Genomic DNA, 57,671 nt, shown 5'->3' with positions numbered 1-57,671 from the left:
CACCGCCCAGCGCAATGCACGCGTGGCCGCCGCGTTGGCGGCGTTGCCCGAGCGTCAGCGCGAAGCCATTGTGTTGCAGTACTATCAGGAGCTGTCGAACATCGACGCCGCGGCCCTGATGAACATCAGCGTCGAAGCGCTGGAGAGCCTGCTATCGCGGGCCCGACGCCAGTTGCGCAGCCAACTTGCCGACACACCCGGGCTTGCCCGCCCAGGAAGGGGAAAACCATGACTTCTGAACGATTTGCTTATCTGGCCGATGCCTACGGCGCCGACCTGCGGCGTTGGCCTGCCGCAGAACAGCGCTCGGCTCAAGCGTTGTTGGACGCGGGTAACGTGCAGGCGCGCAATGCGTTGGCCGCGGCCGGTTGGCTTGATACGCAACTGGACAGCCATCAAATATTCACCGACCCGGCGCTGGTTCGGCAGATACGTCAGTCAGCACCAAGACCGGCATCTTTCTGGTCGCGCTACGCCAATTGGCTGTCGCCCGCGGGGCTGGTGGGCGTGGGCGTTGCCGGTATCGTCACGGGCATGCTGGTGGCGTCCATGAGCGTCCCGCTGCCAATGGTGTCGTCCGAGGTGTTGCCCAGCGTCTTCGATCAAGGCGACGCGCAGGTCATCTTCAGCGTCAACGCCGAGGAAACCGAGCAATGACCCCCAGATCCCTAAAACCGTGGTTGCTTGTCTCGGTACTGCTCAACGTGTTTTTGATCGGTGGGGTAGGCGGTGGGCTTTATCATTGGATGGCCCGGGCTACACCGGCTGAAGCCATGGTCAACCAGCACGGCCTGCGTCAGGCCATGGTCAAGTTGTCGCCGGAACGGCGCAAGGAATTACGTCAGCTGCTGCGCCACAATCGCGCCGACAGCCAGCCACTGGTGTTGGCTGGCCGCGAGGCACGCATGGGGGTGATCAAGCAACTGCAAGCGCCCACGCTGGATCGCGATGTACTGGTGGCCGAACTGGCGAAGGCGCGGGAAGCCGACACGGCGCTCAGGGCGCTGGTGGACACGACGTTGGCGCAGTTTGCCAGTGAGTTACCACGAGATGAGCGGCAAAAGCTGGTGGAGGCCTTGTATTTACGGGGAGCGGAACGTGCCCATCGCGTCGGCGATGAATAAGCCGTGACGAACGGCAGAAAACGAAGGGGCGAAACCAGAGGGACGGGCGAGGGCAGAGCTAAAGGCGCCGTAGAAAGGACCTGACGATATGCCGGGTGGCGTCGGTGGTGTCCAATTGGTCCAGGGCCTCATAGGCGTACCACTGGCAATCGACGATCTCATTGCAAGGGCGCGCCTCGTCGACATTCACGACCGACGCTTCGAATACATGGTGCAGCGTGTCGCGCGCCTTGAGCTCCTGCAGGTAGAGCAGCCCGTCCACGTTCAATCCGGTTTCTTCCTCCAGCTCGCGTTCGGCGGCGCCCACCGGGCGTTCGTCGCGTTCGACCTTGCCGCCCGGCAAAGCCCATTTTGATCGGGCCTTGCGCACGAAAAGGATGTGCCCCTCGTGCTCGCAAATGACCGTTGCCCTGATTTTCATCGTTTGTGCTCCCGCGGCGGGATGAATGTCACAAAAGTGTAATGCAATTGTCATGCTAAGTGGTTATGGCGCGCGGCCGTGGGTACGTGGATACTGCCCGACTGATGAAAAAGCACGAGGACAAAGGATGAACACCATACGCTGGGGCATGATCGGCTGTGGCAGTGTCACTGAGTTGAAGAGTGGACCCGCTTTCTATAAAGCGCCAGGTTCGGCGCTGGTGGCGGTGATGGGGCGTCGCGAGGCGGCGGTGCGCGATTATGCGGCACGGCATGGCATCGCGCGTTTCTATACCGACGCCCAGGCGTTGATCAACGACCCCGAAGTGGACGCGGTGTACATCGCCACACCGCCCGACAGCCACCTGGAGTACAGCCTGATGGTCGCGGCGGCGGGCAAACATTGCTGTGTCGAGAAGCCCATGGCATTGAATGCCGAGCAGAGTGCCTTGATGCAGCGCACCTTTGAGCGCGCCGGGTTGCACCTGTTTGTTTCCTACTACCGGCGTTCGTTGCCGCGCTTCCAACAGGTGCGCGAGTGGCTGAGGGACGGGCGCATCGGCGAGTTGCGTCACCTTACCTGGGCCTTCTGCAAGCCGCCGGGTGCCGAGGACGCCAGCGCGGCCAACTGGCGCACCGACCCGCTGGTCGCCGGCGGTGGTTACTTTGCCGATCTGGCCAGCCATGGCTTTGACCTGTTCCAGTATCTGGCCGGGGATATCATCGAAGTCTCAGGTTTCACTGCGCACCAGGCCGGGCGTTATGCGGCTGAAGACGCGGTGACGGCGTGCTGGACCTTCGGTTCGGGAGCCTTGGGCATGGGCTGCTGGAACTTTGTCGCGGACCGGCGCGAGGACAAGGTCGAGCTGATCGGCAGCACGGGTCGCATAACGTTTGCAGTCTTCGAAGACCAGCCCCTGCGCCTTGAAGGCGAGGTCAGCGAAGTGCTGGAAGTGCCGTGTCACGCGCATATCCAGTGGCACCACGTGGTGGCGATGAACGCACATATTCGTGGCGAATCCGAGCATCCTTCGCTGGCGATCGAGGCGCTGAAGACCGATCGGATCCTGGACAAGGTGCTGCAACGTAACCCCAATTATCCTGGGTAGTCGTGTCAGATTGGGCGCAACTCACTTTTCCAAGGAATAGACGGATGAAATACGCGATAGCGTTGTGGCTGGTCATCGCCACCAGCGCAATGGCGGCACCGCGTAGCCAGGGGACGCCTGGGGCGTTTGATTTCTACGTGTTGTCGCTGGCGTGGTCGCCGACGTTTTGCCTGACGCATCCGGACAACGAACAATGTTCGGGCAAGGGCTATGGCTTCGTGCTGCACGGTTTGTGGCCGCAATACGCGCGGGGAGGGTGGCCGGCTTCCTGCGATGTGCAGTCGCGCCTGACGCGTGAAGAGATGGACAAGGGCGCCACACTGTTTCCGACGCGTGCATTGCTCAAGCACGAATGGGCCAAACATGGCACCTGCAGCGGGCTTGCGCCGCTGGTGTACCTGGAAAAAACCGATGCAGCGCTGGGTGTGGTGGTCATCCCATCGCAGCTGCAGCCGTTCAATACGCCCGCATCGTTGCCGGCCCGTGAGATCGAGGCGTTGTTTCGCGAGAGCAACCCACGCCTGGGCAGCCACGGGCTGGCGGTGATCTGCAAAGGCAACGTGCTGTCGGAGGTACGCGTGTGCCTGACCAAGGACCTGGCCTTCGCCGGCTGCCCGCGCAGTGTCAAAAGCCAATGCCGCGACGGTGACATTCGCATCCCTGCGCAGCGTTAAGGCAGCATGGCGACACGGTAGCGTTCGTCAAAATCTTCGGTCAATTGCGCCAGGGTCACCTTGCCCAGGCTCCAGCCGCCCTGATGGCCTTCGCAGCATCAGCGGCAAGCGTGCGCACTTTTCGTTGATCAACGGCCCAGGGTGATTTTGTTCAATACCGTTTTGGTCGGGCCTTATACCGTGGTGCCTCTTTATGCATTCTCATAAAAGGTAACCGCAATGAGCTTGATCCTTTCCATGGCCGCCTTCGCCCTGGCCACCTCCATTACCCCCGGACCGGTCAATGTGGTGGCATTGAGTTCAGGCGCGCGCTTCGGTTTTGTCGCCAGCCAGAAGCATGTGTTCGGCGCGGCGGTTGGTTTCACGGTGTTGCTGGTGCTGATCGGCCTGGGTTTGCATGAGGTGCTGCTGCGGTGGCCGATACTGACCCAGTTGATCCAATGGGGCGGGGTGGCTTTTTTGCTGTACATGGCCTGGAAACTGGCGACGGATGACGGCCGGCTGGACGCCGAGGGTAGCGCCAGCGCGCCGTCGATGCTCTACGGGGCGATCATGCAGTGGCTCAACCCCAAGGCATGGCTGGCGTGTGTGGCGGGGATGGGCTTGTTTGTGGCCGATGGCGATGCCCGGCAGGTGTGGCTGTTTGCGAGCCTCTACCTGGTGATCTGCTACCTGTCGGTGGCGTGCTGGGCCTATGCCGGCACCTTTTTGCGCCGCTACTTGGGCAACCCCCGGGGCGTGCGCGTGTTCAACCGCTCAATGGCCGCGTTGCTGGTGGCCAGTGTGGGTTATTTGCTGATGGCTTGAGCCGGTCGCGGTACTGCCCTGGCGTGGCGGCAAAATGTAATTTGAACGCCCGCTGGAAATGCGCCTGGTCGGCGAAACCGGCGGCGAGGGCGACCTCGGCAATCAATTCGCCATTGCGCAATTGCGTGCGGGCGAACTGGATACGCTGGTTGACCAGAAAGGCATGGGGCGTGAGCCCGTAATACTGCTTGAACGCACGAATCAGATAGGACGGCGACAGCTCGGCCGCCAGGCAGATGTCTTCCAGTTTCAGCGCCTGGGTGCAGTGTTCGCGGATGTAGTCCGCCGCCCGCTCCAGCTTGTGGTTGACCTCGCGCACAGGGGTGTTGGCGGGGTTGAGCCGTTGTTGGACTTCACTGAAATAACTCACCAGCGCGCTTTGTTTTTGCAGCAGTTCGGCATCTTCGTCGAGCAGCAATCGGTACAACGCCAGCAGGCCGCTGTACAGCACCGTGTCGTGGGTGTACGGCGTGTTGAACGGGCGATAACCCTGGTCGGTGCTGAAGCCCAACTGGTGCTGCAAGTCGGTCAGCCAGTGCGTGTCGAGGTAGAGCATGTGGTAGGACCACGGCTCGTTTTCGATGGGATTGCAGGCGTGCACATCGCCAGGGTTCATCAACACCACGGTGCCGGCGCTGATCTGGAAGGTCTCGTCGCCGTAGTGGTAATAGCTGCGCCCGGCCGTGATTGCACCGAGGGAAAAGTGCTCATGGGCGTGCCGGGTGTAAGTGACCTTGCGCCCGTCGGCGATGGTTCGTGATTCGATAAAGGGCAACGCGGGGTCGCGCCAGAACAGCGGTGCGGTAGCGGCGGTCATGGGCAGGCGCTCCCAGGCGGTGATTGAATGCGTCGGGGAGCAGCCTTATACAAAACCGGCGATTGTTCAAGCTTCAGCGCGGTGTGCTACGTCGCGTCGGCGATTTAGTGGGCCATGCATCAGGCCGGGACGAGGAACGCCGCCTCCAACAATTGCCGCGTATACGCATGCTGCGGGTCAGCAAAAATCGCCCGCGCATCACCTTGTTCCACTACTTGCCCGTGCTTGACCACCATCAACTGGTGACTCAGTGCCTTCACCACCGCCAAGTCATGGCTGATAAACAGGTAGGTCAGGTTGTACTTGGCCTGCAGGCTGCGTAGCAGTTCCACCACTTGGCGTTGGACCGTGCGGTCCAGCGCGAGGTGGGTTCGTCCAGCAGGATCAGGCGCGGCTTGACGACCAGGGCGCGTGCGATGGCGATGCGCTGGCGCTGGCCGCCGGAAAACTCGTGGGGGTAGCGGTGTCGCGACTGCGGGTCGAGGCCGACTTCCTTGAGGGCTGCGATAATCGCCGCTTCCTGCTCGGCGGGCGTGCCCATCTTATGGATGCGCAAGCCTTCGCCGACGATCTCACTGACGCACATGCGTGGGCTCAAACTGCCGAACGGGTCCTGGAACACCACCTGCATTTCTCGGCGCAGCGGGCGCACCTGCTGCTGGGTCAGCTTGTCCAGTTGCTGGCCTTCGAAGCGAATGCCGCCCTGGCTGCCGATCAGACGCAGGATCGCCAGGCCCAGGGTGGATTTGCCCGAGCCGCTTTCGCCGACGATGCCCAGTGTTTGCCCCTGCGGCAGGCTGAAGTTGATGCCATCCACCGCCTTGACGTAATCGACGGTGTGGCGCAAAAAGCCCTTCTTGATCGGGAACCACACCTTAAGGTCCTCGACTTCCAGCAAGGGCGGGCCAACGGTGTTACCGGCCGGCCCACCGCTGGGTTCAGCCCCCAGCAGTTCCTGGGTGTAGGGGTGTTGCGGCGACTGGAACAACGTCTCGCAGTCGGCCTGTTCAACGATGCATCCTTGCTGCATCACGCACACGCGATGGGCGATACGCCGCACCAGGTTCAGGTCATGGCTGATCAGCAGCAACGCCATGCCCAGCCGTGCCTGCAACTCTTTGAGCAATTCCAGGATCTTCAACTGCACGGTCACGTCGAGGGCGGTGGTCGGTTCGTCGGCGATCAACAGCTCCGGTTCGTTGGCCAACGCCATGGCAATCATTACGCGCTGGCGCTGGCGCCGGACAGTTCGTGGGGCAAGGCCTTGAGGCGCTTGTGCGGTTCGGGAATGCCCACCAGTTCCAGCAACTCCAGGGTACGCCGGGTGGCGACCTTGCCGGTAAGTCCCTTGTGCAGGCCAAGCACTTCGTTGATCTGTTTCTCGATGCAATGCAGCGGATTCAGCGAGGTCATCGGCTCCTGGAAGATCATCGCGATGCGGTTGCCACGAATGTGCCGCAGGGGCTTTTCCTTGAGGGTCAGCAGGTCTCGCTCGGCGTAGTTGATGGTGCCGCTGGGGTGGCGCGCCAGCGGGTAGGGCAGCAGGCGCAGGATCGAGTGCGCGGTCACCGACTTGCCCGAGCCGCTTTCGCCGACCAGGGCCAGGGTTTCGCCGCGCTTGATATCGAAGCTGACGTTATTGACCACGCGGTGGTGATGCTCGCCGGTCACGAACTCGACGCTGAGGTCGCGGATTTCGATCAGATTGTCCTGATTCATCTCATTTCCTCGGGTCGAAGGCATCGCGAGCGGACTCGCCGATAAACACCAGCAAACTCAACATGATCGCCAGCACGGCAAACGCGCTCATGCCCAGCCACGGCGCCTGCAGGTTGGATTTGCCTTGGGCCACCAGTTCGCCCAGCGACGGTGAGCCGGCGGGCAAGCCGAAGCCGAGGAAGTCCAGGGCGGTGAGGGTGCCGATGGCGCCGGTGAGAATGAACGGCATGAAGGTCATGGTCGAGACCATGGCGTTGGGCAGAATATGGCGGAACATGATCGCGCCGTTCCGCATCCCCAGCGCCCTGGCCGCGCGCACGTATTCAAGGTTGCGCCCACGCAGGAACTCGGCGCGCACCACATCCACCAGGCTCATCCACGAGAACAACAGCATGATTCCCAGCAGCCACCAGAAGTTGGGCTGCACGAAACTGGCGAGGATGATCAGCAGGTACAGCACCGGCAGCCCGGACCAGATTTCCAAAAAGCGTTGCCCGGCGAGGTCGACCCACCCGCCATAGAAACCCTGCAAGGCTCCGGCGATCACGCCGATGATCGAGCTGAGCACGGTCAAGGTCAGGGCAAACAGCACCGACACGCGAAAGCCGTAGATCACCCGGGCCAGCACATCGCGGCCCTGGTCATCGGTGCCCAGCAGGTTGACGCTCGAAGGCGGCGCCGGGGCCGGTACTCGCAGGTCGTAGTTGATGCTCTGGTAGCTGAACGGGATCGGCGCCCACAGGGTCCAGGCGTCCTTGGCCTTGAGCAGTTCGCGGATATACGGGCTCTTGTAGTTGGCCTCCAAGGGGAATTCGCCGCCAAAGGTGGTTTCCGGATAGCGCTTGAGCGCCGGGAAGTACCAGCCGCCGTCATAGTGCACGGCCAGCGGTTTGTCGTTGGCGATCAGCTCCGCGCCCAGGCTGAGCACGAACAGGATCAGGAACAGCCACAGCGACCACCAGCCGCGCTTGTTGGTCTTGAACCGCTCGAACCGGCGGCGATTGAGGGGGGACAGGTTCATCTCAATGCTCCCGGCTGGCGAAGTCGATGCGCGGATCGACCAGGGTATAGGTGAGGTCGCCGATCAGTTTCACGATCAACCCCAGCAGCGTGAAGATGAACAGCGTGCCGAACACCACCGGGTAATCGCGGTTGATCGCCGCTTCAAAGCTCATCAGGCCCAGGCCGTCGAGAGAGAAGATCACTTCCACCAGCAAGGAGCCGGTGAAGAAGATACCGATAAAGGCCGAGGGGAAACCGGCGATCACCAACAGCATGGCGTTGCGGAACACATGCCCGTACAGCACGCGGTGGTTGGTCAGGCCCTTGGCCCTGGCGGTGACCACGTACTGCTTGTTGATCTCGTCGAGAAAGCTGTTTTTGGTCAGCAGCGTCATGGTCGCGAAGTTACCGATCACCAGCGCGGTGATGGGCAACGCCAGGTGCCAGAAGTAGTCGAGGATCTTGCCGCCCCAGCTCAGCTCGTCGAAGTTATTCGAAGTGAGCCCGCGCAGTGGGAACCAATCGAAATAACTGCCGCCGGCAAACACCACGATCAGCAGGATGGCGAACAGGAACGCCGGGATCGCGTAGCCGACGATGATCGCCGAACTGGTCCACACGTCGAAGTGGCTGCCGTGTCGCGTGGCTTTGGCGATCCCGAGCGGGATCGACACCAGGTACATGATCAGCGTGCTCCATAACCCAAGGGAGATGGACACCGGCATCTTTTCCTTGATCAGGTCGATGACCTTGGCGTCGCGGAAGAAACTGTCGCCGAAATCCAACCGGGCGTAATTCTTGACCATGATCCACAAACGTTCCGGCGCCGACTTGTCGAAGCCGTACATCTTCTCGATTTCCTTGATCAGCGCCGGGTCCAGGCCCTGGGCGCCACGGTAGCTGGAGCCGGCCACCGCCACTTCGGCACCGCCACCGGCGATGCGGCTGGTGGCGCCGTCAAAGCCTTCGAGCTTGGCGATCATTTGCTCCACCGGGCCACCGGGGGCGCCTGGATGATGATGAAGTTGATCAGCAAAATTCCGAACAACGTGGGGATGATCAATAACAGGCGGCGAAGAATATAAGCCAGCATTTAATCGCCTCCGCTCGCCGTGTCGGCGCTCGTTTGGGGGGCTGGGGCCATTGCCGGCGGCACGTTGGGCTTGCTCCACCAGGTGGAGATGCCGACGTCATACAGCGGTGACACCTTTGGATGACCGAGGTTGTTCCAGTAAGCCACGCGGAAAGTCTTGATATGCCAGTTGGGGATCACGTAGTAGCCAAATTGCAGCACGCGGTCCAGGGCCCTGGCATGGGCGATCAGGCTGGCGCGGGTGTCTGAATCGATCAACTGTTCCACCAGCTGATCGACGGCCGGGTCTTTGAGACCCATGTAATTGCGGCTGCCAGGTTTGTCGGCGCTGGTGGATTTCCAGAATTCGCGCTGTTCGTTACCCGGCGACGAAGATTGTGGAAAGCTGCCCACGAGCATGTCGAAATCCCGCGACCGTAGGCGGGTGACGAATTGCGAGACGTCTACCCGGCGAATCACCAGGTCGATGCCCAGGTCGGCGAGGTTGCGTTTGAACGGCAGCAGGATGCGCTCGAACTCGGTCTGGGCGAGCAGGAATTCGACGGTCACCGGTTTGCCGGTGGTGTCGACCATTTTGTCGTCGACGATTTTCCAGCCGGCTTCCTGCAGCAACTGGTACGCCTCGCGCTGCTGGGCGCGGATCATGCCGCTGCCGTCGGTCTTGGCCGGCTCGAAGGCTTCGGTAAACACCTGGGGCGGGATCTTGTCGCGCAGCGGTTCGAGAATTTTCAGCTCGTCGGGGCCGGGCAAGCCGGTGGCGGCCATGTCGGAGTTTTCGAAGTAGCTGCGGGTACGGGTGTAGGCACCGTTGAACAGCTGCTTGTTACTCCACTCGAAATCCAGCAACAGGCTGATGGCCTTGCGCACACGCACGTCCTGGAACATGGGCTTGCGCGTGTTGAACACGAAGCCCTGCATGCCGGTGGGGTTGCCGTTGGGGATCTCTTCCTTGATCAGCCGGCCTTGCGCAACGGCGGGCACGTTGTAGGCGTTGGCCCAGTTCTTCGCACTGAATTCGGCCCAGTAGTCGAACTGTCCGGCCTTGAGCGCTTCCAGGGCCACCGTCGCATCGCGATAGTAGTCAGTGATGCGCTGGTCGAAATTGTACAGGCCCTTGTTGATCGGCAGGTCTTTGCCCCAATAATCTTTGACTCGCTCGTAGCGCACCGAGCGCCCGGCGTTGACCTGCGCCACTTTGTAGGGGCCGCTGCCGAGGGGGAATTCCAGGTTGCCCTTGGTGAAGTCGCGTGTGGCCCACCAATGTTTAGGCAGCACCGGTAATTGGCCGAGGATCAGCGGCAGTTCGCGGTTATTGGTGCGCTTGAACTTGAACAGCACTCGCAACGGGTCTTCGGCGATCACTTCGTCGATATCCGCGTAATAGGTGCGGTAGAGCGGGGTGCCGTCCTTGATCAAGGTCTGGAAGCTGAACACCACGTCGTCGGCGCGCATGGGATGGCCGTCGTGGAAGCGCGCCTCGGGGCGCAGATAAAAGCGTACCCAACTGTTGTCCGGGGCTTTTTCGATCTTGCCGGCCACCAGGCCGTATTCGGTGAAGGGTTCGTCCAGGCTTTGGGTCGCCAGGGTGTCGTAGATCAGGCCGATATTGTCGGCGGGGACACCTTTGCTGATAAACGGGTTGAAGCTGTCGAAGCCGGCCAGGCTCGATTCGCGAAACGTCCCGCCCTTGGGGGCGTCCGGGTTGACGTAATCGGTGTGCTTGAAATTGGCCGGGTATTTGGGCGGTTCGTTGTACAGCGTCAGCGCGTGTTGCGGCGCCGCTTGGGCTGCGCCGCAGAGTAAAAAGGTGCTGATCAGAGCGTTGCGCAAATACATCATTGGGCTTTCTCCGAAGCTTTCAGCCACCATGCGCTCAGGCCCAGGCTGTAGGGCGGCGTGGCGACAAAGGCGAACCGGTTGCGGTACGCCAAGCGATGATAGTTGAGGTACCAGTTGGGAATGCTGTAGTGCTGCCACAGCAGCACCCGGTCCAGGGCGCGCCGGCGGCCAGTTGTTCTTCGCGGGTCTGCGCCGCCAGCAGTTGTTCCAGCAGGTGGTCGACGATGGGGTTGGCGATGCCTGCGTAGTTCTTGCTGCCCTTGATCGCGGCCTGGCTGGAATGAAAGTACTGCCACTGCTCAAGGCCGGGGCTCAAGGTCTGGTTGAGGGTCATCAGGATCATGTCGAAGTCGAACTGATCCAGGCGTTGCTTGTACTGGGCGCGGTCGACGGTGCGCAGGCGTGCGTCGATGCCGATACTGATCAGGTTCTCGACATAGGGCTGCAGGATGCGCTCCAGGTTCGGGTTGACCAGCAATATCTCCAGGCGCAGCGGTTGGCCGTCCTTGTTGAGCAGGCGTTGGCCGGACAGCTTCCAGCCGGCATCGCCGAGCAGCGCCAGCGCGCGACGCATGGTGTCGCGGGGGATGCCGCGTCCGTCGGTCTGCGGCAGGCTGAACGGCTGGGTGAACAGGTTGGCCGGCAACTGCTCACGGTAGGGCGAGAGCATCAGCCATTCGTGGCCCACCGGCAGGCCGGTCGCCGAGAATTCACTGTTGGGGTAGTAGCTCAAGGTACGTTTATAGGCGTTGCTGAACAGGGTGCGGTTGGTCCACTCGAAGTCGAACATCAGCCCCAGGGCTTCGCGCACTTTGGTCTGGCTGAACGTCGGCCGCCGCGTGTTCATGAACAGGCCCTGGCTCTGAGTCGGGATCTGGTGCGCGATCTGCGCCTTGATCACTTCGCCGCGGTTCACCGCCGGGAAGTTGTAGCCATTGGCCCAGTTCTTGGCCTGGTGTTCGATGTAGATGTCGAACTCGCCGGCCTTGAAGGCTTCGAAAGCCACGTCGCTGTCGCGATAGAACTCCACTTCGACCTTGTCGTAGTTATAGAAACCCTGGTTGACCGGAAGGTCCTTGCCCCAATAATCCTTGACCCGTTCGAACACCAGTTGCCGGCCCGGGGTGACCTTGCTGATGCGGTACGGCCCGCTGCCCAGCGGTGGTTCAAAGGTGGTGGCCTTGAAATCGCGGTTCTTCCAATAGTGCTGAGGCAACACCGGCAACTCGCCCAGGCGCAGGATCAGCAACGGGTTGCCGGCGCGCTTGAACACAAAGCGGATGCGGTGAGGGTCGAGCACATCCACCCGCGCGACTTCTTGCAGGTTGGTGCGGTACTGCGGGTGGCCTTCAGTCAGCAGGGTGCGGTAGGAAAACGCCACGTCGTCGGCGGTGATCGGCTTGCCATCGTGAAAACGTGCCTGCGGGCGCAGGTTGAACACCACCCAGCTGCGGTCCTCGCTGTATTCCACCGACTGGGCGATCAGCCCATAGCTGGAGGTTGGCTCATCGCCGGATGGTGCGTACTGGCCGGTGCCGACCATCAACGGTTCGTTCAGCTCATTGACGCCGTACTGCAGGAAATTGGGGGTGGAAACCGGGCTCGAGCCTTGAAGGTGTAGGGGTTGAGCGTATCGAAGGTGCCAAATGCCATGACCCGCAACGTGCCGCCTTTCGGCGCTGCAGGGTTGACCCAATCGAAATGGGTGAATTTGGCCGGGTACTTGAGCACGCCGAACTGCGTATAACCATGGCTCTCGGTTATCGTCGCGTTCGCGCAAAAGCTCAAGGCCAGACTTATTAGTAGAAGGAGGGGACGCTTCAAGTCAGAGATCCGATCCAGGCGGCTTGGGCTTTATGATCGGTACAGTAACAGCTTGTTCCGGTTGGAAAAAGCCAGTTGGGATGATGTAGATCCAATGTGGGAGGGAACTTGCGGTGGCGAGGGAACCTGCTCCCGCTGGAGCGCGGAGCGCTCCCAATATCATGAGGTAAGCCAGTTACCTCCTGGGTGCCCGTTTTGGGGCTGCCGCGCAGCCCAGCGGGAGCAAGTTCCCTCGCCACATGCAAGCTTTGCCTTTATGTTTGAAGTCTTAGCGCGGCCCGGAAACCACCAGCATCTGCCCCGGCTTCAACGCCTGGCCGGTACGCGGGTTCCAACGCTTGAGATGTTGCATCTCTACGTTGAAACGCTTGGCGACGATATACAGCGAATCGCCTTTCTTGACCTTGTATTGCACGGGTTTGGAGGCGGCTACCTTGCGCGTGTCCTGCATCACCAGGGTCTGGCCGACCTTGAGTGCCTGGCCGTTGAGCTGGTTCCAGCGCTGCAGGTCGTGCACGTCGACCTTGTTGGCCTTGGCGATCAGCGTGAGGTTGTCGCCGCTGCGCACCTTGTAGCTGCGGGTACGCCCGGCCACCCGTGGAGTCTCGACTTCGTCGAACACCTGTTTTTTAGGGCGCATTGCCAGCAATTCTTCAGGCTTCATCGTCGAAAGGGTGCTGGTGAGCAATTGCGCCTTGGAGCTCGGTACCAACAGATGTTGGGGGCCATCCAAGGTGGTACGTTGCTTCAGGGCCGGGTTGAGCTGGAACAGTTCGTCTTCGTCGATTTCCGCCAACGCGGCGACCCGTGACAGGTCCATGCTTTGCTTGACTTCCACCACTTCGAAATAGGGCGTGTTGGCAATCGGGTTCAGGTTGACACCGTAGGCCTCGGGAGCCAGCACCACCTGGGACAGTGCCAGGAACTTGGGCACGTAGTCCTTGGTTTCCTGGGGCAGCGGCAGGTTCCAGTAGTCGGTGGGCAGGCCGAGCTTTTCGTTGCGCTCGATGGCTCGGCTCACGGTGCCTTCGCCCGCGTTATAGGCGGCCAGCGCCAGCAGCCAGTCGCCGTTGAACATATCGTGCAGACGGGTCAGGTAGTCCAGGGCGGCGGTGGTGGAGGCGGTGATGTCGCGACGGCCGTCATAGGCGCGGGTCTGGCGCAGGTTGAAGTAGCGCCCGGTGGAGGGGATGAATTGCCACAGGCGACCGCATCGCTGCGCGAATAGGCCATGGGGTTGTAGGCACTTTCAATCACTGGCAGCAGCGCCAGCTCCAGGGGCATGTTGCGTTCTTCAAGGCGTTCGACGATGTAATGAATGTAGAGGCTGCCGCGCTCCCCGGCGTTCTCCAGGAACGATGGGTTGCTGGCGAACCACAGGCGCTGTTGCTCGATGCGCGGGTTGACGCCGAGATTGTCCTGCAGTTGAAAGCCCCGGCGCATGCGTTCCCAGACATCCTGGGGCACTTCGGGGCTGGGCTTCTCTGAGAGCCAGATGGGTTTTTGCTTGATCTTGGCGGCAAGATTCGGTTTGGGTTGCACGGTGGATTGTGCAGCGAAATTTGTCGATTGGCAGCCCGCCAGCGTTGCGCAGACACCCACCGCCACGGCTTGAGCCAGGCGGGTCAATGCGTCTGAATGGTTGGATTTACGAATAGGTGACGACATTGGCTGGAAGTAAGTTCCGGGCAAAAATGTCGGGCGATTCTAGAAAGCGCTTCGGTTCCGGTCAACCATTCAGAAATTACGTATCAGATTGCGTCCCGTTAGAACTTATCTTTCCAGGCCCTCAAGCTAGCAAACACCTCGGCCCCAGCGCGGTTATCGTGGCCATTCCGTTCGTCCGCTTTTTGTTTAACGGATGTTTCAGTGGTGCGTAAAAAGGGGTTGGTGCGCAATTCCAGGGCCAGGTTGGACGGTAACGTCATCTCGTCTCGGGCCCTGAGTTGGCGGACGTTTTCCACCCGTTCGGCAATATCGGCATTGTGCGGTTCCACCGTCTGGGCAAATTTGAGATTGCTTTGTGTGTATTCGTGGGTGCAGTACACCAAGGTGTCGGCGGGCAAGGCGGCCAGGCGCGTCAGCGAGGCATGCATCTGTTCCGGCGTGCCTTCGAACAGGCGACCGCAGCCGGCGGCGAACAAGGTATCGCCACAGAACAGCACGCCCGGGTGATAGAAGGCGATATGTCCCAGGGTGTGGCCGGGTACGCTATGCACGTCGAAATCCCAGCCCAGCACCGTGATGCGATCATGGTCGTGCAAGGCGACGTCCCGCGCGGGAATCTTTTCATTGGCCGGGCCGTAGACCTTGGCGCCGGTAATGTTTTTCAGTTGTTCGACGCCGCCCACGTGGTCGTGGTGATGGTGAGTGACCAGGATGTCGCTGAGGGTCCATCCAGGGTTTTGCTCGAGCCAGGCCAGTACCGGTGCGGCATCGCCGGGGTCGACCACGGCGCAGCGTTGGGTCTTCGGGTCCTGTAACAACCAGATGTAGTTATCGGTGAAGGCGGGCAGGGCACTGATCTGTATCATTCTTCGATTCGCCAAGCTGAACACATTGGTGCATCTTAGAACGTCTAGGCGAGTTGGAGAATGCAATGACTGATAAAGCGTTCGCCCAGGCCGATCCTGAGTGGCTGGCGCTGATCGGCGCAGCCCGTGAATGGTTGTCCGGGCCGATCGGGCAATTTTTGCTGGAAGAGGAACGGCACATGCTCGAAGACGAGCTGGGCCGGTTCTTTGGTGGTTACCTGGTGCATTACGGCCCCTCCGCGCAGACGCCGCCGCCTGCGCCCCAGGTGCAACGCAATGTGCGCCTGGGCGCACCGTTGCCGGGTGTGGAGATTGTCTGCGAGGAGCAGGCCTGGCCCTTGAGCGAGCACGCCGCCGATGTGGTGGTGTTGCAACATGGCCTGGATTTCTGCCTGTCGCCCCACGGTTTGCTGCGCGAAGCGGCGAGCAGCGTACGTCCGGGTGGCCATTTGCTGATTGTCGGCATCAACCCCTGGAGCACATGGGGTCTGCGCCATGTGTTCGCCCATGATGGCCTGCGCCAGGCGCGCTGCATCGCGCCGTCGCGGGTAGCGGACTGGTTGAACCTGCTGGGCTTCGCACTGGAGAAACGCCGCTTCGGGTGCTATCGTCCGCCGCTTGCCTCGACCACGTGGCAGGGCCGCCTGGCCGGCTGGGAGCGCCGTGCAGGCGCCTGGCAGTTGTCGGGCGGCGGCTTCTATCTATTGGTGGCGCGCAAGATCGTGGTCGGGCTGCGGCCGGTGCGCCAGGTCGCGCGCCAACCCATGGGCAAGCTGGTGCCGATGCCGATGGCCAAGGTCAACCGCAAGCAAAGCCAGCCGTAATAGCTCTTTTTATTTTCAGACCCGCCTGTTTTGATGGATGTAACCGATGACCGATAGCGTTGAACTCTTCACCGATGGCGCCTGCAAGGGCAACCCGGGCCCCGGCGGCTGGGGCGCTTGCTGGTGTGCAAGGGCGTCGAGAAGGAACTGTGGGGCGGCGAAGCCAACACCACCAACAACCGCATGGAGCTGATGGGCGCCATTCGCGGCCTGGAAGAACTCAAGCGTCGCTGCAACGTGCTGCTGGTGACCGACTCGCAATACGTGATGAAGGGTATCAATGAGTGGATGGTCAACTGGAAGAAACGCGGCTGGAAAACCGCGTCCAAGGAGCCGGTCAAGAATGCCGACCTGTGGCAATTGCTCGATGAGCAATGCAATCGCCACGACATCACCTGGAAATGGGTGCGCGGCCACATCGGCCATCCCGGCAACGAGCGCGCCGACCAGCTCGCCAACCGTGGTGTGGATGAAGTGCGCGGCTACAAGCAGAGCTGATGCCGAATCACGTGGTAATATCGCGCCCTTTGAAAGACACCGTTGAGAGCTGAACCCTGATGGCCATCCGATCTGTTGTACTCGATACCGAAACCACCGGCATGCCGTGACCGACGGCCACCGGATCATTGAAATCGGCTGTGTCGAACTCATGGGTCGCCGCCTTACCGGACGTCACTTCCACGTCTACCTGCAACCGGACCGCGACAGTGACGAAGGTGCGATCGGCGTCCACGGCATCACCGACGAGTTCCTCAAGGGCAAGCCGCGTTTCGCCGAAGTGGCTGATGAGTTTTTCGAATTCATCAACGGCGCCCAACTGATCATTCATAATGCGGCGTTCGACGTCGGTTTCATCAATAACGAATTTGCCCTGATGGGGCAGACCGATCGCGCGGACATCTCCAGGCACTGCTCGATCCTCGATACCTTGATGATGGCGCGTGAGCGTCACCCGGGCCAGCGCAACAGCCTGGATGCCTTGTGCAAGCGGTATGGCGTCGACAACTCCGGCCGTGAACTCCACGGCGCCTTGCTCGACTCCGAGATTCTCGCCGACGTTTACCTGACCATGACCGGCGGGCAGACCAGCCTGTCCCTGGCCGGTAATGCGTCCGACGGTAGCGGTTCGGCGGAAGGTTCGGGCAACCGCCCTTCGGAAATCCGCCGCCTGCCGGCTGATCGCAAGCCGACCACCATCATTCGCGCCAGCGAGCAGGATATGGCCGAGCATGCGGCACGGCTGGAAGCGATTGCCAAATCGGCGGGCGCGCCGGCGTTGTGGACCCAACTGACCCAGCAGTAATCCTGGTTGGAATCCAATCAAAGTGTGGGAGTGTCAGTTGAAACAGCTGTGACTGACACACCGCCATCGGGAGCAAGTCGAATCGTCGCACCGCCCCTCCCACAGTCGATCTCCATTGCCGATGAAATCTTCATTCGCCACATCCGCTCCCAGCTTCTACCCTTGAGTGCATAGCCCCAAGGACTACCTGCCCTCATGTACAAAGACCTGAAGTTTCCTGTTCTTATCGTGCATCGCGACATCAAGGCCGACACGGTGGCCGGCGACCGGGTCCGAGGTATCGCCCGGGAGCTGGAGCAAGAGGGCTTCAGTATCTTTTCCGCGGTGGACTACGCCGAAGGCCGGTTGGTCGCTTCCACCCATCACGGCCTGGCCTGCATGTTGATCGCCGCCGAAGGCGCGGGCGAAAATACCCACCTGCTGCAAAACATGGTCGAGTTGATCCGCCTGGCACGGGTGCGGGCGCCCAACCTGCCGATCTTTGCCCTGGGCGAGCAAGTCACCCTGGAGAACGCGCCGGCCGATGCCATGAGCGAACTCAATCAACTGCGCGGCATTCTTTACCTGTTCGAAGACACCGTGCCGTTTCTGGCCCGGCAAGTGGCGCGCGCCGCACGCACCTACCTTGACGGCCTGCTACCGCCATTCTTCAAGGCCCTGGTGCAGCACACCGCCGACTCCAATTATTCCTGGCACACCCCAGGCCATGGCGGCGGCGTGGCGTATCGAAAAAGCCCGGTAGGGCAGGCGTTTCACCAGTTCTTCGGGGAAAACACCCTGCGTTCGGATTTATCCGTATCGGTGCCTGAACTGGGGTCGCTGTTGGACCACACCGGGCCTCTGGCCGAAGCTGAAGCCCGCGCTGCGCGCAACTTCGGCGCCGACCACACCTTCTTCGTGATCAATGGCACGTCTACCGCCAACAAGATCGTCTGGCACTCGATGGTTGGCCGCGATGACCTGGTGCTGGTGGACCGCAACTGCCACAAGTCGGTGTTGCACTCGATCATCATGACCGGCGCCATTCCGTTGTACCTGTGCCCGGAACGCAACGAGCTGGGCATCATCGGCCCGATACCCCTGAGTGAGTTCAGCCCCGAGTCGATCCGCGCCAAGATCGATGCAAGCCCCCTGACCCGTGGGCGTGCGCCGAAAGTGAAGCTGGCGGTGGTCACCAACTCCACCTACGACGGCCTGTGCTACAACGCCGAGCTGATCAAGCAGCAATTGGGCAACAGTGTCGAGGTGTTGCACTTCGACGAAGCCTGGTATGCCTATGCGGCGTTCCACGAATTTTTCGCCGGGCGCTACGGCATGGGCACCTCGCGCACCCCGGACAGCCCGCTGGTATTCACCACCCATTCCACCCACAAGCTGTTGGCGGCGTTCAGCCAGGCGTCGATGATCCATGTGCAGGACGGCGGCGCCCGCCAGCTGGACCGTGACCGTTTCAACGAAGCGTTTATGATGCATATCTCCACTTCGCCGCAATACAGCATCATCGCCTCGCTGGACGTGGCCTCGGCCATGATGGAAGGCCCGGCCGGGCGCTCGTTGCTGCAGGAAATGTTCGATGAGGCCCTGAGCTTTCGCCGCGCCCTGGCCAATCTGCGCCAGCATATCGCCGCCGAGGACTGGTGGTTTTCCATCTGGCAGCCGCCGTCGGTTGCCGGCATCGACCGCGTCGCCACGGCGGATTGGCTGTTGCATCCCCAGGACGACTGGCACGGCTTTGGTGATGTTGCTGAAGATTACGTACTGCTGGACCCGATCAAAGTGACGCTGGTGATGCCCGGCCTGAACGCCGGTGTGCCTTGAGCGAGCGCGGGATACCTGCCGCAGTGGTGAGCAAATTCCTCTGGGAACGTGGGCTGGTGGTGGAAAAGACCGGTCTCTATTCCTTCCTGGTGCTGTTTTCCATGGGCATCACCAAAGGCAAATGGAGTACCTTGCTCACCGAGCTGTTGGAGTTCAAGCGCAACTATGACGCCAATGCCAGCCTGGCCAGTTGTCTGCCGTCGGTGTTTGCCCAAGGTCCGGTGCGCTATCAGGGCCTGGGCCTGCGCGATCTGTGCGACCAGTTGCACAGTTGCTATCGCAGTAACGCCACGGCCAGGCACCTCAAGCGCATGTACACCGTACTGCCCGAAATTGCGATGAAACCGGCCGACGCGTACGACCAGTTGGTACGGGGTGAAGTGGAAGCGGTTTGCATTGACGCCTTGCCAGGACGCATCGCAGCCGTGATGCTGGTGCCTTATCCGCCGGGTATTCCGTTGATCATGCCGGGCGAGCGCTTTACGGAGTCGACGCGGTCGATCATCGATTACCTGGCATTTGCCCGCACGTTCGATAGCAGTTTCCCCGGATTTGTCGCCGATGTTCATGGATTGCAACACGAAGACGACGGCAGTGGTCGTTGTTACACCGTCGATTGCATTAAAGGTTAAGGATGTTTATGCAAGCTGTAATGAACCCGAAGTACCCAGGGCTCAGTGTGCGGGTCGCCGACGAAGGCTTTGACGCCTATGTGTGGGGCAATGACTTCAGCTTCGAGGTCAGCGCCTACAGTGAGCCGCAGATGGGGAAGCGGGTCGATCAATGGCCTGTGGATCGCATCTTGCCGTACCGCAAGTGCTACGGATCGATCCCGAGGAGTTCGCCAGTTTTCGCGATGCGCCAGACAGTGCGATCTTCATGGCCTACCTGGACGATCGTCCGGTGGGGCATGTCGTGGTGAGCACCAATTGGAACGGTTTTGCCCATGTCGATGAGTTGGCCGTGGTGTTGCCCGCGCGCCGGCACGGTGTGGCCAAGGCGTTGCTGGACGTGGCGCAGTTCTGGAGTCGCAAGAAAAACCTGCCGGGCATGATGCTCGAAACCCAGAACAATAACCTGGGAGCCTGCCGTTTATATGAGCGTTGCGGCTATGTAATGGGCGGCATTGACCACCTGCGCTATCGCGGCATCGATCCGCAGACCCGCGAAGTAGCGATTTTCTGGTATCGGCTGTTCAAAACCGACGTCGACAAGACTTAACCGGCCAACAGGCTTTCAGCTTTTTGCGTGACGATGTCCAACAGTGCATTCAACGCCGGCGAAGCCACGCCTTCCTTGAGCGTCAGCGCATACAGGCTGATCGTCAACGGCGGTGACACCGGGCAGGCGTCCAGCCCGGCCTCGCGCGCACCGAACGCGGTAAACGGGTCGACAATCGCCAGGCCTTCTCCCGCTTCGACCATGCTGCGCATCATCTGGTAGGTCTGCACCCGCGTCTGTACCACCGGCAGCGGGCGCAAGGCTTGCAGTTTGGCATCCAGCGCGCGGCTCAGTGGGTCCTGGCCTTCGAGCCCGATCATCGATTGCCGGCCAGGTCCTGCAAGGCGATGTACTTCTGCCTGGGTTTCAGCCAACCGTGGGGGGCGAGCAATTGCAGTTTGCCCTGGGCCAGCACGCGGCTGTGGATCTGCGGATGTTCCGGGTCATGCAGGCTCAAGCCGACATCCGCCTCATGCAGCAGCAGGCTCCTGACGATTTCTCGGGTTGGCTGGCTCGACAGGTTGCACGGCGTGTCCTGGAAGCGTCGGCGCAGAACGGCAATGCTCTGCGGCAACAGTTGATTGGCAAGGGGCGGGGTGCACAGGGCGCGCAAGGTCGGGGCATGATGGTGTTTGAGGCGGCTGGCCAGGCGTTGCGCCGGCTCCAGTGCTTCATACACATGGGCGATTGCCGCCTGCAACTCCAGGGTTTCCCGCGTCGCCTGCAAGCGCCCGCGAACGCTGGCAAACAGCATGAAGCCCAATTGCAACTCCGCCTCCTGGAGCGCCGCGTCCACATCGCCCACGGGAAGTTGCAACCATTCGGCGGCCGTGCCGAGGTGTCCGGTCTGCAAGATGGCCTGAATCACTTCGATATGACGTAAACGCATGGCCGGAGTCTATGTGCAGTGCGGTGGGGATTCAATGGCCCAGGGGCGTGTGCGCAAAAAAGACTGCGCAGGTCGCCTGCGGCTCTGGCGTTCGGCCACGACCCCACTAGAATGACGCATCGATCATCAACGACCAATGCCGGTTCGCCGGCACTTACAACAAAAACAGGTCTGGTCTCACATGCGTCTACCCTCGATATTTCTCGGGGTAACGGTCAAGCAACTGGTGGTCCTGGTGACCGTCGGCTGTGTGGCTGCTTATCTCTTGCGCAATCAAGACGAAGTCACGCCGCAAACCCAGGCGCTTGAAGCGTTCATCGGTTCCCAGGAACAGGTCGCCGAGCAGGTGGGGGCGGTGCTGGGTATCACGCTGGTCAGGCAGGTGCAGGCGTATCCCGCCTACGACAAGTCGGGCTATACGCGCTCGATGTACGCCGTAGAAGGCGAGCGGGGGCACTTGATGGTCACGCTCAAACAGGGCGAGCAGGGCATGGAAGTGACGGAGATCCGTCGCCCTTGATCCCGCCGGCCCAGTCAATGCCATCAATGGCCAGGACTGAGCAGGTCGTTAAGGCGGGCGCTTATGACGCGCGGGTGGTTTGCGACTCGCGGACAAGAATAGTGCCCGACTGAATCAGTTTGAACTCATCGCCTTCCAGTTTTTCTACACGGTCGCCAATGGCCAGCTTGTAGGTAACGGTGGGCGCCGAGCCAGCCAGGTCGCCGTGCGCCGGGTTGGATTCCTGGAACTCATGCACTGAATAAACACGGCCTTCCGCGTCTCTGGCATGGAACTGTCCGACAAGTACTGCTGCCATCTGTTTAGAACCTCTGGAGATAAACACTCGATATACGGTGGTGTAGACCGTCATAAAGAGAGGTAGTTTGCCTACGGAAAAAAAATACTATTCGTTGGTTTGTTAAGACGTTTCTTACGCGGTGTGCTGTAAGGCAAACACTCGAGGAGAATCTCAAAGCCCTCTGGTGAAGCCGCCGCGAAGTCTCTATAACTACAAGCTCCTTTAGTCAGACATCGGGGAAACCTCAATGAGCAAGGTCTACACGATTGCCGTCCTGGTTGGCAGCTTGAGAAAACAGTCGATCAACCGCAAGGTCGCCCTGGCGTTGGCCGAACTGGCCCCTGCCAATCTGCAGTTGAACATTGTGGAAATCGGCGATTTGCCACTCTACAACGAGGACATCGACGGTGATTCACCGCCGGCAGCCTACAGTACTTTCCGTAAGCAAGTGAGCTCATCCGACGCGGTGCTGTTCGTGACCCCGGAATACAACCGTTCGTGCCGGCCCCGTTGAAAAATGCGATTGACGTGGGTTCGCGCCCTTACGGGCAAAGTGCCTGGAGCGGCAAGCCGGGAGCGATCATCAGCGTGTCGCCGGGTGCGATTGGCGGGTTTGGCGCCAACCACCACCTGCGCCAGTCCCTGGTGTTCCTGGACGTGTGGTGCATGCAGCAGCCGGAAGCCTACCTGGGTGGCGCGGGCAATGTGTTTGATGAGTCCGGCAAGGTATCGGAAAAGACCAAGCCATTCTTGCAGGCATTTATCGATGCCTACGGCCAATGGGTGGAAAAACAGAAGGGCTGAAGGGGAGTGAGGGCCAATGTGGGAGGGGGCTCCTCCCACATGTTTGGTTCAGCGCAACCAGTTGGTCCGAGCCAACTCAATCACCTCATCCCCGCGCCCACTCATCACCGCCTTGAGCATATACAGGCTGAAGCCCTTGGCCTGTTCCAGCTTGATGCTCGGCGGCATCACCAGTTCCTGGGTGGCGGTCACCACGTCCACCAATACCGGACCGTCATGGGCCAGGGCGCGGCGCAGGGCCGGCTCCAGGTCTTCGGATTGCTCCACGCGAATACCGAGGATGCCCATGGCGTTGGACATCGCCGCAAAGTCCGGGTTTTTCAGCTCGGTACCGGTGTCCAGATAGCCGGCGGCTTTCATTTCCATGGCGACAAAGCCCAGGGATGAGTTATCGAACACGATGACCTTTACCGGCAATTTCAGCTGCGCCAGTGAGATGAAGTCCCCCATCAACATGGCGAAACCGCCGTCGCCGGACATGGAAATCACCTGCCGTCCAGGGAACGCGGCCTGTGCGCCGATGGCCTGGGGCATGGCGTTGGCCATGGAGCCATGGTTGAACGACCCGATCAGGCGGCGCTTGCCGTTCATCTTCAGATACCGTGCGGCCCAGACGGTGGGTGAACCTACGTCGGCGGTGAAAATCGCGTCGTCGTCTGCCAGTTCGCTGAGCAATCGCGCCACATATTGCGGATGAATCGGCCGGTTGGCCTTGGACGGTTGCGCCAGGTCATCCAGGCCCTGGCGGGCTTTTTCATAGTGTTTCAACGAGGTGTCGAGAAAGCTGCGATCGCTCTGGCGGGTCAGGCGCGGCAACAGGGCGTCGAGGGTCTCACTCACGTCGGCGGCAATGCCCAGGTCCAGTGTGGCGCGGCGGCCGAGTGCCTGAGGGTCGCGGTCGATCTGGATGATCTTCGCGTCGGTAGGGTAGAACTGGCGATAGGGGAAATCGGTGCCGAGCATGATCAGCGTGTCGCAATTGAGCATGGCGTGGTAGCCGGAGCTGAAGCCGATCAGGCCAGTCATGCCGACGTCAAACGGGTTGTCCCATTCCACATGTTCCTTGCCGCGCAAGGCATGCACCACCGGCGCGCCGAGTGTGTCAGCCAGGGCCACCACTTGCGCGTGGGCACCGGCACAGCCGCTGCCGCACAACAGGGTGACTTTCTCACTGCCGCTGAGGATCTCACTCAGTTGCACCAGGTCCGCCTCTGCCGGCAAGGTGCGCGGCGCGTGCAGGGTGGGCCAGGGCTTGAGCTTGTCCTCCACCTCCAGCAGCGAAACATCCCCAGGGATCACCACCACCGCCACGCCGCGATTGAGGATCGCCGAGCGCATGGCGCGGTGCAGCACCTGGGGCATTTGCTCGGGGTTGCTCACCAGTTCGATAAAGTGGCTGCACTCCTTGAACAACTCCTGGGGATGGGTCTCCTGGAAATAGTTGAGGCCGATCTCCGAGGATGGGATTTGCGCGGCAATCGCCAGCACCGGCACATGGTTGCGATGGCAGTCGAACAAACCATTGATCAAGTGCAGGTTACCCGGCCCGCAACTGCCGGCGCACACCGTCAGTTCGCCCGTGGCGGCCGCTTCGGCACCGGCGGCGAAGGCGGCGACTTCTTCGTGGCGCACATGCATCCACTCGATCCTGTCCATGCTGCGCAGGGCATCGGTGAGGCCGTTGAGGCTGTCGCCGGTCAGGCCCCAGATGCGCTTGATGCCCGCCTGTTCAAGGGTGGTTGCCAATTGCTGGGCCAGGTTGATTTTCGCCATGAAGCACTCCAATCGTCAGTGAGGTTAAAGGCTGCTGATCAATAGGGGACAGCTCGATCACGGCGAATGCTCCGTTGTTAATGTGAAGTTTGTGTCATGGCCGCCCGATATTGGCGGGTGCGCCGAGCGGTAAACCATTGGTCACACGCCAGGGCCAGCCAGGGGGCGGCCTTGGCATTGGGTTGGCGGCCACGGCTCAGGCGGCGCATTTGGTCGCGCACCACGGCCAGGGTGGCGAGTGAGGCCAGGGGCTTGCGTTTCCAGTCGATCGGTTTGAGTTGCGGATCGGGGTCGCGGCCTTCGCGCCAGTGCCTGATCAGTTGCGGTTCCAGGGTCAGGGCGGTGGCGATACCGGCCATGGCGATACCGCTGTCGAGCACTTGCTGCACGATGGGCAGGCGGCGAATGCCACCGGTGACCATCAGGGGCATGCGGGCGACACTGGCCATTTGCGCGGCAAATTCGAGGAAGTACGCTTCACGGGCCAGGGTGCGACCGTCCCGCGCCTCACCTTGCATCGCTGGGGCTTCATAGCTGCCGCCGGACAATTCGAGCAAATCGATGGGCAAAGGATTGAGCATTTCCACTACCGCGCGCGCATCGGCTTCATCGAAACCGCCGCGCTGGAAATCCGCCGAATTGAGTTTGAGCCCCACGCAAAACGATGGGCTGACGTTGGCGCGCACGGCGTGGATCACTTCCAGCAGCAGCCGCGCACGGTTTTCCAGCGAACCACCCCAGCGGTCGGTACGGTGGTTACTCAAGGGCGAGAGGAACTGGCTCAGCAAATAGCCGTGGGCGCCGTGGATCTGTACCCCGGTAAACCCGGCGTTCTCGGCCAGGCGCGCACTGGTGGCGAAGCGCTGGATCACATCCTGGATCTCGCTTTCGGTCATGGCCTTGGGTTTGGCGAACATTTTGGAAAAACTGCCGAGGTCGAGGGCAATGGCCGACGGTGCCAGGGCTTGCTGACCCAGATTGGCCATGGTCTGGCGTCCGGGATGGCTAAGCTGCACCCAGAAGTGCACGCCCTTGGCCCGGGCCACGTCGGCCCATTCGCGAAAGCGGTCCAGGTGCTGCTCATTTTCCAGCGCAACGCCGCCGGGGCCGGTCATCGCGCGACGGTCGATCATCACGTTGCCGGTGATCAGCAAGCCGGGTTCACCATCCGCCCAGGTTTGGTAAAGCTGCATCAGTTCGCGCGACGGCGCCTGATTGATATCCGCCATATTCTCTTCCATCGCGGCCTTGGCGATGCGGTTGGAGATGACTTGGCCGTTGGGCAATTGCAGGGCTTCAAAGGGTGACATGGGTTGACTCCTGAGCGGGGGAGGCCTCAGGCTAAGCTTAAAGTTAACTTTAATGTCAAACAGGCGTTGTGATGAATATCGGTGAGCTGGCAAAACAGAGTGGTTTGGCGGCGTCGCGTATCCGCTTTTATGAAGCCCAAGGCCTGATCAGCCAAGTGGGGCGCCAGGCCAACGGCTATCGGCGCTATGCGCCCGAGGCGTTACAGACTCTGCAGTTGATCCAGAGCGCGCAACAGGCCGGGTTTACCTTGCAGGAACTCAAGGCGTTGATGCCGGCGCCCGGCGAGCACAAGCGCGAGGAATTGATCGAGGCGTTGGAGCGCAAGGTGACGCAGATCGAAGACATGCAGGCGCAGTTGGCCTATAACAAGGGGCAATTGGTAGGCGTGATCGAGGCGGTACGGGCGCAGCCGGAAGGTGTGCCGTGCACCATGGGACAGAAACAGATGTTGGCGTCGATCAAACTCAACCCGCAATCCTGAACGTGCTGATATTCCAATGTGTGAGGGAGCAAGCCCCCTCCCACATTTATTACTCAGCGGCGCCGAAAAAGCGGCAACGGCTCATCGGTGGCTGCCTGATAGGTCACCGAGAAGTCCTTTAAGCTTTCCAGCGCTTCGTACGGGTCTTTGTCGGCGCGCAAGGCGAAGGCATCGAACCCGCAGCGGCGCAGGTAGAACAGTTGGTCGCGCAGCACGTCGCCAATCGCGCGCAGCTCGCCTTTGTAACCGTAGCGGTCACGCAGCAGGCGTGCGTTGGAATAGTTGCGCCCGTCGGTGAAGGCCGGGAAGTTCAGGGCGATGACTTGGAAATGTTCCACGTCTTCACCGATTTCTTCGGCTTCTTCATCGGCATCCAGCCACACGCCCAGGCCGCCGTCGCGGGCCTTGAGGGCGTGGCCATGTTCGCGCCACAGTGCCAACGGCACGATCAGGTCGTCGCAGTTGGAGATGCCGTCGAAGCTCGCGTCCTTGGGCAGCAGGTGCCAGGTTTCGTCGACGACTTCGTTGTTCTTAATGATTCGCTGCATAGACGCGCTCCTTGAACAGGTCAATGCCGATGCGCTGGTAGGTGTCAATGAAACGCTCATCTTCGGTGCGCTGTTCGATGTACACATCGATCAGTTTGCCGATCACCTCCGGCATGGCTTCCTGGGCGAAGGACGGGCCGAGGATCTTGCCCAGGCTCGCGTCGCGGCTGGCGCTGCCACCCAGGGACACTTGGTAGAATTCTTCGCCTTTCTTGTCCACGCCCAGGATGCCGATGTGGCCGACATGGTGGTGACCACAGGCGTTCATGCAACCGGAGATGTTCAGGTCCAGCTCGCCGATGTCGAACAGGTAGTCCAGGTCGTCGAAACGGCGCTGGATCGATTCGGCGATCGGGATCGACTTGGCGTTGGCCAGGGAGCAGAAATCGCCACCCGGGCAGCAGATGATGTCGGTCAACAGGCCGATGTTCGGCGTGGCGAAACCGCCTTCGCGCAGCTCGCCCCACAGGGTGAACAGTTGGCTCTGCTCCACGTCCGCGAGAATGATGTTCTGTTCGTGGGAGGTGCGCAGTTGGCCGAAGCTGTAACGCTCGGCCAGGTCGGCGACGGCGTCCAGCTGCTTGTCGGTGATGTCGCCAGGGGCGACACCGGTGGGCTTGAGCGACAGGGTCACCGCCACATAACCCGGTTTTTTGTGCGCCAGGGTATTGCGCGTGCGCCAACGGGCGAAGCCAGGGTGCTGCTGGTCAAGTGCGGCGAGCTCGGCGTCCTGGTTGCTCAGGGCCTTGTACTCGGGGTCGACGAAATGCTTGGCGACGCGATGCACTTCGGCTTCGGTCAGGGTGGTCTGGCCACCGCGCAGGTGTTCCATCTCGGCGTCGACTTTCTGGGCGAACACCTCGGGCGTCAGCGCCTTGACCAGGATCTTGATCCGGGCCTTGTATTTGTTGTCACGACGGCCGTAGCGGTTGTAGACCCGCAGGATTGCGTCGAGATAGCTCAACAGGTCCTGCCACGGCAGGAACTCGTTGATAAACGCGCCCACCACCGGCGTACGGCCCAGACCACCACCCACCAGCACACGGAAGCCCAACTCGCCTGCGGCGTTGTACACCGGCTCCAGGCCGATGTCGTGAACTTCGATGGCCGCACGGTCCGAGGTCGAGCCGTTGATGGCGATCTTGAACTTGCGCGGCAGGTAGGCGAATTCCGGGTGGAAGGTGGTCCATTGACGCACGATTTCGCACCAGGGGCGTGGGTCGATCAGTTCGTCGGCGGCAACCCCGGCGAATTGGTCGGTGGTCACGTTGCGCAGGCAGTTACCGCTGGTCTGAATGGCGTGCATCTGCACGGTCGCCAGTTCGGCCAGGATATCCGGCACGTCTTCCAGCGCCGGCCAGTTGAACTGCACGTTCTGGCGGGTACTGATGTGGGCGTAGCCTTTGTCGAAGTCGCGGGCAATTTTGGCCATCATGCGGGTCTGGCGCGAAGTCAGTTGGCCATAGGGCACGGCCACCCGCAACATCGGCGCAAAGCGCTGAACATAAAGGCCATTTTGCAGGCGCAGAGGGCGGAACTCTTCTTCGCTCAGTTCACCTGCCAGATAGCGTCGGGTCTGATCACGGAACTGCTTGACGCGGTCCTCGATGATGCGCTGATCGTATTCGTCGTATACGTACATATAGGTCCTGTTCTCGGCAAATCTGCGCGCACGGCCGCGCACTCCCAACGGAGCCGGCGCACGATACCAGTTTGCGTTTATGCGCAAAAGTGATGTTTGAGTATATGCAAATAACCAAAACGACTAATGAGACTGATTCTTGAGATAACCACATTTGTCCTGGGGGCAAGTGTGGTCTTTACTGTGTTCGAGTCTTAGGGCAATCACCTATAAAACCGACAAGAGGCGATGCGATGAGCAATCCGACTAAAGCCCGTAAACCCGACAGCACCGTGGACGCCTGGGCCATTCTGTTTCTGATTATTCTGGTAGTGGGCACGGCGGTGTTCTGGGTCAGTCACCAATAAAGAACGTTGATTGAGCCTCGATTGGCTGGCGTGCTGCCATTGTGATAGCCACCTGATGATCAAGGCTCAGGCGACAATGTTGAAGGCTCTAGTGACGTGCATGTGCTGGTTGGGGATGGCGTGCGGGCCGATGGCCCACGCGACATCGGTGGTGTTTCTCAACCCAGGCCTGTCCACGGAAACCTTTTGGGTCAGCTACACGCAATTCATGCAGGCCGCCGCCAAGGACCTCGGCCTGGATTTGCGTGTGCGCTATGCCGAGCGCGATACCCAAAACACCCTTGCCCAGGCGCGCGAAGCGCTGCAGGGCAGCCAGCGACCCGATTATCTGGTGCTGGTCAACGAGCAGTATGTGGCACCACAAATCCTGCGCATGGCTCAAGGCCGCGGGGTCAAGTTACTGCTCGTTAACAACGCATTGACGTCCGACCAGAGGCATATATTGGGAGCGCAGGGCGACGTTGATGTCATCGGCAGCCTGGTTGCCGACGACGAACAGGCCGGCTACCTGATGCTTATCGATCTGTTGCGCCAGCATGGCTCTGTGGCGCCGGGCGAATCCCTCGATTTGTTGGCTTTTTCCGGGGTCAAGACCACCCCGAGCGCGCAACTGCGTGAACAAGGCTTGCGCCGAGCGCTGGCTGAGCATCCCGAGGTGCGCTTGCGTCAGTTGGTCTATGGCGAGTGGACCCGTGAACGCGCCTTTGAACAAGCCACCCAGCTGTTCAAGCGCTATCGGCAGACCGCGTTGGTGTGGTCGGCCAATGATCAGATGGCGCTGGGTGCCATGCAGGCACTTGAGGACAGCGGGCGGTTTCCGGGCAAGGACATCCTGTTCAGTGCGATCAACAGCTCGCCGCAGATTCTGCAGGCGCGTCTGGAAGGGCGCGTATCAAGCCTGGTCGCCGGGCATTTTACCTTGGGGGGCTGGGCCATGGTGCTGATCCATGATGATGCCAGGGGCGTTGATGTAAGCCGCCATCGTGAGGGCGACGCTGAGGTGGCGCTGTTCGAGCTGCTTGACCCGGCCCAGGCTCGACGTTTGCTGGACTTGCAAGCCAGGCAAAACTACCGCGTTGATTTCAAGGCCTTGTCGGCGGTGGCCAAGCCGGAGGGTTATCGTTACCCGTTCAGCTTGAAACTGTTAATGCGTTGAACAGGCGTAGGGTTTAATCCTGTTCTATGCTCTACAGCACTACGAAATTGCGCGCTGTATCAAAGTTGTTCTCCTCGATTTGAATGTGTGATTACTGGTTGCGCCATGCAGCGTCAGCGGTTGGCCAGTTGTCCATCGTAGGTACTGTTGAACTGAGAAGTAAAAGTTCTCCACCCAAACAGTCTATCTACACAGGTAAACCATCATGGTTACGTTCATAAAGGCCTTCCGGCAGAGGGAGCGCCTTGGCGTTTCCTTAATCCGAGCAGGGTTGGTTATTCTGGTACTGGCGTCGCTGGGAAGTGTTCAAGCCGCAGACAGAGGGAAAATTATTGTTCTTCAACTCAAGAATGACTTGTCCGAGTTGAGACAACAGTCGGCTACGGATCCAGGCGTTAAACGATCATTGGATGCGTTGCGCAAGATGGCGTCCGACATTGACTCTTTATTGACGCAACAAGCGAAGGACCCGACAGGGCGTGACGCGCCTTATGCAGATGCGCAGACGTTCACCATGGACGTAAGCGCTAAACCACAAGCCCAGCAAAAGGTACTTCTGGACCGCGCCTTGAACAACCCGCTGGTGACATCTGCGTACATGGAGACGATTGAAGCAAACGTCGAGAAAGACTCCGGCTCACCCATCAAGGCCGGGCTTGGCGTACGCTCTGAAGCCGGGCTTGATGCACTCTACAAGAAAGGCCCTGTTGCGAACTCCGGCTATGTGCTGGGTGGGATCAACTCGGACGCGGTCCGCATGCTGCCCGGCAGCCAGGGCGAGAACGCCCGCGTGGTGATCGCCAGCGATGGTTTCTGGAATCGTAGCCATGTGGACTTGCCCTCATTGGCGTTTTCACCGATCGACGGCCCACGCAGGCTGAGTTGCAGTACCTACTATGCGGTCAGTAACGATGCGACGGCGGCGGCGGGTATCATCGCGGCGAAAGATAACCAGTCGGGCGTGGTGGGCATTGTCCCGCACGCTCAATTAGCCGCCACCGCTGCGTCGTTCGCTTCGATCTATGATCTGCAAAAACTGAACCTGCGTGCTGGCGACGTGCTGGTGGTTGACCCGACGTTCAGCCCCACCACCACCCGCTTTGCGGATTTTTCCCCTTATCCAGGGGATGTCTGCCCCAAGGCAAGCCCTACGGCGGTGTCCACCGACACGTGCCAATTGCCTTCGGCGGGGTATGAAAATACGCAGCGGAGTATTGAATACCTCACTCAGGAGTTGAAGGTTCACGTAATTGTCAATGCCTCCGGCGGCATCAAGAGTAGCCGCAATCCGGCCACCCCAATGAATCTGGATCATCCGGACTTCAATGGTTTGTTCGACCGGACCCGTAATGACGACGGCGCGATCTATGTCGGCAGCGTCAACCCGAAGACGGGCGCGACATTGGCGGCCAACTATGGCAGCAGGATAGACCTCACGACGTGGGCCACGCATATTCCCTATGCCAGTTATACGGCAGGCGGCACACATGCCACTTATTCGCGCTACGACAGCGACGAAGCCCTGAATTATCGTTTTTCCGGTTATATCGTGGCCGGTGCCGTGGCGCAGATTCAGAGCATTGCTTTCGCCAAAGGACTGGGCGCCGTGCCCCCCAGTATCATGCGCCGTTTATTGAAGGAAACCGGGCACGATTTGCCTGGGCATGATGCCAACCAGCCAATGGGCAAGCAGCCGGATGTGAAAGCCGCGGTCGACAAGATGCTGGCGGAGTATGCTCGCGGCTTTCCCGCTGAACCCGCGCCTGCGTTCGGCATCAAGCGCATCCTCGGTTTGGAACGCCCCTACTACGGACGCACATGGAACTACCGAGCGATCATGAACCCGCCGGGCGCGACGGATGTCACCTACCAGTGGAGCGAGGTCGAGAGCCCGCTTGTCGCTCAAACCGCCATCCGCGTGAATCCACTGACACTGGACGTCGACTGGAGCAGTGGGCTCAAGGCGCGGGAGCGCACGATCACGCTGACCGCGCGCAACAGTCAGGGCGCTACGGACACCTGGTCCAAGCGTTTGACGGTACCACCCATGGTGACGCGCTACACCGGGACCTGGAACGTACCGGATGAACTCAAACCCGGTCAGGTCGTGAGTATGAACGGCAGGATCCAGGATGCGTTTGCCACCGGACAAAAGATTCACTACTACTGGAAAGCCCCGGCTTTATTCCACGGCCTCAAGGAGGGCACGGCGGTGCTGCCGGCCCAACACGCCATCAGCTTTACGGTACCCGCCACGCTTGAACCGGGCACCCAGGTCCAGGTGCAAATGCTGGCAACCGTCGACCCATTGTTGCCGCCGACCCAGATCTCCCGGTCGCAACACGGCACGCTGTTGAGCAAAATGGTGACCATCAAGACACAGACACCCGTTGAGGGGACGCCAGGCGAAGACGCCGAGGCATGCGCGCCCCTCTGGAACAGCCGCACACTCTACGAGACGTTGGGTACGCGCGTGTCTTACGCCGGGTTCAACTACGAGGTCGTCGAATTGACGCAAGGGCATCAGCCTGACGCGCATTTTACGCTGACAAGCAGTTTCAAACCCTGGAAACGTATCGGCCCGTGCCGCCAGTAGACACCGCAACCGGCCCCTTTCAGCGCAACCGTGAAAGGGGCCTCACACCCCCGCCACGTGCAACACCAGCTTGACGATAGCGAACAACGTCAAGGCGAATACCACGGTAAACAGAATGCCCAGTATTACAAAGTGACTGGGCTTGCCGTGAGTAAAGTCGCGGGCGCGGTTCTTGCCGCTCTGTACGCCAAAGGCGGCGGCCACCACGCTGTGCAGCATTTGCCAGAAGGTGGGGGGCTTGGGGGCTGGATCGTTCATCATTGCCTCGTGCGCGGGAGCCTCTACGCAGCATAGTCAATCTGCGCCGGGGCGCCGGATATCCCCATACTTCCGACTCGGACAGCGAGTCGGAGGCCGGCCATCCCGACTCGGAGCCCGACGAGGTACAAAAGGAGCGCTGGTTCAGCCAAATCCCCGCCGACTCGGAAAAACATCAGGTGTGGGATGCCCTCAAGGCGGATGAGCGGGGCGAGGCCTTTTTTTATCCTCTCCAATCTGCGCCATACCAAGGACTTTACCCAGAACCTGGCACAGGTCTCAAAGAATGAGCTTGATCAGGCTTACACCGCCATCATCCAGGCGCAAGGGACGCCAGCGTTCATCGAGCAATTGCTCACACGCCCTTACTGGATGACGTACCTGGAGGAAAAATACGCGGACGACTTCTCGCGTTTGCACACGCGGCTCACGGAGCAGTCGGAGGCACTCGAACTGCGCTACCCGGATTTTGGCGAGGCGTATTTTGCTGAAATACAAACCTTGGGCAATCAAGGCAAAGCCGAGCGCCAGCAGTTGGCGCGTGACCTGTCGCGACGGGAAATGATCGAGCTGGGCCAAACGCTGTCTTGACCAAAAGCCGTCCTGGGCGTTGGTGTGGCAAGCACTATGCACCACCGTCAAGGCGTCGCCCCATGATGATCTGTCATTCCAATTCACAGGAGTGACCTTATGTCCAATCCGAGTCCACATACCCCGGACAGCGTCCGTGCCAAACCCATCGCGACCACCAGTATTCACGGTGATTTGCTTGAACAGGCCGTGCCTCAATGGCTGATCGATGCCACGCCCCCACGCAAGACGGCGCTCAAGCAAACCCACGCCACTGCACCGGCCTGGTATACCAGCGCTTCGTTGGCTCAACGCGCAGCGGTCGACGCCGCTTTCAAAGCTGCCGCCGCCGCACAGGTCAGCCTGGACGGCCTGATGTCGACCTTCAAGGATGCGGACACCTTCGCCGAACCCTTACTGCGCAAGGCGCTGCAGGAGCAATTTGGCGTCGAGGTGGACCTCAACCGAACCTTGTTGTGCCTGCGCCGCCCGTTGCTGGTCGGTGTGGCCAACGTTGAGGTGGCTTCATTCGAGTTTTTGAAACTCTCGATGCTGCAGGCGGCCCTGCATAACTTCGAGGCCTGGGAGTGCATCGCCGGAGCCTACCACGACAGTTCGGGCTTCATGGTGCAGACCACAACAGCCGACACGTTTGAAAGGGTCTCGGTGAACCTGAAGGTCAGCGAGTTTCTGACATTGTGCCGCCACCTCGATGTCGGGGCGAAGTACCAGGCGTATTTAAAGGCGTTCTTCGAGGCCGACGCCAGCTTGCGTCCAGGGTTTATCGCCAGCCAGAAAACCGCGCTGCGGGCGGCGGCCGAGCACGCGCGCTTGAGCGGTGACATCCAGGCGCAGGATTACACGATGATCCTCGCGGTGATCGACGGCGAAACCAATCCAACGATGGACGACAAGCAGGTCTGGTTCAATGATATGGGCCTGATGAAGCAGCGCATGACCGGCTGTGTGGCTTTCGTTATTGGCAAAAAGCATCAATACAGCGACGAAATGATCCTGTACGTGCCCCATGATCCGGCGCACCCGCTCAAGCGCTACACGGCGGAGCAGATGCGAGGGGAATTGCGGCGCCAGTTTGCCGACAGAACCGGCATGCAGACCGATGACCCCACGCCGACGGCATACCAGCAGTTTTTCAGTCAGTTCGTGGCGTATGACCAGCGTCCGTATTATTTCAGCCAGTTCACCGATTCGTCCGAAGGCTTTTTCCAGTCACCCTGGCGCACCTTCGTCCAGGTTTGGGGGGCCTTGAATCCGAACGCGAGCTTCAAGCAATTGCCACCAGAGCGGCCGGCCAATCGCCGGCGAAGCAGGACCCTTACCTCGCGCCTTCGTACCTGACGCAAAAAGGCCAGGGCCCCTGGGACGACAACCGTGACTTGTGGGCCTACCTCTACGAGCAGAGCCGCGACAAGGTACTGGCCGATGCGCGCAGCCACGCGGTGTCCAGCGCCGATGTCGACACCAAGGCCCGCGAAGCCAAGCTGGCGCACCTGCTGGAGTTCGGTGTGCTGGGGTTGAACCTGGTGTCGATGTTCGTGCCGGTGTTGGGCGAGATCATGATGACCGTGATGGCGGGGCAGTTGCTGTATGAAACGTTCGAAGGAGCGATTGAATGGAGCGAGGGCGACAAGCGCGCGGCTAAGGCGCATCTGGTCGATGTGGCGGAAAATCTGGCGCAGATCGTTGTGATGGCGGGTGTGGGCGGCGCCGTGCGCACAGTCAAGGCCGCTCGTTCCGCGCCGCTCATCGAGGCCCTGGAACCGGTCACGTTGCCGAACGGCCAGACCCGTTTGTGGAAGCCCGACCTGAGCCCCTATGAAAGTGCCTTGTCGCTGGAAAAAAGCCCCGGCCCGAATGTGCAGGGACAACACACGCTCAATGGCAGCACGTATATTCGTATCGACGGCAAGGTCTACGAACAGGTGTACGACAACAAGATCTTGCGTTGGCGCATCAAGCACCCGAGCGATGCGACGGCCTATCAGCCGATCCTTCACAGCAACGGTCGCGGTGCCTGGCGACACACGCTGGAACGCCCGCTGGCCTGGGACCGTCTGACCCTGCTGCGGCGCATCGGCCACGCCACCGAGGCCTTTTCGGACGTCGACTTGCTCAAAGTGGCGGATGTCAGCGGGGTGAGCGATAACGCCTTGCGCAAGATGCATATGGACCACGCCGCGCCGCCGCCCGCATTGACGGATGCCATGCGCCTGTTTCGCGCCGACGCGAGCGCCGAGCAGGTGATTGAACAACTCGATGGCGCCCGGCCGATTGACCCGCTGTACCTCTACGCACTGCCGCTGGTGACTGAACTGCCGCGTTGGCCGGTCGGGCATGTGTTGGAGGTTTCCAACGGTGCCGGGGTGACGGGGAGGGCGGTGCGCTACGGCCGCGAGCGTGTGCCGGCCGGCGTGCGCAACCCGCCGACGATCAGCGTCACCGGCCCGAGGTGCTGGCCGGCCAGTTGCCGGAACGCATTCTTGGCGCGTTGGATGAGAAGCAGATCACCTATCTGCTGGGGGAGCAGCCAGCCCGTGTCGTCGATCAGCGCGCCAGTGAGCTGAGCAAGCAACTGGCGGATTATGCCCGGACCCGCAAACCATCGATCTTTGACAGCCTCTACGCGGGCACTGAGCCTGTTGACGCACGCATCAGGCGCTTGCAGCGGGTGTGCCCCGGCCTCAGTGACGCCGCAGCCCTGGAGGTGCTGGCCAATGCGCGTCCCGATCACCTCAAACAGCTGCAAACCTCGCGCCGAGTGCCCTTGAGCCTGCTCGAAGAGGCGCGCTGGTACGCGCGGCAAGGGCGCCAGACCCGCGCCTACGCGGGCCTGCGCAGTCAGACCACGGCCTCGGCGGACAGCCGACGCCTGGCGTTGCACACCCTTGAGACGCTGCCGGGATGGCCGGCTACGCTGCGCCTGGAGGTACGTGAAGGCAGCATTGAGGGTACGTTGCTCGACAGCATCGGCAGCCAGACCGCGTCGGACCACAAGTACCTGGTCAAGCACGGCCCCGGTTTTCAAGCGTTCAATGAGCGCGGTGAGGCGCTCAACAGCGTGCCCGGGGTGGGGGATAACTTTTACGCCTCGATCATGCACGCGTTGCCTGATAGCGCACGCGCAAGCCTGGGCGTGCAGGAGGTCAGCCAGAGTGTGCAGTTGCAAAACACGATCATCGAGGCTGCCGAACGCAACCGCACGCAATCGATGCGGATCCTGGAGCCGCAGGGTCGGTGGTACAAGCCACCGGTGCGCATTAACAACAAGAGGCTTGGGTATTACGCCAGCGGTCGTGGCCGAGGGTTGGCGCCGAATCTGATGCAGCGGGTGCGTACTGCGTTCCCGTTTCTGGACGATGCACGGGCCAATGCGCTTATCCGCAGCTTAATGCAGCGTGGTCTTAGCGAACGTGGCATTTTCACAATGCTGGAGAATCGCGCCCGTACCGCCACTGCGCTGGGGGCTGCACTCGACGCTTGGGTCGGTGCGCCGCAAGAGGGCCTCGCCTTTGACGTCGAGTATGTTCACCGAAACCAGGTCGCCCAAGCGCTCAAGGCCGCATGGGGGCGTTCACGGGTGGCAGGGGAAAGAGCCCCGGATGAAGACGCTCGTCTGAGCCTCATCGTCAACGACACCTTGCCGCCGCTCGCGGCTGATTTTTCAGCCATCCGGGAACTGACAGTGGGCGGGCGCGCCCTGCACGATGGGAATGCGGACGCCTTCCTGGCGCGCTTTCCCAACCTCGAAGCGCTGTCGATCGGCGAAAATGGGGCATTTGTGGCGGCAGGTCCGCTCCCCACGCCGTTGCTGACCACCGTGCCCGAGGCCGTCAAGGCCTTGACCAGGCTGCGACGCTTGCGCATCAAGGTCAATGCGGCGTCGGTCTCGCCGGATTTTTCATCCGATCTCAGCGCACTGATGCATCTTGAAGCACTGCATATCGAATGTTCGGGCATTTCCCTCACCGCGCTCAACGGCCTGGAATTGTCCGCGCTCACCCAGTTGAAAACACTTAGGATCGATGCCGCCTATGCCTTGTGGCAGTGGCCCACCCAGCTTGAGGACCTGGCGCGGCTGGAGCGTCTGGACCTGACCAACACAGCCATCAGCACTCTCCCGGACACGCTTTACAGCGGCCATGAAACCCTGTGGGCCGGTCTGTCGCTGGACTGGTCAAGGTTTTCACACGAGGCCTTCAGGCGCGCCTTTGACTATGTGAAAGCGTACGACGGCCCGTTGGGGCACCTTATGGATGCCCACCAAATGGTCAGCGGTTTCTGCCGAGGAGAGTTGGATTACGTGATGGGCCGTTCGCCACTGAGCGCGTCGTTGCAGGAGGCGTTGAACACCCGACTGGAGACGCCCGAAGACAGGTTGGCGGCTGTCGAAGGCTTGAGCCGGGAGTATCACCGGCTGTTTGGCCCATTCTACGAGCCGCGCTCAATCGGCGGCCCACGCTTGAGGCCGCGTTCAAACCTGTGGAAAGACGGCGAAAATGCCCGGCTTATCAGTGCCCTTGAAACCAGCTGGCGTGGCGCGGTGGTGCGGCGTTACGGTGTGTGGGCGGACGTTGCGACCTTTGAATGGGTGTCGCCACCCGGTGATCAAGTGCTTGAGCTGGCGCAACTGCCCGCCGGCAGCTTTGCGCATGTGCTGACGTTACGTCTGAGCGGGCTGCGGGCCTCGGCCGAGCAGGCACGTGGTTTTATCAGGGCGTTCAGTGCAGTGCGCCGTCTCGAACTTAACGACAGTGCCTTGACCGAGCTGCCCATGGGACCCGACGCGCTGCCTCTGTTGACCCGCCTTGAACTGGCGGACAACAGACTGGTGTTCTCTAACGAACTGCAGGCGCAGTTCGACGGCTTGAGCCAGCTCGAATACCTGGATATCCACAGCAATCCGCTGGAACGTCTGGATGTCAGTGCCCTGAAACAGCTCAAGGCCCTTGACCTGCGCGATACGCAACTACTGGCCTGGCCAACGGGCGCCGAGGACCTGGAGCACCTGATCTGGCTCGACTTGCGTGAAAACAAGTTGTCGGAACTGCCCCCTGAAGTCTTGAGCAGTGACGAGCTGCTGCTCAAGATCAATCCGGTGGCCAACCCTTTCGCCGCGCAAAACAAGGTGGATTTGCTGCTGGCGCAGCAGCGTGTCGATGAAGCCTTGGGTCTGCCTATGGGGGCACTGGACAAATTTTGTACTCAGAACGTGCCGCCCGGCCTCCCGCCTGCGGAGACAGCGTGGTCGATTGCGCGTTATGTGTTGCCGTTGCCAGAGCGTGCACAAGGCGTGGACGAAGCGACCCGTCTGGCTGGCGAAACCCTGACGCGCCAATTGAACGGCTGGATTTTCAGGCGTCGCTCCACACAAGCAGGCGTGACTGTGTTGGCCGAAAGTCGCGGGTTGGCGGCCCAGCGCATTCAGGCGAGCTGGCAAGGCTGGGCGGCGGGCAGTACCAATCCTGAATTGAGTCTGCTGGGTCTGCAAACCGGGGACCTGCCGGCACTGACGGTGCCGCTTGCGCACGTGCGCAGCCTGGACCTCACCGGAGTCAGGCTGTCGGCGCAAGGCTCCAATGACTTTCTGCGTGGCTTTACGCAACTGACGAGCCTGATGTTGAGCGGCAACGAGCTGGCGGAACTGCCCGAGGCGCTCGGGCACATGGCGCAGCTCGAACGCCTGGACCTCGACTACAACAACGTCTACGACGCCGGTCCGCTTTACCCTGCGTTGGGCGGCGAACACCTGCGCTGGCTGGACCTGAGTCACAACGGCCTGCACCGGTTCGATACGAGTGCCTTTCCTCGGCTGGAGACGCTCAACCTCAGCCACAACAGGGTTGACGCATGGCCCGATGGGGTACTGGAGGCCGCGCATTTGCGCACGCTGAACCTCAGTGGCAACGACTTGACCGGCTTTCCCGAGCGACTGCTCGATGGCACCCACAATGATTTGATGGCCGGTACCGACCTCTCCGACAACCTGCTGCTGTCGCTGGACAGTCTCGAACGGCTCAGGCAATACAGTGACGCGCATGAGCGTGGGGCGGTGATGGGGCTGTCGCGGCACGACATCGATTTGAGTATTGAACTGCTTGAGCGCGGCGATGAAACCGACACGGGCGATGAAGACGGTTCCGATGCCGACGCACAGGCCGAAGTCGAGCCCGCCGAGGCGATCCCGGACCCGGCAGGCGACGTCGGGGCGACGGCCTTGGCGCCGTGGCTGAGCACGCTGCGGGACGAGCTGATCGCCGAGAGGACTGACATCTGGAGTCAATTGGCGCAAACGGACGATCACGAACGGTTTTTCCATCTCATCGCACAGTTGCGCCAGACCGCAGAGTTTCGCTTGTCTCAATCGGCACTGACGCAACGGGTCTGGCACGTCATGCAAGCCGCCGCGCAGAACCGCGAGTTGCGCCAACTGTTGTTTCAAAGTGCCGAAACCCACGGCACCTGTATCGACGGCCGTATTCTCACCTTCAGTGAGCTGGAGGTACGGGTGTTTGAAGCTGACGCCTTGCGCGATGTGCGCGAGGGGGGGCTGAACGAAAAAGGCCGCGCGCTGCTCAACCTGTCACGGCAGCTGTTTCGTCTGGGGCAGGTGGAACGCCTGGCGGAAGCGGCGGCTCTGCACCGGGACCGGGCGGAAGTGCGCTTGCAGTATCGCATCGGCATGACCCGCGGCTGGCCGGATGGCCTGGTGTTGCCGGGGCAACCCGAGCATATGACGTACGCGCAGCCGATCAGGGACGAGCAACTCAACGCCGCTCGCGCCTCGGTGCTCTCCGCCGAGGCGGGTGATGCGTTTTATGAGGAGCTGATCACGCGTGACTACTGGCTGCGCTATCTGCAGGAGCGTTACCCGCAGGCCTTTAGCACACTGGATGAACAGGCCCGCACGCGGCACGAGGCGGTGGAGGACGAACACGCTGATTGGCAAGACAGCCCGCAAGCTCAGGAGCGTTACAAGCAGGCACTGAACCTATTGGAAATCGAGCTGGGCACGGCGCGGGCCAGCCAGTTGCTTGAACTGTCGCGAGACGCGGTGACGGCGCTGTCAGCCTCCAGCGTCGAGCCGCAACCAGGGCCGTCCTGGCGCCAATAAGGCGAACCGGTGGCGAGCCAAAGGCCGGCTCGCCACACGCGGTTTTGCTTCAGCTGTCGTAACCCAGGTTCGGCGCCAGCCAACGTTCGGTCACGGCCAGGTCCTGGCCTTTGCGCGCGGTGTAGCTCGTCACTTGGTCCTTGTCGACCTTGCCTACCGCAAAGTACTGCGCCTGCGGGTGTGCAAAGTACCAGCCGCTGACCGCCGCCGCCGGGAACATCGCGTAGTGCTCGGTGAGGAACACGCCGCTGCGCCCGGCCTGCATTTCACGGGCCTCGGGATCGAGCAGTTGGAACAACTGGGCTTTCTCGGTGTGGTCCGGGCACGCCGGGTAGCCGGGGGCAGGGCGGATGCCGCTGTACTGCTCCTTGATCAGCGCTTCGTTGTCCAGCTGCTCGTCCTTGGCATAACCCCAGTAGTCTTTACGCACTTGCTGGTGCAGCCATTCGGCGCAGGCTTCGGCCAGGCGGTCGGCCAGGGCCTTGACCATGATCGAGTTGTAGTCGTCGCCCGCATCCTGATAGGCCTTGGCGACTTCTTCGGCGCCGATGCCGGCGGTGGTAATGAACCCCCCGATGTAGTCGGTGACGCCGCTGTCCTTGGGCGCGACGAAGTCGGCCAGGGAGAAGTTCGGCTTGCCGTCGGTCTTGATGATCTGCTGGCGCAGGTGGTGCAGCCGGGCGATCGGCTGGCCGTCGTCAGCGTAGACTTCCAGGTCATCGTCCTGTACCTGATTGGTCGGCCAGAAACCGAACACCGCGCGGGCGCTGATCAGCTTTTCGTCGATCAGCTTGCGCAGCATTTCCCGGGCATCGGCGTACAGCGCGGTGGCGGCTTCACCGACCACTTCATCGGTGAGGATGCGCGGGAATTTGCCGGCCAGGTCCCAGGAGATAAAGAACGGCGTCCAGTCGATGTATTCGGCCAGGACGTTGAGGTCGATATTGTCCAGCACCTTGGCGCCGGTAAAGGTCGGCACCACCGGGGTGTAGCTGTTCCAGTCGAACTGCGGCTTCTTGGCGATGGCCGCCGGGTAGCTCAGGCGTTCGGTGCGGGCGCTGCGGTTGGAGGTGCGCTCGCGCACATCGATGTATTCCAGGCGGGTTTTCTCGACGAAACCGGCCTTCAACTCCTTGGACAGCAACTGCGTGGCCACACCCACCGCCCGCGAGGCGTCGGTGACGTAGATCACCGCGTCGTTGCTGTACTTGGGCTCAATCTTCACCGCCGTGTGCGCCTTGGAGGTGGTTGCGCCGCCGATCATCAATGGCAGGTGGAAGTCCTGGCGCTGCATCTCGCGGGCCACATGCACCATCTCGTCCAGGGACGGGGTGATCAGGCCCGACAGGCCGATGATGTCGCACTTCTGCTCCCTGGCCACCTGCAGGATTTTTTCCGCCGGCACCATCACGCCCAGATCGACGATGTCATAGCCGTTGCAACCCAGCACCACGCCGACGATATTCTTGCCGATGTCGTGCACGTCACCCTTTACCGTAGCCATCAGGATCTTGCCCTTGGCTTCGGGTTTGTCGCCTTTTTCCAGTTCGATGAACGGGATCAGGTGGGCCACGGCCTGCTTCATCACGCGGGCGGATTTGACCACCTGGGGCAGGAACATTTTGCCGGCGCCGAACAGGTCGCCGACGATATTCATGCCGGACATCAACGGACCTTCGATCACTTCGATCGGGCGCGCGAACGATAGCCGGGATTCTTCGGTGTCTTCGACGATGTGCGTGGTGATGCCCTTGACCAGCGCGTGTTCCAGGCGCTTGTTCACCGGCCAGCCGCGCCATTCTTCGGTCTCGGCTTCCTTGACGCTGCCGTCGCCCTTGTACTTGTCGGCGATGGCGAGCAGGGCGTCGGTGCCGTCCGGGGTGCGGTTGAGCACCACGTCTTCCACCGCGTCGCGCAGTTCGGCCGGGATCTGGTCGTAGATCTCCAGTTGGCCGGCGTTGACGATGCCCATGGTCAGGCCGTTGCGGATCGCATACAGCAGGAACACCGAGTGGATCGCCTCGCGCACCGGGTTGTTGCCGCGGAACGAGAACGACACGTTGGACACGCCGCCCGAGGTCAGCGCGTAGGGCAGTTCGTCACGGATATAGGCACAGGCGTTGATGAAGTCGACGGCGTAGTTGTTGTGCTCTTCGATACCGGTGGCGACCGCGAAGATGTTCGGGTCGAAGATGATGTCTTCCGGCGGGAAGCCGACTTCGTTCACCAGGATGTCGTAGGAGCGTTTGCAGATCTCTTTCTTGCGCGCTTCGGTGTCGGCCTGGCCGGCTTCGTCGAAGGCCATCACCACCACCGCGGCGCCGTAGCGCTTGCACAGCCTGGCATGATGAATGAACTGCTCCACGCCTTCCTTCATGCTGATGGAGTTGACGATGCCCTTGCCCTGGATGCACTTGAGGCCGGCTTCGATCACTTCCCACTTGGAAGAGTCGATCATGATCGGCACGCGGGAAATGTCCGGCTCGCCGGCGATCAGATTGAGGAAGGTCACCATGGCCTTCTTCGAATCGAGCATGCCCTCGTCCATGTTGATGTCGATCACCTGAGCGCCGGCTTCGACCTGCTGCAGGGCGACTTCCAGGGCTTCGGTGTAGTTGTCTTCGCGGATCAGGCGGGCGAACTTGGCGGAGCCGGTGATGTTGGTGCGTTCGCCGACGTTGACGAACAGCGAGCTGCGATCGATGGTGAACGGCTCCAGGCCCGACAGGCGGCAGGCCTTGGGGATGTTCGGGATCGGGCGTGGCGCATAACCGGCCACGGCCTTGGCGATGGCTTCAATGTGGCCGGGGGTGGTGCCGCAGCAGCCGCCGACAATATTGAGAAAGCCGCTCTGGGCGAATTCTTCGATGACCTTGGCGGTTTGCGACGGCAGTTCGTCGTACTCGCCGAATTCGTTGGGCAGGCCGGCGTTGGGATGCGCCGAGACGTGGGTATTGGCCTTGTTGGACAACTCTTCCAGGTAGGGGCGCAATTCGCTGGCGCCGAGGGCGCAGTTCAAACCGACCGAGATCGGCTTGGCGTGGGCCACGGAGTTCCAGAACGCTTCGGTGGTCTGGCCCGACAGCGTGCGGCCGGAGGCGTCGGTGATGGTGCCGGAAATCATGATCGGCAGTTCGATGCCCAACGCCTCGAACACGCCCTGCACGGCGAAGATCGCGGCCTTGGCGTTGAGGGTGTCGAAGATGGTTTCGATCAGGATCAGGTCGGCGCCGCCTTCGATCAGGCCGTGGGTGGCCTCGGTGTAGTTTTCCACCAGTTCATCGAACGTCACGTTGCGGTAGCCGGGGTTGTTCACGTCGGGTGACAGCGAGCAGGTACGGCTGGTCGGGCCCAGTACGCCAGCGACAAAACGTGGCTTGGCCGGGTTTTCGGCGGTCTTGGCATCGGCGATCTTGCGCGCCAGGCGTGCGCCTTCGACGTTCAATTCGTAAGCCAGTTCTTCCATGCCGTAGTCGGCCATGGAAATGCGCGTGGCGTTGAAAGTGTTGGTTTCGAGGATGTCGGCGCCGGCATCCAGGTACGCCTTCTCGATCCCGCCGATCACGTCGGGGCGGGTGAGCACCAGCAGGTCGTTGTTGCCCTTGACGTCGCTCGGCCAGTCGGCGAAGCGTTTGCCACGGTAGTCGTGCTCTTCCAGTTTATAGCTCTGGATCATCGTGCCCATGCCGCCGTCGAGGATCAGGATACGGTCCTTGAGGGCGTGGTGAAGGGCTTGCAGACGAGCGCTACGATCGGACATGGGACTACTCTGGTCAGGCATTACGGAGGGCATGGATCATAACAAACCTGCGAGCGGTTGGTGCATGTTGGGGTTTTGCATGAATATCGCTCATGTTGGTGAGGGGCGTGGCCCGGTAGAATCGCCGGCAATTTCAGCGCACGCATTGAATCGGGACCGGATACATGTCACTTCGTCTTATCGTCAGCGCCGTCCTGGCATTGATTGCCAGTACTGCCCAGGCGCAAGGTCCCGTTACGGCGATCTCCTACACGCGTGATATCCAACCGATCTTTACCGAGAAGTGCGTGGCCTGCCACGCTTGCTACGACTCCGCCTGCCAGCTCAACCTGGGCAGTGCCGAGGGGACGGCGCGGGGGGCGAGCAAAATGCCGGTGTACGACGGCGAGCGCAGCCAGGCGGCGCCGACCACCCGCTTGTTCTATGACGCGTTCGGCCAGCAGGCCTGGCGGCAGAAGGGCTTTTATTCGGTGCTGGACGCGCAGGGCAGCCAGGCCGCGTTGATGGCGCGCATGCTCGAACTGGGGCATAACGCGCCGCTGCAACCCAATGCCAAGCTCCCCGAAGAGATCGCGTTGGGCCTGAACCGCGAAAACAGCTGCGCCATGCCCGGCGAGTTCAACGCCTACGCAGGCAGCCATCCCAAGGAAGGCATGCCATTGGCGGTCACCGGCCTGACCGACCAGCAATACCAGACCTTACAGCGTTGGCTGGCCGCCGGCGCGCCGATCGATGAGCAGGGCCTGGCGCCGAGTGCCAGGGAAGCCTTGCAGGTGCAGCAGTGGGAGGGGCTGTTCAATCAACCCGGCGCCCGCGAAAGCCTGGTGGCGCGATGGTTGTTCGAGCATTTATTCCTGGCGCATATCTATTTCGAGAACGGCGAGCCGGGGCATTTCTTCCAGTGGGTGCGTTCGCGCACGCCGAGCGGGCAGCCGATTGACCTGATCAACACCCGGCGTCCAAACGACGACCCCGGCACGCGGGTGTATTACCGCCTGTGGCCGGTGCAGGGCGTGATCGTGCATAAAACCCACATCACGTATCCGTTCAGCACCGCGAAAATGGCGCGCATCAAAGCGTTGTTCTACGAAGGCAACTGGCAGGTCAACGCCTTGCCGGGCTATGGTCCGGGGCGTCGCGCCAACCCCTTCGAAACCTTCGAAGCCATCCCGGCCAAGGCGCGTTACCAGTTCATGCTGGACAACGCCGAATACTTCGTACGCACCTTTATTCGCGGGCCGGTGTGTCGCGGGCAGATCGCCACGGACGTGATCCGCGATAACTTCTGGACCCTGTTCCAGGACCCTGATCACGATTTGTATGTCACCGATGCGCGTTATCGAGGCCAGGCCACGCCGCTGCTGGCGATGCCGGGGCAGAACGATGACGTGGGCAGCGTGCTCGGCCTGTGGCTGACGTATCGCGACAAGCGCAATCAATACGAAGCGCTGCGCCGTGACAGTTACGCCGACTTGCCGCCGCCCAGCTGGTCGACCCTGTGGGCCGGTAACGACAATGCGTTGCTGAGCATTTTCCGGCATTTTGACAGCGCTTCGGTGACCAAGGGCCTGATCGGCGAGGTGCCGCAGACGATGTGGCTGTTCGACTTCCCGCTGCTGGAGCGCACCTATTATCAGCTGGCGGTGAACTTCGATGTGTTCGGCAACGTGTCGCACCAGGCGCAGACGCGGCTGTACTTCGACCTGATCCGCAACGGCGCCGAGCAAAACTTCCTGCGCCTGATGCCGGCCGACACCCGCGACGACTTCATGGACGACTGGTACCAGAACAGTGGCAAGCTCAAGCTGTGGCTGGACTACGAGGCCATTGATGACGACAAGCCCAGCGGGCTGCACCTGAGCGAAAAGGACCCGAAACGCGACTTTGCCAACCAATTGCTGACCCGCTACGGTCACCTGAATGCCAGCCCCGACCCGATCAACCGCTGCGGCGGCGCATTTTGCTCGCGCGATGGCATCGACCCGGCGCTGCAGGACGCCGAGCAGGCCCTCAGCCGACTCACGTCGCGTCCGGCCGCGGGGCTCAAGGTCATCGACCAATTGCCCGAGGCCACCATGCTGCGTATCGAAACGGCCAGCGGCCAGCGCGAGGTCTACAGCCTGCTGCGCAACCGCGCCCACAGCAACGTGGCGTTTCTGCTGGGCGAGGCGTATCGCTATCAGCCGGGGCTGGACACGCTGACGATCTATCCAGGTGTGCTGAGCAGCTATCCGAACTTCATGTTCAATATTCCGGCCAGTGAAGTGCCGCAGTTTGTCGCACAGATGGAACAGGCCAAGGATGCCGGGCAGTTCGAAAAAATCGTCGACCGCTGGGGCGTGCGTCGCAGTCATCCGCTGTTCTGGCAGTACTTCCACGATTTGTCGCAGTTCATCCGTGAAACCACGCCGGTGGAAGAGGGTGTTCTGGATATGAACCGCTATGAAAACCTCTGACGAGTGGCGCGGGTCTTTCCTGACAAAAATACTAGGACTTTGTACCTCGGTAATAATTTGGCGTAAACTGCCGGCAAGCCTGTGAGGAGTTTCCATGACTGCCATAACCATTACCGACGCCGCCCACGATTACCTGGCCGACCTGCTGTCCAAGCAGAACACGCCAGGCATCGGTATCCGCGTCTTCATCACCCAGCCCGGCACCCAATATGCCGAGACTTGCATTGCCTACTGCAAGCCCGGTGAAGAAAAACCTGAAGACACCGCCCTGGGGCTGAAAAGCTTCACCGCCTATATCGATGCCTTCAGCGAAGCCTTCCTTGACGATGCCGTGGTCGACTACGCCACCGACCGTATGGGCGGCCAGTTGACCATCAAGGCGCCGAACGCCAAGGTGCCGAATGTCAACGCCGACAGCCCGGTCAACGAGCGCATCAACTACTACCTGCAAACCGAGATCAACCCGGGGCTGGCCAGCCACGGCGGCCAGGTGAGCCTGATCGACGTGGTCGAGGACGGTATCGCCGTGCTCAAGTTCGGCGGCGGCTGCCAGGGCTGCGGCCAGGCGGACGTGACCCTGCGCGAAGGTATCGAACGCACCCTGCTGGAGCGTATTCCGGAGCTCAAGGGCGTACGTGACGTGACCGACCACACGCAGAAAGAAAACGCCTACTACTGAGTAAGGTGTTCGCTGCGAATAAAAAACGGCGCCCCGTGAGCGCCGTTTTTTTATGCTTGAAATTCAGGGGGTTGCGAAGTATTTCTAACAAAGGAGATTAAGTGTGGGAGGGGGCAGGCTCTCTCCCGAATTTTTGTGTTTATTCATTTAAAATCAGTGTGTTGCCGTGAATTTGTAAGGTGGGATATCAAGGTCGATAGAGGTGCGCATGCCCGGCCCGATACAGCGACGATTCACTGAAACTGTCGTTTGCCAGCACCCGTCCCACCACGATCAGCGCCGTACGCCTGAACCCCTTGGCCACAACCTTCTCGGCAATATCACTGAGCGTTCCCACCACCCAATCCTGATCCGGCCACGTCGCTCGGTGCACCACCGCAATCGGGCAATCGGCGCCATAGTGCGGCAGCAGATCGGCGACGATCCTCTCCAGGTGATTGACCCCCAGGTGAATCGCCATGGTCGTGCCGTGACGCGCCAGGCTGTCGAAATCCTCGCCTGCTGGCATGCTGGTTTTATCGGCGTAGCGCGTGAGGATCACGCTTTGGGCGATATCCGGCAGGGTCAGTTCGGTCTCCAGCAGGGCGGCGCAGGCGGCTACCGCCGTGACGCCGGGGACGATCTGGAACGGGATGTCCGCTTCGCGTAAATACCGGATCTGCTCGCCAATCGCCCCATACAGGCTGGGATCGCCGGAGTGTACGCGGGCCACGTCCAGGCCTTTGGCGTGGGCGGCCTTGATCAGGTCGATGATCTGTTCCAGGTGCAATTCGGCGCTGTTGACCACCTGCTGCGCCTGATGGCCTTCCAGAACCGCCGCGGGCACCAACGAGCCGGCATAAATGATCACCGGGCACTGGCGAATCAGGCGCTGGCCTTTGACGGTGATCAATTCCGGGTCGCCGGGGCCGGCGCCGATGAAGTAGATGGTCATACGCGAATCCTGTGACAAGCGGCGAGCATGAAGGTTGTTCATGATCGGGAAGGGTAATTATCGAGCGTTTAGTCGCTGCAGGCCAATGCAAAGGTGGCCTGGGCGTTTTTTTGGCGGGTGATCAGTAGGCGGGCCGGGGCATTGGTGAACTGTTCGGCAAGCGCCAGCGCGGCACTTTCGGCGATGCCGTAGCAGCCGGTATGGGCAAATGCGACCGCGGATTTGTGGCTGAGACGGTCTTGATAAACAGCCAATTGCGTGGCACTGAAACACTGCAAGGGCAGCTCCAGCAACCGCGCCAGGTCGAGCAAGCCGGGCTCATTCTGTTTGCGATCGAGGCTGGCCAGCGCGGTGATGCGCTGTCTATCAATCCCGCCCTCGGCGAGGGCGGCCTCAAACAGCGCCAGCAGAATGTGAACCTCACAGCCCCGCTGGCAACCCAGGCCGACGACGCAGGTCATGCCGAATCGCGATCATCGCGATTGCGTCGGAACAGCCAGGCGCTGATCAGGCCCAGGGCCAGCCAGAACGCCATGTTGGTCAACTGCGAAGCGATCTTGAATTGAGTCTCCAGCGCTTCTGGCGCCAGCATCGAGTGCTCTAGCGGTTGCGGCGCGCCGATCACGTGCGGCACCGCCAGGATGGCCGCGCCCAGTACTTTGAGCAGCCAATGGCGGCCGAAGACGATCAATGCAATACCGACAGCGGTAGACGCTGCGGTGCCGATCCACCAGGTCTGGCGCAGCGCCAGGTCGGCGGCGGCAGTGCCCGGCAATTCCGGCGGCAGGCCGAGGGTGGGCGCCAGCACAAAGGTCGCATAACCGGCCAGGCCCCAGAGCAGGCCCTGAGCGGCGCGGGTGGGCGCGCGCAGGGTGTACAAGCCTGCCAGCATCAGCGCAAAACCGACGGCGACCACCAGATTGCCGCCGGTGGTGGACAGCACGCGCTGCCAGCCGTCTTCCGGCGACCAGGCTTCGGCGTCGTGGCTGTGGGCAGCGGCGCCGGCGCCGTGTTCGTGGGCGACTTCGGTGGTTGCCGGGGCGTGCTCAAAGGTTTCCGCCTGCAGAATCAGCGGGGCGACCCAGAAACTTTGCAGCAGGGTCAGCAGCAGGGCGGCCAAAAGGCCGGTGAACCCTGCGGTTTGCGCAATACGCTTGATCATCTCGGCAGGCCTCAGTGGCACGGGAACGCGGCGCTGTGGCGGGTATCGTGGGCGGCGTTGTGCACCGCTTCGATGTGCGAGAAGCCGGCGAAATACACCAGGCACGCGCCGAGGATCGACGCGCCGATGGCGGCGGTCAGACGTTGGCTGAGGATAGTGGTACTGCTGGCGGTAGCTGAGCTGCTGCTGATCATCGACATGGCGCGTCCCTTTCAGGTATCAGGGTGAAACGAGCGCATGAAAACCCCGCGAGCCGGGCACGCAGGGTTTTGAACAGCGCCCGCCCACCGCGGGTTTGTTATCTGATTTTTCGGGCCGGTCTCCGGGCTCGCGAGGGACTCTGGGTCTATAAAGCATCGCCTTCCCATGCCGTACCGGCACAGTGGATCTGACGCTTCGCTCGCTTACCGTTGCGGGGGCAGCACCGGACTGGCCATCTGTCGATGACGCACCGGTTTCCCGTTTCACCCTGTGAAGGGCACCCGAAACAAGACGTGTAGAAGATCATGGGCGGGGGAGGTGCGTCAAACGCCTTGAGCCCTGATAAAGGCCCAAAGTGCTTGATAGGTATGGTGAGGCGTCTCTATCACCCGGCCTGATGTCCTAGTGATCGGCATGATTCACGGTTATTCATCGTCGTCGCTGAACCTTGGTCTAGGCGTGTTGGATGCATAACGAATTAAGTAGTCAAGGTTCTCATGATCAAATCTTTCGTCTTGCAGGCCTGGCCCAAAAAAACCAATCCCGATATCCAACCGGTTAAGAAGGTCTTTGCGCGCGAGCATCACTTTGGCGACGTCTGACGCTTGCTCAGAAAAAACTCTATCGGTCTGAAGTTCGCCGGCTGCTTCTTTTAACTCATTGAAGTTTACGTACTTATCGTCCGCCCCTCTAGCGTATTCATGAAAGTGTTTCTTTACTTCCTGCAGCAGTTTTTTGTCGCTGTACCACGTTGCTTCTGATCCTTGCGATGTGGCTCGCTTGCTGCGGCTACTGGCAGTGGCGGGGGCTGTCCATTGGTTGTGCATAGCGTCCTGAGTGGAATCCGGTTGAGCTTTGTACTCAATAAACGGGTTAGGTAGGTAGGAGAAGTTGTTGGCTTGGGAGATTGAAATCGACATCGTACGCCCTTGAAGTTGTGTTCATTGTTTGGTGCTTATCATCGAAGTGAGACAAGTTCATGCGTGGGTGGTATCTGCTTCATGGTCAGTTCCTCCTCAATTTTTAACCAATGGTGTACGTTCTAATCTGGCACGTTTGTGTGGATAAGTTACAAGCGCAATAGGCAGAGCCCAGCGAAAGTAACTTTCAGTCGCACGGACGAATCCATTCGTTGTTGCGTAAATGATCGGTAAGAGTCTGTTGACATTGACCAGCTCTCTGGCACTGCGTAGCCTTGCATCCTTCGAGGTTCTTCGGCCCAGGCCGAAGCTAAGAAGGGAACACGGTTCAAGCCGTGGCTGCCCCCGCAACTGTGAAGGGTTTACCGACTGCCATGCCACTGCCCATCAGGCGGGAAGGCGCAGCCGGCGCCGGCCTGATGGCCCGCATGCCCCAAGCCAGGAGACCTGCCTCGCAACCGATTTTCCACTTCAACCGGGCGGGGTGATCCGGTGACGAAATCCGCTGCTGCGCGCTGTCGCAGGGCTTATCGTCCCGTATGCCCGCCCCCAAGGGCATCCGATGAAAACACTGGCCAAACTTCCCGTCACCATCGTTACCGGCTTCCTCGGCTCGGGCAAAACCACCTTGCTGCGCCATATGCTCGACAATGCCCAGGGCCGCCGCATCGCCGTGATCGTCAACGAGTTCGGCGAGCTGGGCATCGACGGCGAAATCCTCAAGCAGTGCTCTATCGGTTGCACCGAGGAAGAAGCCAACGGCCGCGTCTACGAATTGGCCAACGGCTGCCTGTGCTGCACCGTGCAGGAAGAGTTCTTCCCGGTGATGCGTGAACTGGTGGCCCGTCGCGGCGACCTCGACCATATCCTCATCGAAACCTCGGGCCTGGCGCTGCCAAAACCGTTGGTGCAAGCCTTCCAGTGGCCGGAAATCCGCAGCGCCTGCACGGTTGACGCGGTGATCACCGTGGTCGACAGCCCCGCCGTGGCCGCCGGCACCTTCGCCGCGTTCCCCGACCAGGTCGACGCCCAGCGCAAGCTCGACCCGAATCTGGACCACGAGTCGCCCTTGCACGAGCTGTTCGCCGACCAGCTGGCCAGCGCCGACCTGGTGATCCTCAATAAATCCGACCTGATCAGCCGCGAAGACCTGGCCCGCGTGCGCCTGGAAGTCGCCGAAGAGCTGCCGCCGGCGGTGAAAGTTATCGAAGCCAGCAGTGGTCGCGTGCCGCTGGACGTGCTGATCGGCCTGGGTGCCGGCTCCGAAGAGCACATCGACGGTCGCCACAGCCATCACGATCATCACCACGACGGTGAAGACGATCACGACCATGACGCTTTTGACTCGATTTCCATCGACCTGCCGCAGGCCGACGAAGCCTTGCTGCTCGACGCGCTGACCCAACTGGTGGTGCAGCACGGCATCCTGCGCGTCAAAGGCTTTGCCGCGATCCCGAACAAGCCGATGCGCCTGCTGATCCAGGGCGTGGGCACGCGTTTCGACAAGCACTTCGACCGTGCCTGGGGCGCTGACGAGGCGCGCATCACGCGTTTGGTGCTGATCGGCCAGGACCTGGATGCCGCCGGCCTTGAAGCGCAGTTGCGCGCAGCGCTCAGCGTTTAACCCATGCACCTGCTCAGGACTCAGCCCGGTGGTTTCGTCGCGGACGACAATATCGCCGACCTTGGCCAGACCCCCGCCGAACTGGTGATCCTGTGCAGCGGCGATTCGAGCCTGGCGCTGCTGGCCGAAGCGGCGCAACAGTTACCCGACGATTACCCCAGCCTGCGCCTGGCCAACCCGATGCAGGTGCAGAACCACGCGTCGGTCGACCTGTACGTCGACGAAGTGCTGCGCCATGCCAAGGTCATCCTGCTTTCGCTGCATGGCGGTATCGGTTATTGGCGCTATGGCATCGAGCGCTTGGTGGAGCTGGCCGAACGCGGCGTCACGCTGATCCTCGTGCGGCGATGATCGCCCGGACCCGGAACTCAGCGGCCTGAGCACGGTAAACGCCGAACAGCGCGACCGTCTGTGGCACTTCCTGCGCCAGGGCGGCTTGGGCAATGCGCTGGATTTCTATCGCTGCCTGGCCAGCGGTTACCTGGGCCGTGATTACCCTTGGGCCGAGCCGCAAACCCTGGCGCGGACCGCGATCTATCACCCGCACACCGCCAATGCCCGTCTTGATGACTGGCAGTCGGCGTGGAACCCGGACTGGCCCGTGGCGGCGGTGCTGTTCTACCGTTCGCATTTGCAGGCGGCCAATACCGGTTTTATCGACGAGTTCTGCCAACGCTTGCAGGCGGCGGGCCTCAACCCGCTGCCGATGGCGGTGGCCAGCCTGAAAGAGCCCGGCTGCCTGACGGTGGTCGAGGACCTGCTGGATGAGGTCGACGCCGCGGTGATCCTCAACACCACCGGGTTTGCCCAGTCCAGCCCCGAAGCGCCGCATGTGCGCCCGTTTCGCCGCAATATCCCAGTGATTCAGGCCATTTGCGCCCAAGACAACCAGCCCGGTTGGCAGGCCAGCGAGCAGGGCCTGGGCCCGCGCGACCTGGCGATGCACATTGCCTTGCCGGAACTGGACGGGCGCATCATCAGCCGGCCCATCAGCTTCAAGGACCTGGCCTGGCGCAGCGAGCGCAGCCAGTCGGATGTGGTGTGCTACCGCGCAGCGCCCGAACGCATGGACTTTGTCGCCGCGCTCGCACGGCGCTGGGTCGAGCTGGCGCGGGTGCCGAATGCGCATAAGCGCATCGCGCTGATCCTCGCCAACTACCCGACCCGTGACGGCCGCATCGGCAATGGCGTGGGCCTGGACACGCCGGCGGCGGCACTGAATATCCTGCGGGCGCTGCAGGCTGAAGGCTATCCGCTGCCGGATACTTTGCCGGACAGCGGCACGGCATTGATCCATGAACTGCTCGGCGGCGTCACCAACGACCTCGACAGCCTGGACCTGCGCCCCTGTCATCAAAGCCTGGGCCTGGACGACTACGAGGCGATGTTCCAGCGCTTGCCGCAGGCCAATCGCCAGGCGTGCTGGAGCGCTGGGGCACACCGCATACCGACCCGATGTTCCGCGACGGTCGCCTGATGATCGCCGGCCTGCGCCTGGGCCAGACGTTTGTCGGCATCCAGCCGGCGCGCGGTTACCAAGTGGATGCCAGCGCGGTGTACCACGACCCGGACCTGGTGCCGCCCCACGGCTATCTGGCGTTCTATTTCTGGTTGCGCCACACCTACGGTGCCCATGGCGTGATTCACGTGGGCAAGCACGGCAACCTGGAATGGCTGCCGGGCAAAGGCGTGGGTTTGTCGGAAAACTGCTGGCCCGACGCGCTGCTCGGGCCATTGCCGAATATCTACCCGTTTATCGTCAATGATCCGGGTGAGGGCGCCCAAGCCAAACGGCGCACCCAAGCGGTGATCATCGACCACCTGATGCCGCCGCTGACCCGTGCCGAAACCTATGGCCCGCTGCGTGATCTGGAGCTGTTGGCGGACGAGTATTACGAAGCTCAACTGCTCGACCCGCGCCGTGCCCGCGAACTGCAAAAAGACATTCTCAAGCTGGTGCGCGAAACCCATATCGACCAGGAACTTGAACTGGACGGCGACGCGGATGCCGCCATTTGGCTGCCGCGCCTGGACACCTACCTGTGTGACTTGAAGGAATCGCAGATCCGCGACGGCCTGCATATCTTTGGCGAGTCGCCGCAAGGCCGCCTGCGCATTGATACGCTGCTGGCCTTGCTGCGTATTCCGCGTGGCGATGGCCGTGGCCCGCAATCGAGCCTGCTGCGGGTGTTGGCCAAGGCATTCGAGCTGGGTTTCGATCCGCTGGATTGCGCCCTTGCCGAGCCCTGGACCGGACGTCGCCCGGCGGTGTTGCAGCAGATCGATGAACAGCTGTGGCGCACCGCCGGCGATACCCGCGAGCGCCTGGAAGTGTACGCCGCACGCTTAATCGAACAGGCCTTGGACGGGCCGCTGGAGCAGTTGCAAGCGCCCGGTTGGGAAGACGTGAAAGCGGTGATCGAGCACCTGCGTAGCCTCGTCGCGCCACGCCTGGATGCCTGCGGCCCGGCGGAAATGCGCGGTTTGCTCGATGCCCTGAGCGGTCGTTTCGTGCCAGCCGGGCCGAGCGGTGCGCCCAGCCGTGGGCGCCTGGATGTGCTGCCCACCGGCCGCAACTTCTTCAGCGTCGATGTACGCAACCTGCCCACCACCACGGCCTGGCGCATTGGTTTCCAGTCCGCGAATCTGATCCTTGAGCGGCATTTGCAGGACCACGGCGACCACCTGCGTCAGCTCGGCCTGTCGGTGTGGGGCACGGCGACCATGCGGACCGGCGGTGACGATATCGCCCAGGCCATGGCGCTGATGGGTGTGCGCCCGGTCTGGGCCACCGGCAGCCAGCGGGTGGACGACTTTGAAATCCTGCCGGTCAGCCTGCTCGACCGCCCGCGTGTGGACGTGACGTTGCGGGTGTCCGGGTTCTTCCGCGATGCCTTCGCCAACCTGATCCGCCTGTTCGATGCGGCGGTGCAGGCGGTGGCGGCCCTGGACGAGCCGGACGACCTGAACCCGCTGGCCGCCAAGGTGCGCAGCGAGCGCGAAGCTCTGCGTTTGTCGGGGCTGGATGAAGATGCCGCGGCGAAACAGGCCGGCTGGCGTATTTTCGGCGCCAAGCCCGGTGCCTACGGCGCCGGCGTGCAAGGCGCGATTGACGGCCGCCTGTGGCAAAGCCGCGAGGATCTGGCCGAGGTTTACCTGAACTGGGGCGGCTACGCTTACGGCGGTTCCGACGAGGGCACCGCCGCCCGCGGGCAGTTTGCCCAGCGTTTGAGCCAGGTGCAGGCCGTGTTGCAGAACCAGGACAACCGCGAGCATGACCTGCTCGACTCCAACGACTACTACCAGTTCCAGGGCGGCATGCTGGCCGCCGTGGAAACCCTGAGCGGCAACAAGGCCGCCAGCTACCATGGCGACCACAGCCAGCCGGACCTGCCGAAGATCCGTACCTTGAAGGAAGAGCTGAACCGGGTGATCCGTTCCCGCGCCGCCAACCCCAAGTGGATCGACGGCGTGAAGCGCCATGGCTATAAAGGCGCGTTCGAGATGGCCGCGACGGTGGACAACCTGTTCGCCTTCGATGCCACCACGGCGCTGATCGACGATCATCAATACGCCTTGCTCGCCGACGCTTACCTGCTCGACCCTGACACCCGCGATTTTGTGCAACAGCACAACCCCGCAGCGCTGCGCGACATGACCGAGCGCATGCTCGAGGCGCAACAGCGCGGCCTGTGGCAGGAGCCGGGGGCGTACCGCGAGGCGTTGGAAAACCTGTTGCTGGATATAGAAGAAGACAGCTAATGACTGATATTCCGCATTTTCCGCTGTCCGCCGTGGTCGGCGCCGATGATTTGAAGCTAGCGCTGTGCCTGACCGCCATCGACCCGAAGATCGGCGGTGTGCTGATCGAAGGCCCGCGCGGCATGGCCAAGTCGACCCTGGCCCGTGGCCTGGCCGACCTGCTGGCCAGCGGGCAGTTCGTGACGTTGCCGCTGGGCGCCACTGAAGAGCGACTGGTGGGCACCCTCGATCTCGACGCGGCACTCGGCGAAGGCCGCGCACAATTTTCCCCCGGTGTGCTGGCCAAGGCCGATGGCGGCGTGTTGTATGTCGATGAGGTCAACTTGCTCGCCGATCACCTGGTCGACCTGCTGCTTGATGTCGCCGCCAGCGGCACCAACCTGATCGAGCGTGACGGCATCTCCCATCGGCATTCGGCGCGCTTCGTGCTGATCGGCACCATGAACCCGGAGGAGGGCGAGCTGCGCCCGCAGTTGCTCGACCGTTTTGGTTTCAATGTGGCGTTGAGCGGGCAGACCTTGCCGGCCGAGCGCGGGCAGATTATCCGTCGACGCCTGGATTTCGACAGCGACCCGGCGGCGTTCTGCGCGCAGTGGGCCGCACCGCAGGCAGCCTTGCGTGAACGCTGCACGGCCGCGCGAGCGCGGTTGCACAGTATCGCCCTGGATGACCAGACCCTGGCGCAGATTACCGAGCGCTGCTTTGCCGCCGGTGTCGATGGGGTGCGCGCCGACCTGGTCTGGTTGCGCGGCGCCAGGGCCCACGCGGCGTGGCGGGGCGCGCAGGCAATCGGCGAAGAGGATATCGAGGCCGTGGCCGAATTTGCCCTGCGCCATCGGCGCCAGGCGCACTCGGCGCCGTCGAGTCCGCCCGATCAAGGGCAGGCCCCCGAGCCTTCAGACACCTCACCCGGCCAAGGCCAGTGGGGTGACATGCCCGCACCCGCCTTGCCCACGGGCGCCCGTCGCGAAGTCCCCGCCTGGCCAAAAAAGCCCTAGGCATTCGCCCCCGGCCTGACACGGGGGCGGATGCCCGTCCCCAGGCGGGGCGATTGAATACCGGCAGGCAAGGCAAGGCGCGCAGCGCACAGCAGGGGGCGGTTAACTGGCCGGGTACCTTGCTGGGCGGTCGGCCACAATCGCGCGAGGACCTGCGCTTTCATCTGCGCAGCCGCTCGGCGCATGAGTTGTGGCTGGTGATTGTCGACGCTTCGGCGTCGACCCGGCGGCACCGTGCGTTGACCGATGCCAAGGGCTTGCTGGCCCAACTGTTTGACGATGCCTATCGGCAACGCGCGCGCATGGCGTTGTTGACGGCGAGTGGGCAGGCGCCCAAGTGGCAGGTGCAAGGGCTCAAAGCCGCGAAAGGCTTGACCGGCTGGCTGGATCAACTGGGTGCCGGCGGCGGTACGCCGTTGCTCGCGGCGTTGACCGAAGCGCAGCAGTGGTTGGAGGCGCGGCGCAAGCGCTATCCCGCCGAGCAGCAGAAGCTGCTGGTGATTACCGATGGGCGACTCAAGGACATCGGCGGGTTGCCGTTACTGGCGTGTCCGGGAGTGCTGGTGGATATTGAGCGCGGGCCGATCAGGTTGGGCCGGGCCCAGGCGTTGGCGGCGGGGTTGCAGTTGGAGTATCGGCATATCGATGAGGTGTAGTGCCTGTACCGCCATCGGGGGCAAGCCCCCTCCCACCCTGACCGCATTCCAAAAGGTTTACTCGGTCAAATGTGGGAGGGCGGT

The 57,671-nt window shown here is 61.5% G+C and carries 37 protein-coding genes, 11 pseudogenes and 2 riboswitches (1 of these 50 running past the window's edge); of the genes and pseudogenes, 26 read left to right on the top strand and 22 right to left on the bottom strand.

Annotation, left to right across the window (positions count from 1 at the left end; translation table 11 throughout):
- The 3 genes in view from JWR98_RS12835 to JWR98_RS12825 are tightly spaced (each overlapping or abutting the next) and all read left to right on the top strand, a layout consistent with a single transcriptional unit that may run on beyond the window.
- Positions 1 to 232: the 3' portion of an RNA polymerase sigma factor gene (locus tag JWR98_RS12835; protein ID WP_003173553.1), read on the top strand. The gene continues 347 nt to the left of window position 1, outside the view; only the last 232 of its 579 coding nucleotides appear in the window; its start codon lies beyond the left edge, outside the window; its stop codon occupies positions 230 to 232.
- On the top strand, positions 229 to 657 hold the full coding sequence (locus JWR98_RS12830) for a hypothetical protein (RefSeq protein ID WP_003173554.1): 429 nt from the start codon (positions 229 to 231) through the stop codon (positions 655 to 657). Before JWR98_RS12835 ends, JWR98_RS12830 begins: the two co-directional genes overlap by 4 nt.
- Complete coding sequence (locus JWR98_RS12825) at positions 654 to 1,124, top strand: periplasmic heavy metal sensor (RefSeq protein ID WP_078732908.1); 471 nt, start codon at positions 654 to 656, stop codon at positions 1,122 to 1,124. Before JWR98_RS12830 ends, JWR98_RS12825 begins: the two co-directional genes overlap by 4 nt.
- 58 nt (positions 1,125 to 1,182) lie before the next feature.
- Here the strand turns inward: JWR98_RS12825 and JWR98_RS12820 are convergent, their stop codons facing one another.
- The gene (locus tag JWR98_RS12820; protein WP_078732909.1) at positions 1,183 to 1,545 is read right to left on the bottom strand and encodes an NUDIX hydrolase; all 363 of its coding nucleotides are present in this window, start codon (positions 1,543 to 1,545) and stop codon (positions 1,183 to 1,185) included.
- Between the two features lie 127 nt (positions 1,546 to 1,672).
- Here JWR98_RS12820 and JWR98_RS12815 point away from each other — a divergent pair, with 127 nt between their 5' ends.
- The 3 genes from JWR98_RS12815 to JWR98_RS12805 all read left to right on the top strand — a co-directional run bounded on the left by JWR98_RS12815 (position 1,673) and on the right by JWR98_RS12805 (position 4,134).
- Positions 1,673 to 2,653: a Gfo/Idh/MocA family protein gene (locus JWR98_RS12815; RefSeq protein ID WP_205490211.1), complete on the top strand. Its 981-nt coding sequence runs from the start codon at positions 1,673 to 1,675 to the stop codon at positions 2,651 to 2,653.
- A 44-nt stretch (positions 2,654 to 2,697) separates the two neighbouring features.
- A complete protein-coding gene (locus JWR98_RS12810; protein WP_205490210.1) occupies positions 2,698 to 3,327 on the top strand; it encodes a ribonuclease T2 family protein in 630 nt (209 codons plus the stop codon).
- Between the two features lie 219 nt (positions 3,328 to 3,546).
- Entirely contained in the window at positions 3,547 to 4,134 is a 588-nt protein-coding gene (locus JWR98_RS12805) for a LysE family translocator (RefSeq protein WP_078732914.1), read from the top strand.
- Here the strand turns inward: JWR98_RS12805 and JWR98_RS12800 are convergent.
- The 8 genes and pseudogenes from JWR98_RS12800 to gloB all read right to left on the bottom strand — a co-directional run bounded on the left by JWR98_RS12800 (position 4,076) and on the right by gloB (position 14,962).
- The gene (locus tag JWR98_RS12800; protein ID WP_078732915.1) at positions 4,076 to 4,951 is read right to left on the bottom strand and encodes an AraC family transcriptional regulator; all 876 of its coding nucleotides are present in this window, start codon (positions 4,949 to 4,951) and stop codon (positions 4,076 to 4,078) included. The two genes, JWR98_RS12805 and JWR98_RS12800, sit on opposite strands and share 59 nt — an antisense overlap.
- Before the next feature lie 119 nt (positions 4,952 to 5,070).
- Positions 5,071 to 6,670: pseudogene (locus JWR98_RS12795) on the bottom strand (ABC transporter ATP-binding protein).
- 1 nt (position 6,671) lies between these two features.
- Positions 6,672 to 7,691 (bottom strand): ABC transporter permease, encoded by a 1,020-nt coding sequence (locus JWR98_RS12790; protein WP_003173563.1) that lies wholly within the window; start codon positions 7,689 to 7,691, stop codon positions 6,672 to 6,674.
- A 1-nt stretch (position 7,692) separates the two neighbouring features.
- A pseudogene (locus tag JWR98_RS12785) lies at positions 7,693 to 8,765 on the bottom strand (microcin C ABC transporter permease YejB).
- Positions 8,766 to 10,604, bottom strand: coding sequence for an extracellular solute-binding protein (locus tag JWR98_RS12780; RefSeq protein ID WP_078732918.1), 1,839 nt, complete (start codon positions 10,602 to 10,604; stop codon positions 8,766 to 8,768).
- A pseudogene (locus JWR98_RS12775) lies at positions 10,601 to 12,428 on the bottom strand (extracellular solute-binding protein). Before JWR98_RS12775 ends, JWR98_RS12780 begins: the two are co-directional and overlap by 4 nt.
- A 268-nt stretch (positions 12,429 to 12,696) precedes the next feature.
- Positions 12,697 to 14,096: pseudogene (locus tag JWR98_RS12770) on the bottom strand (lytic transglycosylase domain-containing protein).
- Positions 14,097 to 14,194: 98 nt separating this feature from the next.
- On the bottom strand, positions 14,195 to 14,962 hold the full coding sequence (gene gloB / locus JWR98_RS12765) for a hydroxyacylglutathione hydrolase (RefSeq protein ID WP_078732921.1): 768 nt from the start codon (positions 14,960 to 14,962) through the stop codon (positions 14,195 to 14,197).
- Positions 14,963 to 15,027: 65 nt separating this feature from the next.
- Here gloB and JWR98_RS12760 point away from each other — a divergent pair, with 65 nt between their 5' ends.
- The 5 genes and pseudogenes from JWR98_RS12760 (at position 15,028) to JWR98_RS12740 (ending at position 20,128) form a co-directional block, all read left to right on the top strand.
- Positions 15,028 to 15,786 (top strand): class I SAM-dependent methyltransferase, encoded by a 759-nt coding sequence (locus tag JWR98_RS12760; protein ID WP_078732922.1) that lies wholly within the window; start codon positions 15,028 to 15,030, stop codon positions 15,784 to 15,786.
- Between the two features lie 46 nt (positions 15,787 to 15,832).
- A pseudogene (gene rnhA, locus JWR98_RS12755) lies at positions 15,833 to 16,284 on the top strand (ribonuclease HI).
- Positions 16,285 to 16,349: 65 nt separating this feature from the next.
- A pseudogene (dnaQ, locus tag JWR98_RS12750) lies at positions 16,350 to 17,089 on the top strand (DNA polymerase III subunit epsilon).
- 195 nt (positions 17,090 to 17,284) lie between these two features.
- A pseudogene (locus JWR98_RS12745) lies at positions 17,285 to 19,539 on the top strand (Orn/Lys/Arg family decarboxylase).
- Between the two features lie 20 nt (positions 19,540 to 19,559).
- A pseudogene (locus JWR98_RS12740) lies at positions 19,560 to 20,128 on the top strand (GNAT family N-acetyltransferase).
- Here the strand turns inward: JWR98_RS12740 and JWR98_RS12735 are convergent.
- A pseudogene (locus tag JWR98_RS12735) lies at positions 20,125 to 21,017 on the bottom strand (LysR substrate-binding domain-containing protein). The pseudogenes JWR98_RS12740 and JWR98_RS12735 sit on opposite strands and share 4 nt — an antisense overlap.
- A 181-nt stretch (positions 21,018 to 21,198) precedes the next feature.
- On the opposite strand from JWR98_RS12735, the gene JWR98_RS12730 reads away from it, so the two are divergent.
- On the top strand, positions 21,199 to 21,537 hold the full coding sequence (locus JWR98_RS12730) for a hypothetical protein (RefSeq protein WP_205490209.1): 339 nt from the start codon (positions 21,199 to 21,201) through the stop codon (positions 21,535 to 21,537).
- A gap of 61 nt (positions 21,538 to 21,598) precedes the next feature.
- Here the strand turns inward: JWR98_RS12730 and JWR98_RS12725 are convergent, their stop codons facing one another.
- Positions 21,599 to 21,835: a hypothetical protein gene (locus tag JWR98_RS12725; protein WP_042944582.1), complete on the bottom strand. Its 237-nt coding sequence runs from the start codon at positions 21,833 to 21,835 to the stop codon at positions 21,599 to 21,601.
- A gap of 229 nt (positions 21,836 to 22,064) precedes the next feature.
- On the opposite strand from JWR98_RS12725, the pseudogene JWR98_RS12720 reads away from it, so the two are divergent.
- A pseudogene (locus tag JWR98_RS12720) lies at positions 22,065 to 22,621 on the top strand (NADPH-dependent FMN reductase).
- Between the two features lie 48 nt (positions 22,622 to 22,669).
- Here the strand turns inward: JWR98_RS12720 and poxB are convergent.
- Together poxB and JWR98_RS12710 are read right to left on the bottom strand one after the other, a co-directional pair.
- Positions 22,670 to 24,394 carry a ubiquinone-dependent pyruvate dehydrogenase gene (poxB, locus tag JWR98_RS12715; RefSeq protein ID WP_205490208.1) on the bottom strand — a complete coding sequence of 575 codons (1,725 nt, stop codon included), beginning with the start codon at positions 24,392 to 24,394 and terminating at the stop codon, positions 22,670 to 22,672.
- A gap of 77 nt (positions 24,395 to 24,471) precedes the next feature.
- Entirely contained in the window at positions 24,472 to 25,704 is a 1,233-nt protein-coding gene (locus JWR98_RS12710; RefSeq protein WP_205490206.1) for an NADH:flavin oxidoreductase/NADH oxidase family protein, read from the bottom strand.
- Positions 25,705 to 25,775: 71 nt separating this feature from the next.
- Between JWR98_RS12710 and JWR98_RS12705 the strand changes: the two genes are divergently transcribed.
- Positions 25,776 to 26,186, top strand: a complete 411-nt coding sequence (locus tag JWR98_RS12705) for a MerR family transcriptional regulator (protein ID WP_205490204.1) — start codon at positions 25,776 to 25,778, stop codon at positions 26,184 to 26,186.
- Between the two features lie 53 nt (positions 26,187 to 26,239).
- Here the strand turns inward: JWR98_RS12705 and JWR98_RS12700 are convergent, their stop codons facing one another.
- Together JWR98_RS12700 and JWR98_RS12695 are read right to left on the bottom strand one after the other, a co-directional pair.
- Positions 26,240 to 26,734 carry a DUF934 domain-containing protein gene (locus JWR98_RS12700; protein WP_078732930.1) on the bottom strand — a complete coding sequence of 165 codons (495 nt, stop codon included), beginning with the start codon at positions 26,732 to 26,734 and terminating at the stop codon, positions 26,240 to 26,242.
- Positions 26,718 to 28,376, bottom strand: coding sequence for a nitrite/sulfite reductase (locus tag JWR98_RS12695; protein WP_003190712.1), 1,659 nt, complete (start codon positions 28,374 to 28,376; stop codon positions 26,718 to 26,720). Before JWR98_RS12695 ends, JWR98_RS12700 begins: the two co-directional genes overlap by 17 nt.
- 423 nt (positions 28,377 to 28,799) lie before the next feature.
- Here JWR98_RS12695 and JWR98_RS12690 point away from each other — a divergent pair, with 423 nt between their 5' ends.
- Positions 28,800 to 29,879 (top strand): ABC transporter substrate-binding protein, encoded by a 1,080-nt coding sequence (locus JWR98_RS12690; protein ID WP_078732982.1) that lies wholly within the window; start codon positions 28,800 to 28,802, stop codon positions 29,877 to 29,879.
- A 205-nt stretch (positions 29,880 to 30,084) separates the two neighbouring features.
- Positions 30,085 to 32,475 carry a S8/S53 family peptidase gene (locus JWR98_RS12685; protein WP_205490202.1) on the top strand — a complete coding sequence of 797 codons (2,391 nt, stop codon included), beginning with the start codon at positions 30,085 to 30,087 and terminating at the stop codon, positions 32,473 to 32,475.
- Between the two features lie 42 nt (positions 32,476 to 32,517).
- On the opposite strand, the gene JWR98_RS12680 is transcribed toward JWR98_RS12685, so the two are convergent.
- Positions 32,518 to 32,733 (bottom strand): DUF2970 domain-containing protein, encoded by a 216-nt coding sequence (locus JWR98_RS12680; protein ID WP_078732932.1) that lies wholly within the window; start codon positions 32,731 to 32,733, stop codon positions 32,518 to 32,520.
- 186 nt (positions 32,734 to 32,919) lie between these two features.
- On the opposite strand from JWR98_RS12680, the gene JWR98_RS12675 reads away from it, so the two are divergent.
- The 4 genes from JWR98_RS12675 (at position 32,920) to JWR98_RS12670 (ending at position 40,435) form a co-directional block, all read left to right on the top strand.
- Positions 32,920 to 33,324 (top strand): NEL-type E3 ubiquitin ligase domain-containing protein, encoded by a 405-nt coding sequence (locus JWR98_RS12675; RefSeq protein WP_143480934.1) that lies wholly within the window; start codon positions 32,920 to 32,922, stop codon positions 33,322 to 33,324.
- Positions 33,325 to 33,423: 99 nt separating this feature from the next.
- Entirely contained in the window at positions 33,424 to 34,662 is a 1,239-nt protein-coding gene (locus JWR98_RS29410; protein ID WP_225908689.1) for a dermonecrotic toxin domain-containing protein, read from the top strand.
- 38 nt (positions 34,663 to 34,700) lie between these two features.
- The gene (locus tag JWR98_RS29405) at positions 34,701 to 35,888 is read left to right on the top strand and encodes a DUF6543 domain-containing protein (RefSeq protein ID WP_225908688.1); all 1,188 of its coding nucleotides are present in this window, start codon (positions 34,701 to 34,703) and stop codon (positions 35,886 to 35,888) included.
- Positions 35,774 to 40,435 (top strand): NEL-type E3 ubiquitin ligase domain-containing protein, encoded by a 4,662-nt coding sequence (locus tag JWR98_RS12670; protein WP_341870876.1) that lies wholly within the window; start codon positions 35,774 to 35,776, stop codon positions 40,433 to 40,435. The genes JWR98_RS29405 and JWR98_RS12670 overlap by 115 nt, the downstream gene beginning before the upstream one ends.
- A 49-nt stretch (positions 40,436 to 40,484) precedes the next feature.
- Here the strand turns inward: JWR98_RS12670 and metH are convergent, their stop codons facing one another.
- On the bottom strand, positions 40,485 to 44,195 hold the full coding sequence (gene metH, locus JWR98_RS12665) for a methionine synthase (protein ID WP_205490200.1): 3,711 nt from the start codon (positions 44,193 to 44,195) through the stop codon (positions 40,485 to 40,487).
- A gap of 164 nt (positions 44,196 to 44,359) precedes the next feature.
- Here metH and JWR98_RS12660 point away from each other — a divergent pair, with 164 nt between their 5' ends.
- Together JWR98_RS12660 and nfuA are read left to right on the top strand one after the other, a co-directional pair.
- Positions 44,360 to 46,651 (top strand): fatty acid cis/trans isomerase, encoded by a 2,292-nt coding sequence (locus JWR98_RS12660; RefSeq protein WP_205490191.1) that lies wholly within the window; start codon positions 44,360 to 44,362, stop codon positions 46,649 to 46,651.
- 94 nt (positions 46,652 to 46,745) lie between these two features.
- On the top strand, positions 46,746 to 47,330 hold the full coding sequence (gene nfuA / locus JWR98_RS12655) for a Fe-S biogenesis protein NfuA (RefSeq protein WP_003173594.1): 585 nt from the start codon (positions 46,746 to 46,748) through the stop codon (positions 47,328 to 47,330).
- A 187-nt stretch (positions 47,331 to 47,517) separates the two neighbouring features.
- Here the strand turns inward: nfuA and cobM are convergent, their stop codons facing one another.
- The 5 genes from cobM to JWR98_RS12630 all read right to left on the bottom strand — a co-directional run bounded on the left by cobM (position 47,518) and on the right by JWR98_RS12630 (position 50,547).
- Positions 47,518 to 48,264, bottom strand: a complete 747-nt coding sequence (gene cobM / locus JWR98_RS12650; RefSeq protein WP_078732937.1) for a precorrin-4 C(11)-methyltransferase — start codon at positions 48,262 to 48,264, stop codon at positions 47,518 to 47,520.
- Positions 48,265 to 48,332: 68 nt separating this feature from the next.
- Entirely contained in the window at positions 48,333 to 48,725 is a 393-nt protein-coding gene (locus tag JWR98_RS12645; RefSeq protein WP_205490189.1) for a cobalamin biosynthesis protein, read from the bottom strand.
- Complete coding sequence (locus tag JWR98_RS12640) at positions 48,722 to 49,426, bottom strand: CbtA family protein (protein WP_205490187.1); 705 nt, start codon at positions 49,424 to 49,426, stop codon at positions 48,722 to 48,724. Before JWR98_RS12640 ends, JWR98_RS12645 begins: the two co-directional genes overlap by 4 nt.
- Positions 49,427 to 49,437: 11 nt before the next feature.
- Positions 49,438 to 49,626 carry a CbtB domain-containing protein gene (locus tag JWR98_RS12635; protein WP_205490185.1) on the bottom strand — a complete coding sequence of 63 codons (189 nt, stop codon included), beginning with the start codon at positions 49,624 to 49,626 and terminating at the stop codon, positions 49,438 to 49,440.
- 96 nt (positions 49,627 to 49,722) lie between these two features.
- Positions 49,723 to 49,927, bottom strand: a riboswitch (cobalamin riboswitch).
- A gap of 125 nt (positions 49,928 to 50,052) precedes the next feature.
- Complete coding sequence (locus JWR98_RS12630) at positions 50,053 to 50,547, bottom strand: hypothetical protein (RefSeq protein ID WP_179119912.1); 495 nt, start codon at positions 50,545 to 50,547, stop codon at positions 50,053 to 50,055.
- Positions 50,548 to 50,817: 270 nt separating this feature from the next.
- Positions 50,818 to 51,016, top strand: a riboswitch (cobalamin riboswitch).
- A 93-nt stretch (positions 51,017 to 51,109) separates the two neighbouring features.
- Here JWR98_RS12630 and cobW point away from each other — a divergent pair.
- The 4 genes and pseudogenes from cobW to JWR98_RS12610 all read left to right on the top strand — a co-directional run bounded on the left by cobW (position 51,110) and on the right by JWR98_RS12610 (position 57,587).
- On the top strand, positions 51,110 to 52,171 hold the full coding sequence (cobW, locus tag JWR98_RS12625) for a cobalamin biosynthesis protein CobW (protein ID WP_078732941.1): 1,062 nt from the start codon (positions 51,110 to 51,112) through the stop codon (positions 52,169 to 52,171).
- A gap of 3 nt (positions 52,172 to 52,174) precedes the next feature.
- Positions 52,175 to 55,933: pseudogene (gene cobN, locus JWR98_RS12620) on the top strand (cobaltochelatase subunit CobN).
- Entirely contained in the window at positions 55,933 to 56,931 is a 999-nt protein-coding gene (locus tag JWR98_RS12615) for a magnesium chelatase ATPase subunit I (protein ID WP_205490183.1), read from the top strand. Before cobN ends, JWR98_RS12615 begins: the two are co-directional and overlap by 1 nt.
- A 53-nt stretch (positions 56,932 to 56,984) precedes the next feature.
- On the top strand, positions 56,985 to 57,587 hold the full coding sequence (locus tag JWR98_RS12610) for a vWA domain-containing protein (RefSeq protein WP_205490181.1): 603 nt from the start codon (positions 56,985 to 56,987) through the stop codon (positions 57,585 to 57,587).
- Positions 57,588 to 57,671 lie beyond the last annotated feature (84 nt).

Source organism: Pseudomonas lactucae (genome assembly GCF_016937615.1).
Taxonomy (GTDB): Bacteria; Pseudomonadota; Gammaproteobacteria; order Pseudomonadales; family Pseudomonadaceae; genus Aquipseudomonas; species Aquipseudomonas lactucae.
This window is presented reverse-complemented; position numbering and strand designations above follow the sequence as displayed.

Excerpts from the sequence above, each read along its gene's own strand:
- JWR98_RS12830 (WP_003173554.1), top strand. The coding sequence starts at position 229 with ATGACTTCTGAACGATTTGCTTATCTGGCCGATGCCTACGGCGCCGAC.
- JWR98_RS12825 (WP_078732908.1), top strand. The coding sequence starts at position 654 with ATGACCCCCAGATCCCTAAAACCGTGGTTGCTTGTCTCGGTACTGCTC.
- JWR98_RS12820 (WP_078732909.1), bottom strand. The coding sequence starts at position 1,545 with ATGAAAATCAGGGCAACGGTCATTTGCGAGCACGAGGGGCACATCCTT.
- JWR98_RS12815 (WP_205490211.1), top strand. The coding sequence starts at position 1,673 with ATGAACACCATACGCTGGGGCATGATCGGCTGTGGCAGTGTCACTGAG.
- JWR98_RS12810 (WP_205490210.1), top strand. The coding sequence starts at position 2,698 with ATGAAATACGCGATAGCGTTGTGGCTGGTCATCGCCACCAGCGCAATG.
- JWR98_RS12805 (WP_078732914.1), top strand. The coding sequence starts at position 3,547 with ATGAGCTTGATCCTTTCCATGGCCGCCTTCGCCCTGGCCACCTCCATT.
- JWR98_RS12800 (WP_078732915.1), bottom strand. The coding sequence starts at position 4,951 with ATGACCGCCGCTACCGCACCGCTGTTCTGGCGCGACCCCGCGTTGCCC.
- JWR98_RS12790 (WP_003173563.1), bottom strand. The coding sequence starts at position 7,691 with ATGAACCTGTCCCCCCTCAATCGCCGCCGGTTCGAGCGGTTCAAGACC.
- JWR98_RS12780 (WP_078732918.1), bottom strand. The coding sequence starts at position 10,604 with ATGATGTATTTGCGCAACGCTCTGATCAGCACCTTTTTACTCTGCGGC.
- gloB (WP_078732921.1), bottom strand. The coding sequence starts at position 14,962 with ATGATACAGATCAGTGCCCTGCCCGCCTTCACCGATAACTACATCTGG.
- JWR98_RS12760 (WP_078732922.1), top strand. The coding sequence starts at position 15,028 with ATGACTGATAAAGCGTTCGCCCAGGCCGATCCTGAGTGGCTGGCGCTG.
- JWR98_RS12730 (WP_205490209.1), top strand. The coding sequence starts at position 21,199 with ATGCGTCTACCCTCGATATTTCTCGGGGTAACGGTCAAGCAACTGGTG.
- JWR98_RS12725 (WP_042944582.1), bottom strand. The coding sequence starts at position 21,835 with ATGGCAGCAGTACTTGTCGGACAGTTCCATGCCAGAGACGCGGAAGGC.
- poxB (WP_205490208.1), bottom strand. The coding sequence starts at position 24,394 with ATGGCGAAAATCAACCTGGCCCAGCAATTGGCAACCACCCTTGAACAG.
- JWR98_RS12710 (WP_205490206.1), bottom strand. The coding sequence starts at position 25,704 with ATGTCACCCTTTGAAGCCCTGCAATTGCCCAACGGCCAAGTCATCTCC.
- JWR98_RS12705 (WP_205490204.1), top strand. The coding sequence starts at position 25,776 with ATGAATATCGGTGAGCTGGCAAAACAGAGTGGTTTGGCGGCGTCGCGT.
- JWR98_RS12700 (WP_078732930.1), bottom strand. The coding sequence starts at position 26,734 with ATGCAGCGAATCATTAAGAACAACGAAGTCGTCGACGAAACCTGGCAC.
- JWR98_RS12695 (WP_003190712.1), bottom strand. The coding sequence starts at position 28,376 with ATGTACGTATACGACGAATACGATCAGCGCATCATCGAGGACCGCGTC.
- JWR98_RS12690 (WP_078732982.1), top strand. The coding sequence starts at position 28,800 with ATGTTGAAGGCTCTAGTGACGTGCATGTGCTGGTTGGGGATGGCGTGC.
- JWR98_RS12685 (WP_205490202.1), top strand. The coding sequence starts at position 30,085 with ATGGTTACGTTCATAAAGGCCTTCCGGCAGAGGGAGCGCCTTGGCGTT.
- JWR98_RS12680 (WP_078732932.1), bottom strand. The coding sequence starts at position 32,733 with ATGAACGATCCAGCCCCCAAGCCCCCCACCTTCTGGCAAATGCTGCAC.
- JWR98_RS12675 (WP_143480934.1), top strand. The coding sequence starts at position 32,920 with ATGCCCTCAAGGCGGATGAGCGGGGCGAGGCCTTTTTTTATCCTCTCC.
- JWR98_RS29410 (WP_225908689.1), top strand. The coding sequence starts at position 33,424 with ATGTCCAATCCGAGTCCACATACCCCGGACAGCGTCCGTGCCAAACCC.
- metH (WP_205490200.1), bottom strand. The coding sequence starts at position 44,195 with ATGTCCGATCGTAGCGCTCGTCTGCAAGCCCTTCACCACGCCCTCAAG.
- JWR98_RS12660 (WP_205490191.1), top strand. The coding sequence starts at position 44,360 with ATGTCACTTCGTCTTATCGTCAGCGCCGTCCTGGCATTGATTGCCAGT.
- nfuA (WP_003173594.1), top strand. The coding sequence starts at position 46,746 with ATGACTGCCATAACCATTACCGACGCCGCCCACGATTACCTGGCCGAC.
- cobM (WP_078732937.1), bottom strand. The coding sequence starts at position 48,264 with ATGACCATCTACTTCATCGGCGCCGGCCCCGGCGACCCGGAATTGATC.
- JWR98_RS12645 (WP_205490189.1), bottom strand. The coding sequence starts at position 48,725 with ATGACCTGCGTCGTCGGCCTGGGTTGCCAGCGGGGCTGTGAGGTTCAC.
- JWR98_RS12640 (WP_205490187.1), bottom strand. The coding sequence starts at position 49,426 with ATGATCAAGCGTATTGCGCAAACCGCAGGGTTCACCGGCCTTTTGGCC.
- JWR98_RS12635 (WP_205490185.1), bottom strand. The coding sequence starts at position 49,626 with ATGTCGATGATCAGCAGCAGCTCAGCTACCGCCAGCAGTACCACTATC.
- JWR98_RS12630 (WP_179119912.1), bottom strand. The coding sequence starts at position 50,547 with ATGTCGATTTCAATCTCCCAAGCCAACAACTTCTCCTACCTACCTAAC.
- cobW (WP_078732941.1), top strand. The coding sequence starts at position 51,110 with ATGAAAACACTGGCCAAACTTCCCGTCACCATCGTTACCGGCTTCCTC.
- JWR98_RS12615 (WP_205490183.1), top strand. The coding sequence starts at position 55,933 with ATGACTGATATTCCGCATTTTCCGCTGTCCGCCGTGGTCGGCGCCGAT.